Here is a 57,060-nt window from a genome sequence, read left to right as displayed (position 1 = left end):
CGCAACTTTCTCAGTATGGGCTTGGGTCGCGGCAGTCCGCAGCGCGTCAGCATCGGCAACCGCCACAAGGAAATCCTTATAGAGGTCGCTAAGCTTGGTCGGTTCATACCGAAGCCTCACCCCAAGCAGGCCGCCCTCCCAGTCAAGCGTTGGGATCAGGTCGCGGACATGGTGCATCTCGCCCGCGTCGACATCCAGCCACAGGTCGAGCGTTGGCAGGAGGTTCAGCCAAGGTTCGAGTGTGAGGTCGACAACCTCGTCGGCTGCCTTGGCGTCGATCCAACTTTGGCCGATCCGATCGATCGCCGGCCAATGACACAAGGTAATGTCATGTACCTCAAACGGACAGCGCCGGGGAACGAGAAAGCGTCGGAGCGCCAACATGGCCGAGCTTTTGCCACTATTGTTGGCACCCACAAACAGAGTCTGCTTTTCGGCGAGATCAATCCGTACGGACAGCAATTTGCGGAAGTTCGCGATCTCGACAAATTTGATATGCACTGCGGTCCTCCTTAGGGCCGGCAAATATATTTTAGGACCCCCGCGGTCGATTTTCGCGCGATAAGGTCGGCACCAACCTCAATTGGCCTGTAACGTCGTTACCCAAAAGCCAATAACGATCCCACCGAATTGTCAGTGCCACCTAAACAACACACCTAGCTTGGTGCAAATTGTTTGATGCGATCTCTCCCAGAGCGCGGCAAGTTATGCTCCGAGTTGGGATACTCTGCTTTCCTGGTATGGCCACTGAACGTGAACGGACCGCTGACGGCCCCGATCACTTAGGACGGCTGACCGCCTTCAAACCGGTGATTCGAATGGTGAAACCTTCGCCGAAAGCGGACGTGCTCACCACCTCCGCACCGATAGAATTGGACAGAAATTTCCGGAGCCCTGCCGGTACGCTAGAAGGGTGCAGCGCTTTGCACCGCTGTAGTCCTCTTGCGTGTCAAGGCGGCTGCGGCGGGATGCCGTTGTCGTTCGCTGTTGTCATCGCGGGAGTGACACTGACGAAAAGCGGGTGGCTGGCTACCAGACGAGACTGTTACGGCGACGATAGCGGCGGTCAGAGCACCGATCAGAAAGCAGGTTAAAACGCGAAGCTCAGGTAGTGAGGATGAACCGATCCAGCGAGAGGCTGCGAATCCTGCTACCTTCGTTTGTGGCGAGGGCGGCAATTGGAAGATCAAGATACACAGCCACCGGAAGGCGGCAGCGGAAACGTCACAAGGGACCCGCTGTCCCGGGCGGTGCCGGTCGATAATCCGGAGATTGGCGAGATCCTCGCGTGCGAGACCGGTGCGTATCTCGATGTGAGGAACTGGATAGGCGGCTGGCGGTACGAACAGCTTATAGCGCAGCGTGTCGATATCAGGGAGAAGCTCGATGGGGCACCGCGTTTCCGGTGTCCGCTCTGCGGCGTCGCGGTCTATCTGGCGTCGAACCGGCATAAGCGGTTCTACTTCAAACACCAAGTCGAGGACGGCTCCTGTCCGGCGCAGACCCGGCATCCCTTGTCGGCGGAAGAAATCCTCGCGCGCAAATATCACGGCTTGCGCGAGAGCGCGCCGCACCGGCGGATCAAGGCGCTGATCGTGCGCAGCTTGGAGGCCGATCCCCAGTATGCGTCCGTGCAAGTCGAGCGCCAGTGGCGTTCGGCGCACGACCCGGCCGCCCGGCGGCGGCCCGATGTGCAGGCGGCAGGCCCTGCCGGACGTCTTGCCTTCGAGGTCCAGCTATCGACCACCTTCCTACATGTCGTCGTGGCACGGCGGGCTTTCTATCGGCAGGAAGGCGGACTGCTGGTCTGGATCATGGGCGGGTTCGATCCGGCCTATCGCCGGCTGACCACCGATGACCTGCTTTTCACGAACAACTCGAACATTCTCATTGTCGACGAGGAGACGGCGGCGCAGTCCGAAGCGGCCCGCCGTTTCCATGTCCGCTGTCACTTCCGGCGGCCGGAGCGGGACGGCGACCGGATAGCAGATACCTGGGAAAGCCACATCGTGCCTTTCGATGAATTGACGGCAGACCGCGAAGGACAGCGGTGCTGGCATCTCGACTATGACGGTGAAGCGGCCGCGATGCGCGCGGCCATCGAAGGCGAACTCCGCGCGGCACTGTTTGCATTCTGGATCGGGCGCGAACCTGACACGAGGCCGGACAAGGGGGTGCGGCGCGCCTGGGCGGGGTTGCGCAGCAGCTTTGCCGGGCGCGGCATAGCCTTGCCTTCAGCGCCTGACGATGACAGCGGATTCGTCGCCCTGATGAATGGCCTTGCCAGCGCGAAGGAAGGCCGCCCGGTCGGCTGGCACTTCAAACATTTGATAGAGGTCGGCCACCGGATCGCCGACGCCTACCCACAGCATGTGGCCGCCTTCGGCCATGCGCTCTTATATTTCGAGAAGGCCGCTCTCGTGGAGCGCCAAGACCGCAGCGGCAAGTGGAAGCGCCGCCGGAGCGCCATTCGCGATTCTCTTGAGCGCGGCGAGCCTGATTTCAGGCCCGATCCTGATTCCCTGCCTGTGATCGGTTTCGTGATGCCGGGGGTCGAAGAGAAGCTCACAAAGCTTATGCTGAAGGTTGCCGCCTGAAAGTCACTGCGGCCTCCGCCTGATGAGGCCCGGTCCGGAGTACCTATCAACGGGGTTCGCCGATACAAAGGTGACGCGCCAGCGGCGTAGCCCCGGCTGTGACCGTGCACGCGCCTGCGCCCGCTCGATCGCGGCGCTTACATCGTCCGGTATCCGTTCCGCGATGGCCGGCACGCCCGGCGCCGCAGCCGTTTCCTTTATGCCGGTTTTCGCCAACGCATCGCGCGCGGCGACGAGGCGCTGGCGGATCGCCGCCGGCGTCGGCGGGACGGGCACGCCCAAAACGGACCGCCCGCCCGCTATGCCCACGGCGAGCGGAAACGCCGGGGCGCCTGGCGCAAAGGCCTGTGGCCCCGTTGCCAAGACTGCCTGCGGGCAGAACAGGTCTGTCAGTGGAAACAACAGCGGCGCAATTGCCTTAAGGCTCTTGTTGCCGGTCCGCAGCGCCCGGGTGGTTGCACCCCTGACCAGGCCTTCGATCAGGTAGCCGTCGGCAAGGTTGGCGCCGGTGACGGCGGTGAAGCCTGCCCCGCGCGCCGCCTCGCAGGTGCTGGCGGGGTTGTAGAAGATGTATAGTGGATAGGTCGCCGTTGCCGCGCGCGCCGTATCGCACAGGACTGATGCCTGAAGCTTCCGGCCGCTACCGGACTGGTGCAGCAACTCCTTGTAGCCGTGGCGCGTCCATACGCTGCCCCCGCCGTAGCATTGCTTGGCTTGGAGCAGCATGCGGAAGAACGTACCGTCGTCGGGGTTGACGAAGTTCCACTCCATGTCCGCGCCGGTGACGGGCTCATCGGGAAACTCGACGATGATCCGCCGTCCGCCCGCAGTGATGAGGCTGCCCATCAGCAGGTCGGTAACGCTCTCTTCGCGAAACCGCCGCCGCAGCGGCCGGGAGCGCTCCAGGAAGCTTTCGACGAAGGGCGGAAAGTGATGTGCGAGCTGGCAGAGCATCGTATCAGCCTTCCCGCGGCGCGGCGCCGCCAGTTGATCGGCAGGGCGAGCGCGATATGCGGGATCGTCGCTTAAAGTGCCATATAGTGGAGTTCGCTTTCAGGTACATTCTCGTGCCAGATCGCTCAACATGCGCCGAACATTCTCTGGAATGCTTAGCGACACGGCGGCTTCGGCCGCTAGTGCCAAACGAGCGACGTGGACGAGTGGATCGATATTGCAGCCAAAGCCTCATCAATCACCGGCACCGTCTTTTGCGGATTGCGAAGCCTAAAGCGAGACTGCTCTATAATCACGCTCCAAGTCGCCACGGCCCAATCTTCGAGCGGCTTCTTCATCAGCGACTTAAATTCCGACCGTGACACCCAGAGGAGAAAACGAATGGTAGCTGCAAGCGCTATCCTAGGATCGGCAGACAACCCATCGGCTTCAATCGTCGCCGCGATCGAGGTGGCCGTAAGCTCAGCTAAATCGCGGGGCTCCCCTGGCCCTTGCGCGAAAAAGCGTACAAACGGCGGCGTTTGGCGGTGAAAAAGTTCGAATCGCTTCCGGTCGATTGGTCGATTTTCTTACCCATCGCAGGCATCGCGTATGGGCTTTGAATGGCCGCTATGCGTCCCCATAGCAGCCATTTGGCGAGTTGCTCCACGAGCCTATCAGCAGACGTCGCCCTAATGCAGTTTGGATGTCCGTGTTGTCGAACCTTTTGGCTATCCATATTCCGCAGTTCGGCGCCGGTAAGCTGCCCCGTAGGCGGGTATGGCAGCTAGACGAGATTGGGAAAATGTGTCGAGATATCCACAATGTCGATGCGAACGGTCGTTCATGAAGATCGGCGCCACCTCTTCCACACCGCAGTTGCGCAGGATGAACTGCATCACGATCATCTTGACGATTTTCAGGATTGCTTAGTGACATTCCCCGGATTGGGACTGAGTATCGCTATCTTACACACCCACGCGCCGCCAAAGTTACGTTATGCGGACTTTGAGGTCTGGTCTCTCGGCCTGCTCGGCGCATTCTGACAGGATCTGGCAGCCAAGCGCTGCGCCTTCTTCGACTGTCGCGGCGGCAAAAACGTTTTTTCATTGCCAAGAGAAAGCATGTGGGGCAGTCGAATCAGGCTGATGTTTGTGAACAGGTGAATATCTGGACCTGAATGCTTTTGCCGAGTGACATGTTGTGTGCCTTGTTTACATAAATGGTGCCGGGTCGGGTTTTGGCCATGCCTGCGATGCGTGGACAACTGGCAGGGGGACGGAGAGCAGCGCCTTATCGAAGAGCGCGTAGCGGTGTGGGCCGGTCGAGATCTGATTTTGGGATCCGGTGAACGCCGCGTGCGCTCGCCAGCCCATTTATCACTGACAAGAGCGGCAATAGGGGCACGGGCATGCCGAAGAACATCGTCATCCTGCTGGATGGCACATCGAACGAGATAGAGCGCGACCGCACCAATATTCTGCGTCTGTATGGCGTTCTGGCGAAGGACGCCGAGCAACTCGTCTATTATGATCCAGGCGTTGGAACGTTTGGCGCGGAAGGGGCTTGGTCGCGATTCTGGCGCAAGGCACATGAGGTCTGGGGCCTCGCTACTGGTTGGGGGCTCGATCAGAACGTGAAGGAGGCCTATCGCTTCCTCGTCGAGAACTACGACAACGGCAAGCGCAAGGGCGAAGATCCGGTCGAACGCGACCAAATCTTCATCTTCGGGTTCAGCCGCGGCGCGTACTCTGCGCGCGTGCTGGCCGGGTTCATCCATGCTGTCGGCTTGATCGAGCCGCGCAATCTCAACCTGCTCGACTACGTCTATCGGGCCTATAAATCGATCGGGGAGGATGAGAAGCAGGAGGCATTTGCCGAGGTCCGCCTGTACGAACGCATTCTCAAACCTGACCGGCCGCCGATCCGGATGCTCGGCTTGTTCGACACCGTGGGATCGGTAATCGAGAGCGGACGAAACGGCCTGCGGCTCAAGTCGCACGCGTTCACCAGCCGCCACACCAGCGTCCAATCGGTGTCCCATGCTGTCGCGATCGACGAAAAACGAACTATGTTCCGCCCGCAACTCTGGCCAACTGATCAGGAATATTGGGGCAACCCATTCAACAACGCCGCGGCTCAACCTCAGGACGTGAGCGAGGTCTGGTTCGCCGGCGGGCATGGCGACGTCGGCGGCGGTTATCCGGAAGCCGACAGCGCACTGTGCAAGGTGCCGCTCCTGTGGATGATCGGACGCGCGAAACTCTGCGACCTGCGTATCCGCCAGCAGAGCGTCAACGCGATCGTGGTGGGCGCAAAAGAGGGAGCCAAATATGTCGCGCCGAACGCGCTCGGTAGCGCTCACGAGACCATGAGCTTCGCTTGGTCGATCCTCGAAATTGTGCCGCGCCGAAGGCCCAAAGGCTCGTTGCGCCCCTCCCTATTCGGCATCAGTCTCCCCCTCTTTGAGCGACGGCGTCTTCCGAACGGTGCTCGACTCCATCGCTCGGTCGCCGAGCGAAAGGAGCAGTTAGGACAATGGGCACCGAATATTCCGTCCGACTATGAGGTGGAGCCATGATCCGCGCGTTCGCTCTATCGGCCGGGGTCTGCACGGCGTCAGGGCATAAAGGGGGCCGAGGGCGTGCAGAAGATCGCCTCCGCTCGCGCGGTGGAAGCACTCTTGGATGGATACGCATTCACACCTGACGGGGGAGCAGGAAATGGCTGACGCAATTGATGGAGGGCACGGTGATGGCGGTGCCGCAGGCTTTCACGCTGCCCTCACTCCATTCATTTCCCTAACTCTCGCCAAGGTAGCGGGAGTTCCTGTCGCCGACCAGCTCGAACGCTGTCTCGCAGATATCGAGGCGATCTGCGCGGCCGAGGAGCAGCCGACCACATCGGATTTCACGCGATTGCCCGAGCTTCAGCACGCCGGTGTCCGCTTGCAGACGATGTGGTACAAGCGCACGCTCAAGCCTGCCTGGACCGGCGCCGCGGAGTTCGTCGATGTCCAGCACCATCTCGTCATCGCGCTTGTGCGCAAGGGCCATCTGGCGCTCCATATCAGCGATCCCAAAATAAAAGGGCTGCTGCGCGCAGCACTGATTAGGGACTGTGACGCGGACGCACCCCTGACCTGGCTCTTGCCTATATCCCGTTCAACCATGGCCGCAGCATTTCTCGAGAATGGCCAGGCGCGGACCCTTTGGCTGTCGGGCGTTCACCGGAGAAGTGCCACGAAGGCCGATGCCAAGATCCTTGCCGGACAGGATCTGGACTATTCGCTCGACCCCTTTGATGACCAGAGCTTCTACTGGTCGGCCGCGCGTTCGCGCAGTGCCGCGCTGGAGGTCACTGTGGGCGTGTCGCCCAAGGCCTCGCGAGTTTGGCTCGGCAAGGCAAATTCGATCGAAGGATTCGCCGCTTCGGCGGCGCTACTCATAAATGCTGTCGCGGCCGCGAAGCAGGGAGTCACCGAGCCATTCCGATTTCTCGCAACCCCGGTGCAGGCGCTCGACCCTGCAAAGGTCAAAGACGGATATGACCTGTCGATCCTGCCGCCCGACATGCTCGACGACGGTGAAGAGGATGCGGATACGGTCAATGCCGATGCTGCGCTGGTGATCTCCTCCAGTCTTGTCGTTGAAGCCGCCGATGGCTCAAATTTGTCGGTAAGCGTCGAGATCAACGGCAGCGCGATCGGTACGGTGCGCCTCGAGGTCAGCGTCACGCGCGATGGCAAGGTGAAGTTCAAGGTCTCCGATCCGAAGCCGGCCGGTGTCGACGATGACGCCTTCAATCGTATCAAAACGCTGCTCGGGCGCGGCGTCGGTGTAAACATACGCTACGACAGCGGGCACAGTGTGTCCGATAGGCAGATCTATGCCTTAAGAATGCCGCGGATTGCCTTCTCGCATTTCGAGGCAGAGGACTTCAGCGGCTATGCCGTAAAACAGGAAAAACCACATGATCTCAGCAAGATCGGCAAGGAAAAAAGCCTGTTCTGCTGGGTCCAGAACACCCACAAGGGATGGCTCGCCTGCGACGATGGTGCGAATGAAAAGGCGGACTTCATCCACCTCGATGTCAGCGGCCCTAAACCAATTCTGTCGCTTATCCATGTGAAAGGGGCAAAGAGCGACACGGCCGGCCGTAGACTTTCTGTCGCGGCCTACGAGGTCGTTACCGGTCAGGCGATAAAGAACCTCCAGTGGCTCGACAAACAGGCGCTCGCCAAGGGCCTCTCGCAAGCGGTGCGCGCAACGAACTATTGGTGGAAGGACGGCGAACCTGTAGTGAAAGATGCGCTCGTGGAAGCGATTGAGGGCCTCGGCGACGACTATACCCGGCGCGTCGTCGTGGTGCAGCCGCATGTTACGGAAGCCGCACGGATTAAAGCCGAGGCCGCCAAGACTGGCGTAAACCGGCTGCGTCTCGATCAGTTGAGCACGCTGCTCGCCAGCGCCTGGCGTAGTTGCAACGGGCTTGGCGCCGAGTTCACGGTGATCTGGGCCAAATAGAGGTTTGTGCCCGCTGTGGATGGAGAGCGGGCTGACTGCTCTCGGGTGCGCAAACTGCCTAAGTGTACACTCGTTCAAGAAGTCGAATGCCAGCTACGCTTCGATGCCCGCTGCGCCTTCTGCCGCAGCTATCGCGCCTCGATTCAACGTAGCACGAGGAACTGGCGCCTTAAAGAAGGCTGATTCAACAACAGATTGGCCAACAGGCCCAATACAGGCGGTAACAAGTCAGGCGTCAAGATGGCCAGTTTTCAGAATCACTGTTAAGTAACAGAGATCATGCGGGCCTTGAAGATGAGGAAGTAGGGCTTGGTTGATACGAATGTGCTGGCGCCGCTTTCCCTAGCAGACTTCGAGCAGGCGATCGCCTCCAAACCCAACACTCTCGAAGTCCACCTTGATCTGGTGGAGCGCGATATCAAAGTTGAGGGCTGCAAGGTCCACATACACTGCCATTGCTTGAAAGTGGACGCAGATGGACGCGTGAGTCCAATTCGGCTCGCCGAATTCATGCGCTCAGCGGTAATCGACTATGCGATCCCGCACGAGGCGCGCCAGCGCGCCAAGGAGCGAGACAACAGGGAAGGCGGTTCCGCCGCCACGATCGAACTCTACCATCGCGCATTGGGTACGTTCACCGATCTCAAGACCTCCGGCGAAGGCGGCGAACTCCTCCTCTACCTACTCGCCGAACGCTTCCTCAATCTGCCACAGATCCTCTGCAAAATGTCGCTTAAGACAAGTTCGCAGGTGCACTACCACGGGGCAGATGGCGTATACGCCGACGTGGACGAAGACGGAGTGCTGAACCTCTACTGGGGGGAGTCAAAGATCCACGCCGACCCAGCCAAGGCGATTCGAGAATGCCTTAGCTCATTGAAGCCGTTTCTCGACGAGGAAGAGGGAGAGTCGGCCAAGCGCGAACGGGACCTCGTGTTGTTGAGCGAGCGGGCCGATCTTGGAAAGCTGGACCTCAACGCCTCGCTACGCCGGTTCTTCGACCAGACGGATCCGCTCGTGAAGAGGAAGCGATAACGCGCGGTCGCCCTCGTGGGCTTCGACAGCGAAGCCTATCCGACCGCTGGCGCAAAGTGTGGCGCAAATGACATCGTCGATGCGTCAAGGGACGCGCTCAAGAAATGGTCCGAGAACGTCGGGAACCGACTGATCCTCGAGAAACTCACCGACTGCCAGATCGAGTTTCTCTGCCTGCCGCTTCCTAACGCCGAGGCTTTCCGCTTGGCTGTGCTCGACTCCCTGGGACTGGCCAAGTGACCGAGGATGAGCTCATCGAATGGCTTCTCGCCGAAGGCGTGGCGAGCGATCTCGCACTGTTGTCCAGGGTCAACGCGCTACAGGAACTTGAGAACGTCGAGCCGGTCGAAGCCGTTACAAAGGCCCTGAACGCGGTAGACTGGAATCGCCTCCTCCTCGCCGGCAGCATCCTGGCGCGCTCTGAGGCTCGACCGCCGCGTGAGGCGGCTCTCTTGATCGCGACTTCGTCGATAACGTTGGCGAAACGCGGCCCGACACGCGATGCTGCGGCGCTGCTGTTTGAGCAGCTTTCCAACAAGTTGGCGGTCGGGCTCGCGCAGCGGAGGGGTGAGGTCGGAGTGGATCTCGACGCCCGTCTAGGCGTCGGCGCGCGGCTAGAGCTGACGCGGAACCGCCTAAAGAACTCCGTGGTGCTCGAGGCCGATGGGGGACTCCTAGAGGTAAACGCCTTCCAGCGGTCCTTCTGGACGGGCTCGCAGGACGAACGCGGCTGGATGTCCGCGTCGGCTCCGACCGCGTGCGGGAAGACGTATCTGGTGCTGCAGTGGCTGCTGGACCAAATGCGGGCGAAGCGCGCCCGTATGGTGGTATATCTCGCTCCGACCCGCGCGCTCGTCAGCGAGACCGAAACGAACCTTAGGGACCTGCTGTCAAGCGCAAGCCTCGGCGCCGATCAGATCCGAGTTAGCTCGCTCCCACTTACGGACGAATACCTGGCGATGCGGAACGGCGGACCTCCGCTGGTCGCGGTCTTCACGCAGGAGCGACTGCACCTTTTCGCCAACGCGCTCTCGGACGAGATGGAGATCGACCTTCTGATCGTTGACGAGGCTCACAAAATCGGCGACGCAAAGCGTGGCGTGATCCTGCAGGATGCGATTGAGCGCGTGACGCGGGCTAGTCCGAAGGTTCGGGCGGTCTTCATCAGCCCGGCGACACAGAACCCCCACACACTACTGGACGACGCGCCGCCTTCAGCGAACCGCCAAGTGGTCGACAGCGATGCGCCGACGGTGCTCCAAAACGTGCTGTTCGCGCAGCAGGTCAAGCGGCAGACCACCAAGTACGAGCTCGCTATCCGACGCGGCGACGAACCTGAGAGCGTAGGCATTCTCAGCCTGACGGGCCGTCCTGTCGGGCTGCGGAAGAGGATAGCCTTCATCGCCGAGGCCCTGACGGGCCACCGGTCGGGCACCTTGATTTACGCCAATGGTCCGGACGAGGCAGAGAAAATCGCGTTTCTGCTGAACCAGGGGGCGGTTCGTGAGGCCCTTGATCCTGAACTGGCGGCCCTTGCGGATCTCTCTCGGAAGGGGGTCCATCCGGACTATCTCCTCGCGCCGCTCGTCGAGCGCGGTGTAGCGTTTCACTACGGTAATATGCCATCGCTACTGCGATCGGAGATCGAGCGGCTCTTCAAGTCTGGCAAGATCCGCTTCCTAGTGTGCACTTCGACTCTTATCGAGGGGGTCAACCTCTCGTGCCGGATGATCGTGCTCCGCGGTCCAAGGAAGGGAAGCGGCAATCACATGTTGGCGCACGACTTCTGGAACCTGGCCGGCCGGGCAGGTCGATGGGGTGACGAGTTTCAAGGCAAGATCGTCTGCATCGACCCTCACGACGAAGAAGCGTGGCCGCACGGCGTGCCCAAGCGCGCGCGTTACGAGATCAAGCGTGAAACGGACCTTGTTATGGAGGAGCCCGAGGAACTGCTCGGCTTTCTTAACAAACGTGCGGACATGTCGATGGACGAAGTCAGCCGCGGCTCCAATCTCGAACAGGTCTCGTCCTATCTGATCTCGACATTCCTGCGAGCCGGCTCCGTCGCCGACGCCGCATTCGCGAAGCGGCACGATCCGAGCTTCGTCACGGGGTTGGACAAGGCGCTCGCCGAGCTATGCAAGGTCAATCGCCTGCCTCCGACGCTGATCGCACGGCATCCAGGCGTGAGCGCCATCGCGATGCAATCCCTCCTCGAATTCTTTGGGCAGCACCCCGGCGAACCCGAGGATCTCGTTCCTGCGGCCACCGAGGACGACGAGGCAGTGGCTTCCATGATGTTTGTGATGCAGACGATCAACGACCACCTCTACCCGGCCTTCAAGCCGGATGAGTTGATTTACGGTCACGCCGTGACCGTTCAGCGCTGGCTCCGAGGTTGGTCACTCGCCCGCATGATACAGACACGCATCGAGAATCTTCGACGGAGCGGAAAGGCCGTCAACATCCCAAAGGTCTGCCGCCAAACGATGGAGATGGTCGAGCAGACCGCGCGGTTCGCCGCACCGAAGTACATTTCTGCCTACGTTGATGTTCTGAGGCTGCACCTGGACGGCATCGGGCGTGCCGATCTTCTTCGCGACCGCTTCGACATAGGTCTGGCACTCGAGTTCGGCATCTCTACGCAGACGCTGCTCTCGCTGATGGAAATGGGTCTCTCCAGGATGAGCGCCGTCGCGCTGCACGAGGTGATCGCGATGGACGACCTCGACCAAGACGCGTGCCGCAATTGGATGCGTACCAACGGCAACGCCCTGGAAAGCGCGGGAATTCCCTCCATCATCGTGCGGGAGCTGCGCGAGAGGCTGCTCGGAGAGACACCGCCACCAGCGGCCGCGGGGGAGACGGCGGACTGACCACAGGCGTCCCCGCCGTCGGACACTACCGCCTCCCTGGGCCGTAGAATTCAGCTTTTGTAGGCATGGCACAGCTATTGGGTATGTCATCTGGATACCAGCCTTCAGATTGCTTCACGACCCCGCGCCGCCACGGTAGACGCGGCCAACCAGCATGTTAGTTTCCTCATGGGGAGATCGGTATGGGAAAGGCAAGGCGGATTACGCTCACCACGCGATCGTTTGACAAGGCTGGGGACGCGACGGCGTTCTTCACGGCTATGCTGAACCGGTACAACATCGGTGACCGCGTCAGCGCCGAAGACGCGACCGATCTGTCCGCGCTACTCGAACGCCACGATCAGGTCGAGGAAAAGGCCAGAACCGGCATTGCGGGTTTCGAGGTCAACACCCCGCCGGAAGACGTTCCAAATTTTTCGAAGAGATGCTTTTGGGTGATCAGACGCGATGGTACGAAGATCGACTTCTCGATCGGCCATTGTCTCAAACCGAGACCATACGACTGATCCGCTGGCAGGCACGTCGTATCGACAACCCGCTCGGCGAATTTCGCGCCAAGCCGGCACCGGTCTCCGCTTCTAGGACCCACCAGACGTCACCAGGATGACGGGGTATGGGTCTTAGCGGCGCCGTCGAATGATAAACAAAGGCCAACTCGTCGCTTTTAGCCGTCCGAAGGCCGCTGGTCTCCTCCTGGCCACAAACTCCGCCATCCGTCGCGCCCCGAGCTAACGGAAGGTTTCGCGCGGCAACGGAAGCGCCCCGAACGGCGACAATGGGGTCTGAGCTGACTAGACAAATTTTATCCCATACCGCAATCGAGGACGGCTGCTTCCAGCCTTGTGCTGCTCAGAAGCCGACCGTCCGGATACGGCCCCGACTCTGCCGTCTGACGAACTGAACGACAAGTTTCAGGCGCTAACGCAAGCGCTACCGATGGCAACAATTAGGGTTGAAACCGGACTCCCAAAATCAGAGATGATCGCGTCCAGAGATCCCGGTGGCCGAGCGCTTTGTTTCTCCGTCGATATCGAATCAGGGCGTGTAATAACACGCCGATGATGATTTTCTACGGATCAAGGCTAAGGCAATACCGCCGTTCTCTTGTATTTGCACGCCACGCCACTACTACGACCAAAACTTGTTGAACGAGCCTGATTTGAGGCTCTTTTAGTCATCCCCATCCGGGGACTTCTGTGAGCGCCCCGTGATGAAGCGGGGCCGGGATGACTGCCACATACAACAAGCCGGAAGCGATCGCGCGTGGCGCGCGCATGTTGCGCACGGCGCTCGGCCCCGCCATCGCGCGCTATCTCGAAGACCCCGGCGTCATCGAAGTGATGTTGAACCCGGACGGCCGGTTGTGGATCGATCGGCTGTCCGAAGGTCTGTCCGACACGGGCGAGAGGATGTCGCCCGCCGATGGCGAACGCATCGTGCGGCTCGTCGCGCATCATGTCGGCGCGGAGGTGCATGCGCGCTCGCCCCGCGTCTCGGCCGAGTTGCCCGAGACCGGCGAGCGGTTTGAAGGCTTGCTGCCGCCCATCGTCGCATCGCCGGCTTTTGCCATCCGCAAGCCCGCCGTCGCGGTGTTCACGCTCGACGACTATGTGGCGAGCGGAATCATGACCGCCAGCCAGGCCGATACGCTGCGCGCGGCCGTCGCGTCCCGCGCCAACATCCTTGTGGTGGGCGGCACCAGCACGGGAAAAACGACGCTCACCAATGCACTGCTCGCCGAAGTGGCGAAGACTGCGGATCGCGTCGTCATCATCGAGGACACCCGCGAACTGCAATGCCGCGCGGCAAACCTCGTCTCGATGCGCACCAAGGACGGCGTGGCGACGCTGTCCGACCTGGTGCGCTCCAGCTTGCGCCTGCGCCCCGACCGCATTCCGATCGGCGAGGTGCGCGGCGCCGAAGCCCTCGACCTTCTGAAAGCCTGGGGCACGGGCCACCCCGGAGGTATCGGCACCATTCACGCCGGCAGCGCCATAGGTGCGCTGCGCCGTCTCGAACAACTCATCCAGGAAGCCGTCGTCACCGTCCCGCGCGCGCTGATCGCGGAGACGATCGACCTTGTCGCCGTGCTGTCTGGCCACGGCTCCGCGCGCCGGCTCGCCGAACTCGCCCGCGTCGACGGGCTGGGGCCGGACGGCGACTACCGCATCACCCCCGCCAAACCAACCACAGGAGATATCGCATGATCCGCACGCTCTCGCGCGGCACTCGCGCCCTCGCGACCGCCGCAACGACGCTCACCATCAGCATCATGTTGACACCAGCCGCACATGCGTCCGGTTCATCCATGCCCTGGGAACAGCCGCTGGAAAAGATTCTCCAGTCGATTGAGGGGCCGGTCTCCAAGATCATCGCCGTCATCATCATTATCGTCACCGGCCTGACGCTGGCTTTCGGCGACAGCAGCGGAGGTTTTCGCAGGCTGATCCAGATCGTGTTCGGCCTGTCGATCGCATTCGCGGCGTCGAGCTTCTTCCTGTCGTTCTTCTCGTTCGGCGGCGGGGCGCTCGTCTGATGGCGACCTCCTTTGAACAGCTTGACGCCGTGTCGGGATTTTCGATCCCCGTCCATCGCGCGCTGACCGAGCACATCATGCTCGGCGGCGCGCCACGTTCGATCGCGATTCTGAACGGGACGCTGGCCGGCGCGATCGGCCTCGGCCTGCGCCTCTGGCTGGTCGGCCTCGCCATCTGGGCCATTGGCCATTTCGTGGCGGTGTGGGCGGCAAAGCGCGATCCGCTGTTCGTGGAAGTCGGGCGCAGGCATCTGCGCATCCCGGCTTTTCTCGCGGTGTGAAGGAGACGCGCTGTGATGAATTTCGCCGAATATCGCCGCACCGCCTCGCGCCTTGCCGATTATCTGCCCTGGGTCGCGCTGGTCGGCCCCGGCGTGGTGCTCAATAAAGATGGCAGCTTCCAGCGCAGCGCCAGGTTTCGCGGTCCCGATCTCGATTCCGCTGTCGCGGCCGAACTGGTCGGTGTCGCACGACGACTCAACAACGCCTTCCGCCGTCTCGGCTCTGGCTGGGCCATCTTCGTCGAGGCGGAGCGCCACCCCTCGAACAGCTACCCCAACAGCATCTTTCCCGATCCGGCATCCGCGCTGCTCGACGCCGAGCGCAAGGCCGGGTTCGAGGAAGCCGGTGCGCACTTCGAGTCCGACTACGCCCTGACCTTCGCCTGGCTGCCGCCGGCCGAGGACACCGCCCGCGCGGAGACCTGGCTTTATGAAGGCCGCGAGCAATCCGGCGTCGATCCTCATGAGATTCTGCGCACCTTTGTGGACCGCACCGACCGCGTGCTGGCGCTGCTTCACGGCTTCATGCCGGAATGCGCGTGGCTTGATGACAGCGAGACGCTGACTTACCTGCATTCTTGCATCTCGACCAGGCGCCATCGCGTCCGCATCCCCGAGACACCGATCTATCTCGACGCGCTGCTGGCGGACCAGCCGCTGACCGGCGGGCTGGAGCCGCGCCTTGGCGATCAGCACCTGCGCATCCTCACCATCACAGGTTTTCCGACAGCGACCACGCCCGGCATCCTAGATGAGCTGAACCGGCTGGCGTTCCCGTATCGCTGGTCGACGCGCGCGATTCTGCTCGACAAGACGGAGGCGACGCGACTGCTGACCAGGATCAGGCGGCAGTGGTTCGCCAAGCGCAAGTCCATCGCCGCGATCCTGAAAGAGGTGATGACGAACGAGCAATCCGTGCTCGTGGACACCGACGCCGCCAACAAGGCCGCCGACGCCGATCTGGCGCTTCAAGAGCTTGGCGCCGATGTCGCCGGCATGGCCTACGTCACCGCCACCATCACGGTCTGGGACGCCGATCCGCGCATCGCCGACGAGAAACTACGGCTGGTCGAGAAGGTCATCCAGGGCCGCGACTTCACGGCGATGCTGGAGACCGTCAACGCGGTGGACGCCTGGCTCGGCTCGCTGCCAGGTCACGCCTACGCAAACGTCCGCCAGCCGCCGATCAGCACCCTGAATCTCGCCCACCTGATTCCCTTAAGCGCGGTGTGGGCGGGGCCTGAACGGGACGAGCACTTCGGCGCACCCGCATTGCTCTATGGCAGGACCGAAGGCTCAACCCCGTTCAGGTTTTCCCTTCACGTCGGCGATGTCGGCCACACCCTCGTCGTCGGCCCGACCGGCAGCGGCAAGTCCGTGCTGCTGGCGCTGATGGCGTTGCAGTTCCGGCGCTACGCCGGCGCCCAGGTGTTCGCCTTCGACTTCGGCGGCTCGATCCGCGCCGCCGCGCTCGCCATGGGCGGCGACTGGCATGATCTCGGCGGCGGTTTGACGGAAGGCTCGGACGCCTCGGTTTCGCTTCAGCCCCTCGCGCGCATCCATGACACCTATGAGCGCGCCTGGGCCGCCGACTGGATCGTTGCGATCCTGATGCGCGAAGGCGTCCCGATCACACCGGAAGCCAAGGAGCATCTCTGGACGGCGCTGACATCGCTCAGCACCGCGCCGGTCGAGGAACGCACCATTACGGGCCTCAGCGTGCTGCTGCAATCCAACGACCTGAAGCAGGCGTTGCGGCCGTATTGCGTCGGCGGCGCTTACGGCCGGCTGCTCGACGCCGAGGCCGAATACCTCGGCTCGGCCGACGTGCAGGCGTTCGAGATCGAGGGACTTGTCTGCACGGGCGCGGCGCCGGCCGTCCTCGCTTATCTGTTTCATCGCATCGGAGACCGGCTCGACGGGCGGCCGACGCTGCTCATCATCGACGAAGGCTGGCTTGCGCTGGATGACGAAGGTTTTGCCGGGCAATTGCGCGAATGGCTGAAGACTCTGCGCAAGAAGAACGCATCCGTCATCTTCGCCACGCAGTCGCTGTCCGACATCGACAATTCGACTATCGCCGCGGCCATCATCGAAAGCTGCCAGACGCGGCTCCTGTTGCCGAACGAGCGTGCCGTCGAGCCACAGATCACGGCAATCTATCGCCGCTTCGGCCTGAACGACAGGCAGATCGAAATCCTCGCACGCGCGACGCCCAAGCGGGATTATTACTGCCAGTCCCGCCGCGGCAACCGCCTGTTTGAACTCGGCCTGTCCGAAGTCGGCCTCGCGCTGTGCGCCGCATCCGCCAAATCCGACCAGGCGCTGATCGCGCGGATCGTCGCCGAGCACGGCCGCGAAAACTTTCTCGCCGCCTGGCTCAACGCCCGCGATGTCGGCTGGGCGGTCGATCTCATTCCCAACCTCACCAACAAGGGGACATCCTCATGACCTTGCGCCGTTCATCACGCGCCGCGCGGCTCGCCGTCGCGCTGCTGACCACCCCCGTCGCGCTGGCGCCGATGCTGGCGACGCCGGCCCACGCGCTGGTCGTGTTCGATCCCTCGAACTATGCGCAGAACATGCTGACCGCCGCGCGGTCGCTGGAGCAGATCACCCACCAGATCGCCTCTCTCCAAAACGAGGCGCAGATGCTCGTCAATCAGGCCCGCAACCTCGCAAGCCTGCCGTATTCCGCGCTCCAGCAGATTCAGCAGAACGTCCAGCGCACGCAGCAGCTCTTGGGCCAGGCGCAGAACATCGCCTTCAACGTCCAACAGATCGACCAGGCGTTCCAGCAGCAATATGGCAACGTCTCACTGTCGGCGTCCGACCAGCAGCTTGTCGCCGATGCGCGCTTGCGCTGGCAGAACACGGTCGGCGGATTGCAGGACGCGATGCGCGTGCAGGCCGGCGTCGTCGGCAACATCGATTCCAACCGCACGCAGATGTCGACGCTGGTCGGCCAGAGCCAGAATGCTGCCGGAGCACTCCAAGCCACCCAGGCCGGCAATCAGATCCTCGCTCTCCAGTCGCAGCAGCTCTCCGACCTGATCGCGGTGATCTCGGCCAACGGCCGCGCCAGCGCGCTGACCGGGGCCGAGCGCGCGGCGGCGGCCGAACAGGGCCGCGAGCAACGCCGCCGCTTCCTGACGCCGGGCGGCAGCTACACGCCGGGCAACGCGCAGATGTTCAACAATTGAGGGGCGCGGCCATGGACGGCAAGATGCTGGTGCACCTCAGTGCAATCGTGTTCGTCGCTATCGCCCTGACGGCGACCGCGATCGAGATGACCCGCAAGGATGACCCGCCGGCATCGCCGTCCGTGCGTGCCATTCAGCCCACGGACGATCCGCTCCGCGAGGGGCAGTTGCGATGTCAGGAGCTTGGGCAAAAGGCGGCCAGTGACGCGCAATGCCTGCGCGTCTGGGCCGAGACCCGCGCGCGCTTTCTCGGCCGCACGCGCACGCCGGCCGCGCCCGCTTCAAGTTCCGGCGAAGGGCGGTGACGCATGGGCGGCAGTAGCGTCATCGACACGTTTCTCGGAACCTTCACCCGCTACATCGACTCAGGCTTCGGCCTTCTCAGCGGCGAGGTCGCCTTCATCGCCACGACGCTGATCGTCATCGACGTGACGATCGCCGCGCTGTTCTGGAGCTGGGGCGCGGACGACGACATCATTGCGCGCCTGGTGAAGAAAACCCTCTTTGTCGGCGTCTTCGCTTATTTGATCTCCAACTGGAACAGCCTTGCGAAGATCGTGTTCGAGAGTTTTGCCGGGCTTGGCCTGAAAGCCTCGGGCACGGGCTTCTCCGCGCAGGATCTGATGCGGCCCGGCAAGGTGGCGCAGACCGGCCTCGATGCGGCGCGACCGCTGCTCGACGCGATCTCGCCGCTGATGGGCTGGCTCGCGGTGTTCGAGAACCTGATCCAGATCGTTTGCCTGCTGTTCGCCTGGGCGCTCGTTATCCTCGCCTTCTTCATCCTCGCGATCCAGATGTTTGTCACGCTCGTTGAGTTCAAATTGAGCACGCTCGCCGGCTTCGTGCTGATTCCCTTCGGTCTGTTCGGCAAGACCGCCTTCATGGCCGAGCGCGTGCTTGGCAACGTCATTTCCAGCGGCATCAAGGTGCTGGTGCTGGCTGTCGTCATTGGCATCGGCAGCACCTTGTTTGCGCAGTTCACGCAAGGCTCTAATGGAGCCACGCCGACCATCGACGACGCCATGGCCATCGTGCTGGCCGCGCTGTCGCTGTTGGGTCTCGGCATCTTCGGCCCCGGCATCGCCAATGGCCTCATCTCCGGTGGTCCGCAACTCGGCGCGGGCGCGGCGATCGGCACCGGCCTTGCGGCAGGAGGCGCCGCCTTCGCCGCCGGCGGCGGCGCGGTGCTGGCCGCAAAAGGTGGAGCGGCTGCCCTGTCCGGTGGCGCGGCTGCGGTCCGGGGCGGCGCGACAGCCGCGGGCGCAACCTCCGCCGCCTATACGCTCGGCTCCATGGGGCACTCCGGCGCGGCCGGCGTGGCGTCAGGTCTCGGCGGCGTCGCGCGCGCGGCAGGCTCCACTGCGGTTTCGCCGCTCAAGCGCGCCGCCGCGCGTGCCGCTGAAAGCGTCAAATCGAGCTACACCGGTGGCGCAAGGGGCTCGTTCGCGGCGACAGGCGGCTCCTCGACCATGGGCACCGTCGGCGGCACCTCGAGCGGCGGCGCGGCCTCCGCAGGCCCGGCCGCGCAAACACCGCCGGCCTGGGCGCAGCGTATGCGCCGATCCAGCCATTCCAGCCATGCCGTTCAGACGACCGCTCACGCCGTGCGCTCCGGCGACGGTCATGGCGCCGGCTCTTCCGTCAACCTGTCTGAGGGCAATCGCACATGAGCATCTTCAAACGATCCGCCGTCCACTATGGCAAGACCCCACAACCCGAGACACCATACCAGCGCGCCGCGCAGGTCTGGGACGAACGCATCGGCTCCGCCCGCGTACAGGCGAAGAACTGGCGGCTCATGGCCTTCGGATCGTTGATCCTCTCCACAGGCTTCGCCGCCGCGCTGGTGTGGCAGACGACAAGCGGCACTGTCGTTCCATGGGTTGTGCAGGTGGACGGTCTCGGCCAGGCGCAAGCGGTCGCGCCGGCCGTGGCCGACTATCGGCCGACCGATCCGCAAGTCGCGTGGCATCTGGCGCGCTTCATCGAGCAGGTCAGGAGCATCCCCGCCGATCCCGTCATTGTCCGGCAACAATGGCTTCGCGCCTATGAATGGACGACGGATCACGGTGCGGCCGCGCTCAACGATTACGCGCGATCGAACGACCCGTTCACAAAGGTCGGAAAGCAACAGGTCGCGGTCGAGGTGTCGAGCGTCATCCGCGCGTCGGCGGATTCCTTCCGCGTCGCCTGGACCGAGCGGCGCTACGACAACGGCCAGCTCGCCGCCACCGAACGCTGGACCGCGATCCTGACCATCGTCATCCAGCCGCCGCGCGACGCCGACCGGCTCAAGGCCAATCCGCTGGGAATCTATGTCAATGCGATCAACTGGTCGCGGGAGATGAGCCAATGAGTCGGCTGATGATCCGCGAATACGGAAAGCCATCTTTCCGGAAACCCGCATTGGCAGCTTTGCTGCTGTCCGGCTCCATGCTCGCCGGCTGCGCCACACCGCAGAAGCCGCCGCAGATCAGCTACGACGCCGATGTCCCACCGCTGCCCGCCATACCTGCATCGGTGACGGACGATCGACCGAAGCCGTTGCATATCCCGCCTGTGTGGAAGCCGGCACGGGGTGGGGCTGCTGCCGGAGCGCCAGCCGCGCGCATCGAGAACGCCAATGCAGCCGCCCGCGTCCAGCCGCGCCGCGAGGGGTACTTCAACGCCATCCAGATTTATCCGTGGTCGGAAGGCGCGCTCTATCAGGTCTATGCCGCACCCGGCCAGATCACCGACATCGCGCTGGAGCCGGGCGAGAGTCTCACCGGCGCGGGGCCGATCGCGGCCGGCGACACCGCACGCTGGATTATTGGCGACACCGAATCCGGCTCCGGCGAAAGGCGCCGCGTCCATGTGCTGGTGAAGCCATCGCGCGCCGACATCACCACCAACCTGGTCGTCACCACCGACCGCCGCACCTACCTGCTCGAACTGCACTCAGGCTCAAAACCCTACATGCCGTCTGTCTCATGGGCCTATCCGCGGCCGCCAGCTGGACAGCACACGAGCATTCCGGCAACGCCGGTCATCCCAGTCGCCGCCGCGCGCAACTATCGCTATGGGCTGACCGGCGACAATCCACCGTGGAAGCCGGTTGCCGTCTATGACGACGGCCGCCGCGTCTATGTCGAGTTTCCGCGCGGCATCGTGCAAGGCGAGATGCCGCCGATCTTCGTCATCGGACCGGAGGGCGAAGCACAGATCGTCAACAGCCGCGTCCACCGCAACATCCTGATCGTCGATCGCCTGTTCGGCGCGGCCGAACTGCGCCTTAGCAGTGGCGACAGGCAGCAGACCGTCAGGATCGTCCGCACCGACGGGAGGCCGTCATTATGAGTCAGAACCAGAACCAGACCAGCACCGCGGCCCCGATGCGGCTTGGCGCTCCGCCGCCGCGCGTCACCCGTCTCTCGCGCAAGGTGCTCGCTGGCGTCAGTGTCGTCGTGTCGCTCGGCGTCGTTGGGGCGCTGATCTATGCGCTCCAGACGCGCGATGCCGACAAGAGCGGCCAGGAGCTTTACTCCACCACCAACCGGCAACCCGCAGACGGCTTGGCGGGCTTGCCGCGCGACTACACCGGACCAATCCTCGGCCCGCCATTGCCCGGTGATCTCGGGCGTCCGATCGTCGATGCGCAGAACAGGGGCCAGCCTGTCGTGCCGCCGACGATTGCGGCACCCAGGGTCGATGAGGCCGAACAACGCCGGCTGGCCGAGATCGAGGCCGCGCGCACCAGCGGCGTGTTCTTCCAGACCGCACCGGGTGCGGCGAGCGCGGTCGCATCGCAGGCCGGCATGGCCATGCCGAATTTCGGTGGGTTTGATGTGACCGGCCAACGCAGCCAGCCAACCGCGCAGGACAAGCAGCTTGCTTTTCTCAACGCCTCCGTCGATCGCCGCACGACCTCGCCGGATCGCGTCATGCCGCCGGCCTCGCCCTTCGTGCTTCAGGCCGGAGCCGTGATCTCTGCCGCGCTGATCACCGGCATCCGTTCCGATCTGCCCGGCCAGATCACGGCGCAGGTGACGGAGAACATCTACGACAGCCCCACCGGCCGCATCCTGCTTGTGCCGCAAGGAACACGGGTGATCGGCCAGTACGACAACAATGTGCAGTTCGGCCAGCGCCGCGTGCTGCTCGTCTGGAACAGGCTCATTCTCCCGAATGGCCGCTCTATCGTGCTGGAGCGCCAGCCCGGCGCAGACGCTGCGGGCTATGCCGGCCTTGAGGATGGCGTTGATTATCACTGGTGGGATCTGGCCAAGGCGGCCGGTCTGTCGACGCTGCTCTCTGTCGGCGCCGAGCTTGCCATCAACGACGAGGACCGCTTGCTCCGCGCCATCCGCAACGGCGGTCAGACCACCATCAACGACGCGGGACAACAGATTGTCCGTCGCCAGCTCAACGTCCCGCCGACGCTCACCATCCGGCCGAGCTTTCCGGTCAGGATCGTCGTCACGAGAGATTTAGCCCTCGAGCCCTACAGGGGATGACCATGACCAAGCTGAAACTCGGCCCGCTTCCCGACGACAAGCCTGTGAAAGTGTCGCATGAACTGCCTGCGACAGTGTTTCAGGACTTGAAGCTCTACGCACGCTTGCTGACCGATGACGGGCAGCCATCGGCAGACCCGCTCAAGCTGATCGCGCCGATGCTTGCACGCTTTATGGCAACCGATCGCGCTTTCGCGAAAGCCCGCCGCTCCCAACAATCGTCGAAGACGGGAGCTTGATGCCGTCCGGTTTCCGTGACGCCGCTATCGAGCGCGCAAGGCTAAGAAAGCGTCGAAACGCGGGATTGTCGTTCTTTGGCGACCACACCGCATTGAAGCGAAGAATCTCGCCGGCGATCGGGCGATAGCAGAGACCGGGAAATAGCGCCGCCGTCATCGCTTCGCTGACGACGGTCAGTCCTCGCCCAAGGGCCACGAGAGGCAGCAGATTGTCGCGACCGACATATTGAACCCGGATATCCGGATGCCGGCCGAGGTCCGCCATGCGCAAGACCAGATAATCGTAGATCTCCTGTCCAGGCGCCGAGTCACTGACGATGAAAGCCTGCCCCGTTAGGTCCTGCCACTGGATTTCTTCGCGCTTTGCCAGGGCGTGATTATCAGGCAACACTGCGAATGCGCGCTCTGACCAAAGATATACTGTTTCGCAGTCGGCCCACGCACGCGATCCCCTCAAAAATGCCACGTCAAGCTTGAATTCCCGAATTGCGGCGACATGCTCGGAGGGATTACCCTCGATCATCTCAACATCGACGCTGCGGTGTTTATCCTCATACATGCGCAGCAGCTCGGCGAGGAATCCGGAGGCGATAGACGAATAGATGCCGACTCTGACACGGCCGTCCTCCGAGCGTCCGATCGATGCGACGTCTTCCGCGCCATGCCCGACGTTCCGGATGATCTGGCGCGCTCGGCTTAGAAAGCGCTCGCCTGCGAAAGTCAGACGGACACCGCCATTGTAGCGGTTGAACAGAGAAGCTCCCAACTCGTCTTCGAGATCGCGAACACGACGGCTGATCGCCGATTCCTGTACGCCGCGGGCCACACCGGCCTTGCGAAAACTGCCATGCTCGGCGGCAGCTATGAAATAGCGCAGATGGCGAAGCTCAATGGTCAGCTCGTTGCGGCGCGACTTCACGTCGCGACGAGATTTGCTTCCCATTTTGTCCTCGCCACTTCTTGTTTCGCCTCTGCTGGTTTGCGTGCCGTTGTGCCCCATTCAGCGCGGTGAGCGACCTGGTTACGATCTGCGTCCTTGAGTTTCGACTGGTGAGGCTCTCACCTGCCCATCTTGCGCCGCTCAACTGATGTCCGGTGTAGGCGTGGATCGATACCAATTTGCCGCGCCATCGGGCGAAGGCCGCAGCGCGGCGCCACGCTCTTCAAGCCAGAGTCTTATTTCTGAGGCTGTTACGGTGCCGACGCCCGGTTCGGCCATAAGTTCTTCCCAGGTGTAGGCCGAGGCGATCTTGACGAGATGCCGGCTGCGCTTGGCGACAGTCCTGCCGCCCAGCGAGGCATGGCGGCCGTGCAGCAGCGCGTCGATGGCCCGACGGGGGAGATTACGACACAGGATTTTCTCCTTCGGTTTCGGAGAGAACACCCGCACGTCATGCTCCTCGATGTCAAGTTGCGCGGCAATGCGGCGATGATCCATGCCGAGCGCGCGGAGGATCGTTATCTCGTCGCGCAGCCAGGCGAGGAAACGGCGGCGGTTATAATCGCTTCGGCGCGGTTGCGAATCTGATCGACGCTTTGGCGGTGAGAGAAATTGTTGATCCGATGTATCGTTGACCAATGTCAGCATAGCAGTTTTCTCATAGAGTGGACGGACCAGCCTGTTGATTGAACCTGCTACTTCGCGAGTTTAGTCGTTGGGACGAGGTACAGACTCGCGGGCGGACTCTCCGATAAGAACGATCGCGTTCGCCATCCCTAGAACTGAAACGTCGTCGACAGCAGGAACGTGCGCGGCTCGCTCAGACCCAGTTGCCAATAGGAAGATGCCCAGTAGCTCCTGTCCAATACGTTGCGCAGGCTTGCACGGACGATGATCGGCTTCCAGCCCGGTTGTCTGATCGTGTAGCTTGCATTCAGATCGAAACGATACCAGCCATCGACTTTTTGCATGTTCGCGTTATCAAGGAATGAGAAGGACTGCCATTGCGCCATCCCACCCAGGGTGAGCCCCTCGATGAACGGAGTGTCCCAATCCAGGCTGAGGGTGGCACGATATCTGGGAGTACCGACGATCCGGTTGCCGATGTTAGTTCCGTCCGGGGTTTCGATCAGCCTGGGATCGAGAAACGTAAACCCGCCGACGAAACGGATACTGTCAGTCGCTTGGCCAAAGGTCGTGAACTCGATTCCCTGATAGCGAGTCTTGCCGACCTCGCCAAAGATCAAGGTGTCGGGATCTCGACCGTAAGTCGGCCGCGTAGCAGTGAAGGCAGCGAGCGTCGCCGCTATGTGGCCGAAATCGACCTTCGCGCCGACCTCGGATTGCGTTGTCTTGAAGGGCGGAAAAACTTCCCCGACGTTCACCGCATTGGTCGGTGCAATCTGGCCGGCTTCCAGGGCCTCCATGTAATTGGCGTACAAGGAGACATTCTGCCACGGCTTGACGATCAGCGCTGCGGCCGGAGACAGGGCACCATCGTCATATTGAGAACCGCTGCTGAAGGACCTTCGCTTCACTCTCTGGTGCCTGATGCCGAGCATCAATTGGATGCGCTCGTCCAGGGCAGACATGGTATCGGCCAGCGTAAAGCCCAGATTCTCGGTGCGACTTGATATCGGCGCACTGGCGGGATCGCCGAGCCGGGGAAAATTCGGCTGAGGGAAATAGACAGGATTGTACAGATTTGTAGCCGGAAGGACTGCGGAGCCATTCCAATCGTCCCCGTCATTGTCCCCGTAATTTTCGCGGCCCCATCCCGCCGCCAAGGCTACCGCATGTTTCACCGGGCCGGTCTCCACATGCCCCCGCAGACCTGTCTCGGCAGTGGTCGCGTGCCTGAAGTAAATGTATTGATAGGCGGACGATGCGGCCATTGTGCCCACTGCGTCCACAAGAGTCGGATAATATTCTGCGACCCTCACACCCGATTTGCCGCGCCCGAATGCTGCATAGGCGGTCACGTTCTCGGTGATGTCCCACTCGCCGCGCGTCGTGGCGTACTTGCTCTCTACTTTATGATATTCCCATGGCTGTACCCAGTTATGAGTAGTGTGAGGCGGCATCGGAACCGGGGCATCCAACGCGACAGTCACTGGCGCTCGGTTTCCACGAGTGTTGAGGTATTGATAGCCAAAGTCGGCAGACAAGCGGACGGTTTCGCCCCGATAGTCGAGGCCGAGCGCGGCCACTCTTGTTTCGCGCGAGTTATAGTCGATGGGAGTATCGCCGCTGCGGTACACTCCATTGAAACGGACACCGAATTCTTTGTTGTCGCCGAAGCGCTGACCGGCATCGAGGTGGCCGCCGAACTGGCTGTTCATCGCATAGTTCGGTGTAAAAGCGATCAACGGCTCGTCGCCGGCGCGTTTCGGCACCAGGTTTACTGTGCCAAGATGCGCACCCTGGGTCGGCGGCAGGCCGTTGAGCAGAGTGCTCGCTCCCTTCAGCACCTCGACCCGCTCGATCGTTTCCACCGCCGTGGCACTGTCTAGTGATTGTGTAATGCCGAACAGGCCGCCGAAGGATACGTTATGTGCGTTGGCGCCGACTCCTCGGATGGCCCATTGCTCTTTACCGAAGCCACCGCCTGTGTCGTATATTTTGGCCACCGATGGATCGTTGGAGAGCACTTCGGCAATGCTTCTAGCCTGCTGATTCTCGATAAGCTTGCGCGTGTAGTTGGTCTGATGGAATGGCGTGTCCATCATGTCTCTATTGCCAAGCATCCCGAGCTGGCCACCGCGCGCCACCTGTCCGCCGGCATAGGCCGGAGGCAGCGACATCGTGGAGTTGGGATTTCCAGCGCCCTGCACGTCAATCGTATCGAGCGAGATCGCGCCGGCCAGCACCGCGCCGCCGCTCCCTGCATTGGCCGCACCCGAAACCAACGCGGCGCTCGCCGGGCCGGTAATGCTGACGGTGACGCCGGTTCCGGCCACCATGGTCCGCAACGCCTGAGCAGGCGTCATGACGCCCGAGACAGCGCGCGTGGTCGTCGAGCGGGCGATATCGGATGAATATCCGACCTGCCAGCCGGTGACGCGGCTGAATGCATCCACCGCGGAGGAGAGCGGCTGGGCAGGGATCGAGAATTGAACAGTGCGGGCAGTCTGCTGCGCCTGGGCGGGGACGATGATGGGCGCATTCGTGGCGCCACAGGCGAGGACGGTCGAACCGAGCAGAACAACTGCGAGACGTTTCCTCCGTCCATCCTTGCTCGATGCCGAAATGTTATTCTGACTTGCGATCCCCCGATCGTTCATCGCTCGCTGCCCTCAACCAGATGCAGAGGGCTGCTTGTCACACCTTGTGAAAACTCGGCCCTCATAACAGGGACGATGAGGGGTCGATCCGTCACAAAAAAAGTTTGGTCGCTAGAGTATGATCCGATCAAGTTGAATCGGGCCATGCTCTAGAAATTATTGTCTGGTCGCATTTTCTTCCGGCGAACCGGTATCCACTTCGCCGGAAAATGCTTTAACGCAAGATCAGGATTCCGCCCGGAAGTCGCGTGACGTCGGCACCGGCCGATCGCGCGAGCGTCCTGATAGCTGCGTCAGGATCATCGATACGATAATGTCCGCTCACTAGGCGATCCGACGCCAGGCTGCCTATGACCACGACCCGTCCGTCAAAATAGCGTTCGAGGTCGCCCAATGCGGCGCGGAATGGCCGGTCGCGAAACACGATCCGGCCGTTGCGCCATGCAAGCGATTGATCGATGTCCGCTGCCTCTACCGCGGACAGGCCGGATGCGCTGGCGACAATCATCTGCCCCGGCGCGAGGAATTCGTGATCGGCCTGGCCGCTCACCTCAACGCGGCCACGTTCGAGCACGACAGTGTCCTGACCATTCTCAGTCCTGACGCTGAAGGCAGTCCCCTTGACCTCGACCTCCGCGAAATGCCCTGCGACGACAAATGGCCGTGACGGATCATGCCGGACGTCGAAATAGGCTTCACCGTCGAGCAATGTGACCCGGCGGCGACCGCCAGAAAAATCAACGGCAATGGCGGTTGAGGTGTTGAGCGTCGCGGTCGACCCGTCCGGCAGCGTGATGGTCTCGCGCTGGCCGGTTGCTGTCATATAGTCAGATTGCCACCGCAGCATGACGCCCGGCAACTGCTGCCAGCCTATCAGCAGCAGGAGGACGGCGGCAGCGGCGGCAACAGCCGGGATCCAGTCTCGCCGCGCCTTCCGTTCCCGCACCGAAACCACGGATGGGGGCACGTCCAGTCCGAGCCGGCGGGCGTCGGTTTCGGTCGCCTTGCGTAAGGAAGGCATGTCGTGCATCGCGGAGATACGCGCAAATGCCTGGCCGCAGCGGATGTCCGATCGCCGCCACGCCTCAAACTCCGCCAGCGTCGCCGGGTCGCGCTCTTCCTGGAGTCGAATGAACCAGTCGAGCGCCTGATCCGTTACGGGATCCGGATGCTTGTATTCTCCATCCGATCCGTAATCCCCTGTCGGTTTCTGTCCCACCTAGCTGATCCGCAATTCGATTATTCGGACGCTCATATGAGTGAGACGTTTGACAGGAAGACCCGTCACAAATTTCCCCCTGCGATACCAATGAGAGCAGCTTGAGCGATTCCGACGGGTCGCTCAGAGCATGTTACCAGAGTTTGTCTGTGCCCGTCACCGGCTTCAATCCTCGTCAAGCCGTGCAAGCACATCTTGGCAATGCCCCATGACAAGTTTGATGTCGTTATAAATAGTATTGCGAGAAACGCCGAGATGTTCCGCGATCTCAGCGCACGTACGCCCTTGCAGATGAATCATGGACCATACGGTTCTTGCTCGCACCGGGAGTTCCGCCAGTGCGCCCTCGAACGCCCGCCACCGCTGCCGCTGAATCAAATCGTCTTCGATCGAGGGTCCGACGGTGGCGACATTCTCTATGTCTTCCCTTGCTGCGTCGGACGCCTCATACCGATTACGAACCGCCTTACGCCGCTGGTGGTCGATCGCCAGATTCTGAGCGGTCTGAAACAGAAAGCCCTCAACGTGCTCGATCGGTCTTGTCTCAAGTGCCTTTCGGGCCTTCAGGTAGGTTTCCTGCGCGAGGTCCTCTGCCGTTTGAGGATCGCGCACGATCCTCATCACGGTCCAAAGGAGGGAGCGGCGGTGCGACTGGAAAATCGCGTTCAACGCTGCCGACATGATCGCCTCTGGTCGGCATGAGGGATAGCGTTCATGGAATTACCCGACCCGGTCAGCCGACAAAGATGCGAAGCTGCACCCTGCCACAGGGCGAGGCACACGACTGCGTCAGCATTCCTTTTGGTTAGACCGCTTCCCAAGGTCCCCGAACTTTCCATGCGACTGTGCAAGGGTTGGACCATTGTCCATCGACTTCACTACCAGAGGAAAATTCACGTGCAACCGCAATGATTTAGACCTGTTCTAGAAATCTGGTCAGCTTGCACGTGTTTTACGGAACCCGATTCTGCGGAAATCGTGAGGTTTTTCGGAGCGATAGCAATCTCGGACGCTTTCCAGAAATTCTTCCGGGCGGCCGATCCTGACCTCGTTATGCGTCGTTGTGGCAGTGAGGCCACATCATCGGGCGAAGTCACAGGGGGGGCATCGCAGGCACAGAAGATGCTGCTGCCCGTCCTAATAGTGGAAGAGCCCATTGCTAATCCGGCACAATCACGACTGTCCGCTTCGCAGTCTCCCAACTCGCGTCCAGAATCCCAAGGTGACTGAACGTGAACTCGGGGCATCTCCCGACGTGCAGAGTTTTACGCTCGTTTCGCCCGGGGCGAGGCCGCGAACTCTGGCGCAACAAAGAATAGAGTGTGCGGCCATGGCGCGCGCCGCAGCGAAAACCGTTTCAAAAACCGTTTCAGATCGTCTTTTTGAAACGGTGAGATTTGCCTAAGTGTTTGATTTTATTGGCGCGCCCGAAAGGATTCGAACCTCTGACCCCCAGATTCGTAGTCTGGTGCTCTATCCAGCTGAGCTACGGGCGCGTTTGTAGGCGGAAATCAAAATCGCCGCATTTCGGAACAGGCGTCCCGAAGCGGGCCCTTGCTAACGGCTCCGGGTCAGCTTTGCAAGCGGCGCGGCGCTACCAACGGCGCCGGATGACAGGAAATCGCATAGGCTGATCGGGGGGAGAACGGCGCGGTACGCGCATTTTCGCCAACCTTGTGGCAGGCACCGAAATCCGGTGATACGGAGTAGCGGCGATCCTGAAATCGATCAGGCTCGGACACGTTCGTTGCGGATCATTTGCAGTTCTACCGGACGGTCCGGAATCGTAATCCGGAACGTGGCGCCTATGGTGCCTTCCACCAGGTGGATGTCGCCGCCGTGCGCACGCACCAGTTCCGCCGCGATCGCAAGGCCGAGCCCGCTGCCGCCCGGGCGTGCGGAACTCTGAAAGGCCTCGAACAGGTGGTTGCGCGCCTGTTGCGGAACGCCCGGTCCGGTGTCGGAAACCTCGATAATCGCCACCGCGCCTTCGCGGCGCCCGGCGACCCGGATTTGCCGGGTCGCCGCGTCGTTTCGCGGCTGGCTCTCCAAAGCCTGTGCGGCGTTGCGCACCAGATTAAGCAGAATGCGGAACAGCTGATCGGGATCCGCATCGATCGTAAGGCCGCGCTCGATCGCATTGATCCATGTGATGGAGCCGTCCGGCGTCAGCCCCGCTGATTCCCGCACCTCGTTGACGACTGGCTCGATCGCCATCAGGCGCCGGTCGGGGGCGGCTTCCTGCGCCCGTCCATAAGACAGCGTTGACTGGCAGAACGCGATGGCGCGCTCCAGTGAGCGCATCAGCTTTGGCGCGAACCGCTGCACGCGGGGATCGGGCACGCTAGCCAACTGGTCGGAGAGCAACTGGGAGGACGCCAACAGATTGCGAAGGTCGTGGTTGATCTTGGAAACGGCGAGGCCGAGCGCGGCCAGCCGGTTCTTCTGATGCAGCATGGATACGAGATCGCGCTGCATGTCGGAGAGTTCACGCTCGGCAACGCCAATTTCGTCGCCGCGCTGCGAGGGAACGATGATCCGCGCCGGATTCTCGGGATTCTGGTGAAAGCCCACGAGGTTGGCGGTCAGGCGCCGCATCGGGCGGACGAACAGATAGTGCAGCGCCAGATAGACCAGCGCTGCCGTCAGAACAGCTATCGCCAGCGAGACTAGCAACAGGTTGCGTGAAAAGCGGTACATCGACTGGCGCAGCGGCTCCTCGTCGGTGACGACTTCGATGAACTGCGCGCCACGTGGCCCGGGTCCGATGATGCGGATCGCCTGGTTGCCGCTTTCCAGCATGGTTTCGAATGAGCCGACAATGGCCGACCACGGCGTCATCGTACGCATGTCGATGTCATGGTCGATCGCCGTCGGCAGGTCTGCGCTCGCGAGCAGCCGGCGTTGCTGCCCCATCTTGATGGCGACTGCCCGCGCGCCGATGCTGCCGAGGATCTGCCGCGCAAGCGACTCGGGCACCATGCCCGAGGGAGCTGCATCGAGCACCAGTGCGGCTGTGTTCGCGGCCGCCAGCCGGTCATTGAGCCGGTTCACCCGGAAGTTGGCGATCGACGGGACGTAGATCAGGACTTCGGCGATCATGACCAGCGGGATCGTCAGCAGCAGGAGCTTGCCGGACAGGCCGAGCCGGCCGCGCAACGACAGACGCGCGGCTCGAATCCGGAGCTGTTCGATCGCCTGTGACACGGGTTTTCCTCTGCAGGGCCCTGCGGCAAACTGACCGTGATCTGCGCTCCTGAAACGAACGACGGGGTTTCAGGAAATACTGCCGAACACCCGTGTAATATAGGTCGGCGCGACAGCTTGGCCAGTTTGACGGGATACGGAAACGATACAGGGCAAGATTGACGAAAAGAGGCCGCTCCCGTATAAGCCGCGCCAATTGTCCGTGACGGCCCGGTTTCAGCCGGGGCGGCTTGTCCGGGCCGAAAACGGCTCGGCTCGGGCGGCATTGCCGGACTTAACCTCAACATCAGGCGACGCGCCCGGTCAGCGGAGACTCCCGTGAAACGGACTTATCAACCCAGTAAATTGGTACGCAAGCGGCGTCATGGCTTTCGTGCCCGCCTCGCGACGACCGGCGGCCGGAAGGTTCTCGCCGCGCGGCGCGCGCGGGGCCGCAAGCGCCTGAGCGCCTGAGCGGATCGTCCCGGGAATCGTCATGGACCGGTTGAGGCAGCGGGCGGACTTCCTCGCCGCTGCCCATGGGCCGCGCGTCAGCACCCCTGCTTTCGTGATGCAGAATCGTTGCCGCCACGATGGCGGTCCGATCAGGGTCGGCTTTACGGTGACCAAGAAAAATGGCACCGCGACCGAACGAAATCGCATCCGCCGCAGACTTCGCGAATTGGTGAAGCGCGTGGATGCCGTATCCATGCGACCGCACAGCGATTATGTGATAATCGGCCGCCGTGCCGCGCTGAACCGCCGTTTCGCAGTGATGCTCGATGATTTGCGTTCGGCGCTTCAGCGCCTCGACCGCCGGCATCCTGAATGAATGCGGCGTCAAATCGGCGGCATCAACGGTGCATCCAGCCGCAACCCGAACCGAGTGGCGAGACCCTGAACGATGTCTGAGAACCGCAATACCATCATCGCTATCGTTCTGTCGGCTCTCGTGCTGATCGCCTGGCAGTACTTCTATAACATCCCGCAGATGGAGAAGGACCGCGCCGCCCACCAGGCGCAAAGCGAGCTTGCCAAGTCCCAGAGCAAGTCAGAGGGCGAAGCTGCGCCGAATACCGCAGCGCCCGGTCAATCCGCCGCAGGATCCGCGGTGGTCGCCCGTGATGCCGCCATCGCGTCCAAGCCGCGCGTCCAGATCAATACCCCTCGCCTGAGCGGAAGCATCTCGCTGACCGGCGCGCGCATTGATGACCTTCTGCTGACCAAGTACCGCGAGACGGTCGATCCCGCTTCTCCCGCGATCGAACTGTTCTCGCCGTCCGGCACGGCCTCTCCTTATTACGCTGAGTTCGGATGGGTTCCGGGCTCCGGATCGACCGTCCGGGTTCCGGACCGGAGCACCCTGTGGCAACAGGAGGGGGCGGGCGCGCTGACCCCGTCCACCCCGGTCACGCTGAAATACGACAATGGCGAAGGGCTGACGTTCCGTCGCATCGTCTCGGTGGATGATCAGTATTTGTTCACCATAAAAGACGAGGTCTCAAACACCGGCAGCATGCCGGTGACGCTCTATCCGTTCGCGCTGATTTCGCGCCATGGCACGCCCGAAATCTCGGGTTACTATATCTTGCACGAAGGCCTCATCGGTTATCTCGGTGATCAGGGTTTGCAGGAATACTCCTACAAGAATATCAACGAAGCCGGGTCGGTCACCTTCAATGTCACCAACGGCTGGCTTGGCATCACCGACAAATACTGGGCCGCGGCGTTGCTCCCCGACACCAGCGCGCGATTGCAGGCGCGCTTTTCGTCCGATCAGGCGGGTTCGGTCAGGACCTACCAGACAGACTATCTCGAGGATGCGCGGACAATCCCGGCTGGTGGCACGGGGGCCGTCAGCGCGCGGCTTTTCGCAGGCGCCAAGGAAGCCAGCGTTGTCGGCCTCAATTTTCCGCTGGTAGAGCTTGGCGGCTACAACAAGCAGCTTGGCCTGAACCATTTCGACCTGCTGATCGATTGGGGCTGGTTCTATTTCATTACCAAGCCGATGTTCGTTGCGCTGGACTTCTTCTTTCACATGTTCGGTAACTTCGGCGTTTCCATTCTGGTCGTGACCGTGCTGATCAAGCTGGTGTTCTTCCCGCTTGCCAACAGATCCTACGCGTCGATGGCGAAGATGAAGGCGATCCAGCCGCAGATCACCGCGCTGAGAGAGCTTTATCCCGACGACAGGATGAAGCTGCAGCAGGAGATGATGGAGATCTACAAGAAGGAGAAGATCAACCCGATCTCGGGCTGTCTTCCGGTCCTTCTGCAGATTCCCGTGTTCTTCTCGCTCTACAAGGTGCTGTTCGTGACCATCGAAATGCGTCACGCGCCTTTCTTCGCCTGGATCAGGGACCTGTCGGCGCCAGATCCGACCCACATCTTCAACCTGTTCGGACTGCTGCCCTACGACCCCTCCGTGGTGCCGCTGATCGGGCCCTACCTCGCGATCGGCGCGTGGCCGATCATCATGGGCATCACGATGTGGTTCCAGATGAAGCTGAACCCGACACCGCCGGATCCGACCCAGAAGATCATCTTCGACTGGATGCCGGTGATCTTCACCTTCATGCTTGCGGCTTTCCCGGCGGGTCTTGTGATCTACTGGGCGTGGAACAACACGTTGTCGGTGATTCAGCAGAGCTACATCATGCGACGCAACGGCGTGAAGGTGGAGCTGTTCGATAACGTGAAGTCGACCTTCCGCCGCAAATCCTCCGACAAGCCGGCGAAGACCACATAGACGGAGCTCCACCTTGCGATCGTTGCGGGTGAGCGTGACGGACGAAGCCATCCAATGCCCGGCGAGAACGTTCTCGAATCCGGCCGCTCCGCGTACGATCGGCCAGTCTTGTCGCGAACGCGCAATGCCATGTCAGGAAGGCATCTTCGCATGACGACCGGCCTTGATGCGGAGCTGATCGAGCAGGGCCGGAAGCTGTTTGCCGGGGAATGGCAATTCATCTGGGCGTCGCCGTCGATCGAAACGCTGCCGCCGATGGCTGGCCTCGAGGTCGCATTCGCCGGACGCTCCAACGTCGGCAAGTCGAGCCTGATCAACGCGCTGACCGGCCGCAGCACGCTGGCGCGCACCTCACGCACCCCGGGGCGAACCCAGGAACTGATCTTCTTCGAGGGACCGAAGGGCGCCGATGTCCGGCTGGTCGACATGCCGGGCTATGGCTTTGCGTCGGCCCCGAAGGCCAGGATCGCGTCGTGGACGTCGTTGATTCACGATTTCCTGCTCGGCCGGGCGACGCTTGCGCGCGTTTATGTCCTGATCGATGCGCGCCACGGCATCAAGGACATCGACAAGACGGTTCTGGGCACCCTCGACCGATCCGCCGTGAGCTACCAGGTCGTGTTGACCAAGGCTGATGAGGTCAAGGCTGCTGAGATGGCGGAACGTACCGATACCACCAGGACGCAGCTTGCCAGCCACCCCGCGGCGTTCCCGGATGTGCTGGTGACCTCGTCACGGACGGGCGGCGGCATCCCGGAGCTGCGTGCCGCCATGGCCCGCCTGATAGGAGAGCATCGTCGATGACGCACCCCGGCTGGTTTCGAATCATCGTCATCGCGGCGGGGCTGATGGGCGCCGCCGGCGTCATCCTGGGGGCGGTCGCCGCTCACACCGCGGATGGTGGCAGGCTTGCGCTCTCGGCTTCATCCATGCTGTCGCTTCACGCCCCGGCCGCGATGCTGGCGGTGCTGCTGGCGGACCGGCAGATCATTCGTCCGCGCATCGGCCTCCTGGCGGCCGGCGGTTTTGTCGCAGGCGCGGTCCTGTTCGGCGCGGACATGATGGTGCGCCAGTTCCTCGGACATCACCTTTTCCCGAGGGCCGCTCCGACCGGAGGAACGCTGATGATCCTGAGCTGGCTTTTGCTCACGATCGCCGCGGTCCTGCCTCGCGCGGCGTCCCGTTCCGACCAGTCCGGATCCTGATCCGAAGCGGCTTTGCGGCCCTGCCGCCGATCGGTTATAGCGTTTTCGAGCGAAGCGGATTCCGGTTCGCGTTATGAAAACGCGTCAAACATAAAGATGGAGCCTCGCTTCTGATTCAATCAGAAGCGATTCTGCTCAGAACCAGCCTTATCCCCCGGCCAAGAGATCAGCTTCATGTCCGATGACAGCCGTATCAGCCCGCTCGACCAGGCGCGTATCCTGTCAGAGGCGCTGCCGCACATGCAGCGATATGACGAGGAGACCATCGTCATCAAGTACGGCGGCCATGCCATGGGCTCGGAGAACGTCGCCCGCCAGTTCGCCAGCGACATCGTGCTGCTCGAGCAGACCGCGATCAATCCGGTCGTGGTGCATGGCGGAGGCCCTCAGATCGCCGCCATGCTGCAACGGCTCGGGATCAAATCCGAATTCGCGGCCGGCCTGCGCATTACCGACGCCGCGACCATCGAAATCGTCGAGATGGTGCTTGCCGGCTCGATCAACAAGCAACTGGTCGGCTACATCAACGAGGCCGGGGGCAAGGCCGTCGGACTTTGCGGCAAGGACGGCAACATGGTCACCGCCGCGAAGGCCACGCGGATGCTGGCGGACCCGGATTCCAACATCGAGAAGGTCGTCGATCTCGGCTTTGTCGGCGAGCCCGAAAAGGTCGATCTGACGCTTCTGAATCAGTTGATCGGCCACGAATTGATTCCGGTTCTGGCGCCGCTGGCCACCTCGAAAGGCGGCCAGACGTTCAACGTCAATGCCGACATTTTCGCCGGGGCGGTGGCCGGCGCGTTGAAGGCCAAGCGGCTCCTGCTTCTCACCGACGTTCCCGGCGTGCTCGACAAGTCGAAGCAGCTCATTCCGGAGCTATCGATCAGCGACGCGCGCAAGCTGATCGCCGACGGGACGATTTCGGGCGGCATGATCCCGAAGGTCGAAACCTGCATTTACGCGCTCGAACAGGGCGTCGGCGGCGTCGTCATCATCGACGGGAAGACTCCTCACGCGGTTCTGCTGGAGCTCTTCACCAATCAGGGTACGGGAACGCTGATTCACAAGTGACCTGCGCGCAGCGACATCCTCACCGCGGTTTCAGTCATATCGACACATGGGTGTTCGATCTCGACAACACGCTCTATCCGCATCACGTCAACCTCTGGCAGCAGGTCGACGCCCGGATCGGCGAATATATCGGCCAGTTTCTCAACGTTGATCCCATCGAGGCCCGGCGTATTCAGAAAGATTACTATAAGCGCTTCGGCACAAGCATGCGCGGCATGATGACCGAGCATGGCGTCTCCCCCGATGACTATCTCGCTTACGTTCATCAGATCGACCACTCGCCGCTCGATCCCAACCCGGCGATGGGCGCGGCGATCGGAAGGCTTCCGGGCCGCAAGCTGATCCTGACCAACGGTTCGACCGCCCATGCCGGAAAGGTGCTGGAGCGGCTCGGTTTCGGTCATCACTTCGAGGCGGTGTTCGACATCATCGCCGCGGAGATGGAGCCGAAACCTTCACCGCGGACCTATCGTCGCTTTCTCGAACGCCATGATGTCGATGCCGCGAGAAGCGCGATGTTCGAGGATCTGGCGCGCAACCTCGTCGTTCCGCATGAACTCGGGATGACGACCGTGCTGGTGGTGCCGGACGGGACGCGCGAGGTCGTGCGCGAGGATTGGGAGATGGAAGGCCGCGGCGGTGCGCCGCATGTCGACCACGTCACCGACGACCTGTCCGGTTTTCTGGCGGGGCTGACGGCGCTCCCGGCTTGACCTTCCGATACCTCTCTTCCCTCTCCCACAAGGGGAGAGGGAAGAGAGGTGCCTTGACTCCCCGACGGCAAGTCCCGACAAAGCAGCATAGCCAATCCACGCATGCGTAGCAGAGCCACAGGGAATCCGATGTCACTCGCATCGCTCGAAACCACCATCAACGGCGCGTTCGACGCGCGCGAGACCATCACCCCGGCGACCAAGGGCGAAGTGCGCGATGCCGTCGATCAGGCGCTCGGCCTGCTCGACAAGGGCGAGGCGCGCGTCGCCGAGCGCGCGGCCGACGGCAAGTGGACGGTCAACCAGTGGCTCAAGAAGGCCGTGCTGCTGTCGTTCCGCCTCAACGACATGAGCGTCATTCCCGGCGGCCCCGGCAACGCCGCGTGGTGGGACAAGGTGCCGTCGAAGTTTGAGGGCTGGGACGAGAACAGGTTTCGTGACGCCGGCTTTCGCGCCGTGCCGGGTGCGATCGTTCGTCGCTCCGCCTTCATCGCAAGGAACGTCGTGTTGATGCCGTCGTTCGTCAATCTTGGCGCCTACGTCGACGAGAGCACCATGGTCGACACCTGGTGCACGGTGGGCTCCTGTGCCCAGATCGGCAAGCGGGTCCACATCTCCGGCGGCGCGGGCATCGGCGGCGTATTGGAGCCGCTGCAGGCAGGGCCTGTGATCATCGAGGACGATTGCTTCATCGGCGCGCGCTCGGAAGTGGCGGAAGGCGTGATCGTGCGCAAGGGCGCGGTGCTGTCGATGGGCGTTTTCCTCGGCGCCTCGACCAAGATCGTCGATCGGACGACCGGCGAGATCTTCATGGGCGAAGTGCCGGAATATGCGGTGGTGGTGCCGGGCGCGCTGCCGGGCAAGCCGCTGAGTAACGGCCAGCCTGGTCCGTCCACCGCCTGCGCGGTCATCGTCAAGCGCGTCGACGAACGCACGCGCTCCAAGACCGGGATCAACGAATTGCTGAGGGACTGATTACGACGATGGGAAACGACGCGCTTTCCATCGCTCGCGATCTCATCCGCTGCCCTTCGGTGACGCCGGCGGACGCCGGTGCGCTCGGCGTGCTCGAGCCGCTGCTCAAGAATGCCGGCTTTGATGTTCACCGGATCACCTTCAGCGAGCTGGGCGCTTCCGACATCGACAATCTCTATGCCCGCATCGGGACGACCGGCCCTCACATCGCGTTCGCCGGTCATACCGACGTCGTACCCCCAGGCGATGAAGGTGCGTGGACGCGTGGCGCGTTCTCGGGCGATGTGGTCGATGGTCTGCTCTATGGGCGCGGCGCGGTGGACATGAAGGGTGGGATCGCCTGCGGCGTCGCGGCGGCGCTGGACTATCTTGCGGCGCATGGCGGCCAGCCGGGGAAAGACGGCAGCGGCTCGATCTCGTTCCTGATCACAGGCGACGAGGAAGACATCGCCGTCAACGGCACCGTCAAGCTGCTGAAATGGGCCGCGGCGCGCGGCGAGAAATTCGATCACTGCGTGCTAGGCGAGCCCAGCAATGTCGAGGATCTCGGCGACTGCATCAAGATCGGCCGCCGCGGCTCACAGTCCGGCACGCTGTATGTTGACGGCGCGCAGGGTCACGTCGCTTACCCGCACCGCGCCTCGAATCCGATTCCGGATATCGCCGCGCTGATCACCGCGCTTGTGAGCGAGCCGCTGGATCAGGGCAGCGCCCAGTTCCAGCCGTCCAACCTGGAATTCACCTCGGTCGATGTCGGCAATCCGGCGGCCAATGTGATCCCGGGACAGGCGCGCGCGAGGTTCAACATCCGCTTCAACGATCATCACAATCAGCAATCGCTCCGTGCGCTGGTCGAGGCGCGTGTCGCGGGAGCCTCGGGCAACCGCATGCGGACCCGCATCGTGTGGGAGCCTTCGAATGCCGACGTGTTCCTGACCGAGCCCGGCCCGTTCACCGATCTCGTGGCCGCGGCCGTTGAGGATGTCACCGGCCGCAGGCCGGAGTTGAGCACGGGCGGCGGCACGTCGGACGCGCGTTTCATCAAGGATTATTGCCCGGTGATCGAGTTTGGTCTGGTCGGGCGGACCATGCACCAGATCGACGAGCGCGTTCCGATTGCCGATCTCGAAAAGCTGACGCGGATCTATCGCGGCGTGCTGGACCGCTACTTCGCATGAGCAGGATTCTCGTTCTCACGGCCATTGAAGATGAACTCGGCAGGGCGCGGCTTCCTGACGGCGTCAGGGTGATCTACACCGGCGTCGGCAAGATCAATGCCGCCAGCGCCGCCACGCTGGCGCTGCTGACGCTGCACCCAGATCTTGTCATCAACTACGGGACAGCGGGAAAGATCAACGAGACGCTCCGGGGCCTCGTGGAAGTATCAACCGTTGTCCAGCGCGACATGATGGCGATGCCGCTGGCGCCGCGCGGACGCACGCCTTTTGCTCCCGAGCTTGATCTTCTGAGGTCAGGGCAGGCCGGCGTCGTCTGCGGCACCGGCGACAGCTTTGTCACAAGCTCAGATCCATGGCTGATCGAGAACAACGTCGACATCGTTGACATGGAGTTGTTCGCGGTCGCGCAGGTGTGCCGGCGTCACGGTCTGCCGTGGCGTGCGTTCAAGTTCATTACCGACGACGCGAACGACCTCGCGCATCAGGACTGGACCGCTAATGTGAAGGATGGCGAGGGCCTGTTCTGGGATACGCTGGAACGGATTCGGTGAAGGACGGACCCGCGCAAAGTTCGCGCATGACAGCGATCATCGATCCCGCCCGAGGGGGATACTCCCCTCGTAATCGACCCGCGCGAGGTACAATCCGTCGGGCGGCGCCACCGGCCCGCACGCTTCGCGCCGCCGCGCGGCCAGCGCGCCGGACAGATCGTCGGCATTCCAGCGGCCATGCCCGACCCACACCAGCGAACCCACCATGGAGCGGACCTGGCTGTGCAGGTAGGAGCGCGCCGAGGTGATGATGCTGACATTGTCGCCGTTTCTGACCACGTCGAGCTGATCGAGCGTTTTTTCCGGCGATTTCGCCTGACATTCGGTGTCACGAAACGTCGTGAAATCGTGCTTGCCGAGCAGCCGCTGCGCGGCAGCGTGCATCGCCTCGGTATCGAGCGGCCGGGGCACGCGCCAGACCCGGCCCACGTCGATGGCGAGATTGGCGCGGCGATTGGCGATGCGATAAATGTAATGTCGCTTGCGTGCCGAGAAGCGCGCCTCGAAGCTGTCGGGCACGATCTCGGCTTCGAGCACGCCGATCGGATGCGGCCGCAGATGAGCGTTGAGTCCGTCGCGCAGCCGGTCCGGCATGAAATGCCTGGCGATATCGCAGTGCGCCACCTGCGCCAGCGCATGAACGCCTGCATCGGTGCGGCCCGCGCCGTGCACGCGGACATCATCACCGCAAATCGCCTTGACCGCCGCTTCCAGCGCGCCCTGCACCGATGGCCCGTTGGTCTGGTACTGCCAGCCGCAGAAGGGACCACCGTCATACTCGATGGTGAGTTTGTAGCGGGGCATCAGTCGAGCCGCAGCGGCGGCGTCAGCGGCGTGCCGTTCAGGAAGGCGGCGGCTTTCATCGGTGGCTTTCCCGCGCGCTGCAATTCGAGAACGCGGATCGCCCCATCCTTGCACGCAATGGTCAGGCGATCGTCGAGAAGGTCCCCCGGTGATCCCGCGCCTTCCGCCAGCTCACATCGCAGGATCTTCACGCGCGTGGGCTCCCCATCGACCGGCACCTCGCACCAGGCGCCTGGAAACGGTGACAGGCCATGAATGTGGCGCAGTACCTCGCGCGCAGGGTTGCTCCAAACGATGCGCGCTTCGGCCTTGTCGATCTTGGCGGCGTAGGTGAGGGCATAGGCGAGGCCTTGTTCGCTTTGCGCCGTCAGCCGCAACTCGCCGCGCTCCAGAGCGTTCATCGCCCGCGCCATCAGATCGGCCCCCAGCGGCGCGAGCGCGTCATGCAGATCGGAAGCGGTCATCGCATCGGTGATAGGGATCCGCTCGGTCATGGCGACGTCGCCGGTGTCGAGGCCGGCATCCATCTTCATGACCATGACGCCGCTTTCGGCGTCGCCGGCCATGACGGCGCGGTTGATCGGCGCGGCGCCGCGCCAGCGCGGCAGCAGCGATGCGTGCAGATTGTAGCAACCGTATCGCGGGGCATCGAGGATCGCCTGCGGCAGGATCAGGCCGTAGGCGACGACGACCGCGGCATCCGCTCCGTGCGAACGAAACTGGTCCTGCGTTTCCTGCGTCTTCAGCGTTCTCGGCGTCAGCACGGGAAGGCCGAGCCGCTGCGCTTCACGCGCCACGGGGCTCGGCTGCAACTTCATGCCGCGGCCGGCGGGTCTTGCCTCGCGGGTGTAGACGGCCGCGAACTCGTGGCCGTGGGCCACGAGTTGCTGCAGGGTCGGCACCGCGAAATCGGGCGTGCCCATGAAGATCAGGCGAAGCGGCATCTCATTGATTATCTGCGCGGCAAAAGCCGCTTTTATCTCGCGGCGAGCTTGGCGGCCTTGGTGAACTTCTTCATCACGCGGTCGCGTTTCAGTTTCGAGAGGTGGTCGACAAACAGCACGCCGTTGAGATGGTCGATCTCGTGCTGGATGCAGGTGGCGAAAAGACCCTCGGCATCCTCTTCCTGCACCTTGCCGTCGAGATCGGTGAAGCGAACCCGTACCCGCGCCGGCCGCTCGACCGCCTCGTAATATTCGGGGATCGACAGGCAGCCTTCTTCGTAGACCGAGAGTTCCTCCGACGCGGACAGGATTTCCGGGTTGATGAAAACCCTCGGTCGCGGCGTCAGTTCACCTTCCTCGTCGCGTTTGGCGAGGTCCATGGTGACGATGCGCAACGGCTGCGCGATCTGGATGCCAGCCAGTCCGATGCCGGGCGCGTCGTACATGGTCTCGAACATGTCGTCGGCGAGCTTGCGGATCTCCGGCGTCACCGTCTCGATCGGCCGGGATACGAGGCGCAACTGCTTGTCCGGAAGGATGATTATTTCGCGAATAGCCATGCAGGGCGATGTAATCCCCGGGCCTGCCGGGGTCAATCCGCGAGCCGCTCCGATCACTTGGCCATCACGGGCAGGCCGCGTTGAGCTTTCGTTAACCTTCAGATGTTCTTGCTTAGTTCGCGTACAGCGTTTGCCCCGCGGTTTTCAGGTCAGGAGATTCGGAACTGTTTCGCCGCCACTGTTACGTCAACTCCAGGCCGGGAGGGTCATCTTGGAATCTCGCGCCCCGCGAATCTGCTAACACCATCGCATGACCGCTCCGGACGCCGCCGCCCCGATCGTATCCGATGTTGCGCCCCGCGCGTCATGGCGCGAGAGCATGGCGGTCTATCTGCAGCCGCGCGTCCTCATCGTGATGATGCTCGGCTTCTCGTCCGGCCTGCCGTTGGCGCTGTCGGGCTCGACGCTGCAGATATGGATGACCGAATCCGGCATCGACCTGCGCGCGATCGGTCTGTTCGTCCTGGTCGGCACGCCCTATACGCTGAAGTTCCTGTGGGCGCCGCTGGTCGATGCCCTGCACATCCCGCTGCTGACGCGCCGGTTCGGCCGCCGGCGCGGCTGGCTTGTCTTCTCGCAACTGCTTCTGATCGCGGCGATCCTGCTGCTGGCCTCAACCGACCCGGCGAAGGCGCCGTGGTTCGTCGCGCTCGGCGCGCTGCTGGTAGCGGCGACATCGGCGACGCAGGACATCGTGGTCGATGCTTTCCGCGTCGAGAGCCTGCCGGAAAGCGAGCAGGCCGCCGGCATGGCCGCCTACGTTGCCGCCTACCGCATCGGCATGCTGGTTTCGACCGCCGGGGCTCTTTTCTTCGTCAGCGCGCTCGAAGGGACGGGTCTGGTCCGCGCCTCCGCCTGGGCGTGGGGCTATGTCGGCATGGCGGCGATGGTTCTGATCGGCACCATCACGGCGCTCATCGCCACCGAGCCCGAGCAATCCGTGCGCGCCGAACTGGCGACACGTGCCAAGGGCGGTTTCGCGCGCGTCATGAACGCCGCGGTCGGCGCATTCTCCGAGTTTATCGCCAGGAAGGATGCGCTCGCGGTCCTGGTTTTCATCGTGCTGTTCAAGTTCACCGACGCGTTTTCCGGCAGCATGACCGCGCCGTTCGTCATTGACCTCGGTTTCACCCGCAACGACTACGCCGCCATCGTGAAGGGGGTCGGTCTTGCCGCGACGCTGATCGGCGGCTTTGCCGGCGGCTTCGTGGCGCGGCGCTATCCGCTGGCGGCAAGCCTGTGGATCGGCGGCATTTTGCAGGCGGTGGCGAACCTGTCGTTTTCATGGCTGGCGATGGTTGGCGTCGATCAGTGGGCGCTGGCTCTCGCCATCACGGCGGAGAATTTCACCAGCGCCATCGGCACGGTGATCTTCGTCGCCTATCTGTCCGCGCTGTGCCGCAATCCGCTGCACACCGCCACCCAGTATGCGTTGCTGACGGCGCTTGCCGCGGTCGGCCGGACCTACCTGTCCGCCAGTGCCGGATTCGTCGCCGAGGCCACGGGGTGGCCGCTGTTCTTTATGATCTGCATGCTGGCGGCGTTGCCGAGCCTGATTTTGTTGGCCTGGTTGCAGCGGCGCGGTCACTTTGCCGCGCTGCAGGCTTGAACCGTAAACAGACCAAGATAACGCGGCGGGGTCATTTCCCGATCATGTCCTTCGCCGCGATCAAGCCGCCGCCCGCGATCAGCACGGCGGCCGCCGCGAGTGCCGCGGTCGGCTTCGCGAATCCCGCCAGTATCAGGAACGATGTCGAAAGCAGCGGCGTCGCATAGGCGGCCGCGCCGAGCACGCGAATGTCGCCGCGCTTCATGCCGATGTCCCAGACATAGAAGGCAAGGCCCACGGGACCGATGCCGAGCGCGGCGATCGCGAGCCACTGTGCCGCGCCGTCCGGCCAAACCGTCTGCTCTATGAGCAGATGCGCGACCGCCGCCAGCGCGGCTGTCGCCAGGCAAAAGCCCGCGACGACGTCGGTTGGAACCGAGGCCAGTCGTCGCGACAGCACCGAATACGCGGCCCAGACGAACGCGGCCATGAACGCCGCCGCAAGACCGGACATCTCAGCGCGTCCGAAGACGATCGAGGTGTTGCCCGCAAACAGCAGAACCGTTCCGGAAAGCCCCAGCATCGAGCCGATCAGATGATGCGGCGCCAGCCGCTCGCCCGGCAGCATCGCGGAGAACAGCACGATCAACAGCGGCCAGAGATAATTCAGCAGACCCGCTTCGGCGGGCGGCGCCTGTCGCAGCGCGATGAAATACAGCGCATGATAGCCGAACAGCCCGCCGACTCCCACGAGCCATACGGCCGCCGGCTGTCGCAAAGCACGGAAACCGCCGGGGCGAAACAGCCAGCTCACGCAGCCGGCAAGGCCGCCGATCGCGAAAGTCATCGCCGCGAGTTGAAACGCGGGGATGCGCCCGGTCGCGACCGTCATGACCGCGAGCAGCGACCACATCAGGATGGCCGTGAGGCCGATGAGCGTGGCGGTGCGCGAGGTCATGGGCTGAAGCTGCTTGTCCCTCGTCAAGGCCGGGGTCAAGCCCGGCCATGACAACCTTTGTTGGGAGCAAGTCAATCGCGCCCGCGGCGGATGCCGACCGCTTCCTACGCCAGATATTGCCCGCCATTGACGGAAAGCGTCGAGCCGGTGATGAAGCCGGCGTCGTCGGCGGCGAGGAACACCACCGCGCGCGCGATCTCCTCCGGCTCGCCGAGGCGGGTCACCGGAATCTGCGGCAGGATGCTTTTCTCGATGACATCCTTCGGCACCGCCTGCACCATCTCGGTGTTGATGTAACCCGGGCAGATTGCGTTCACGGTGATTCCGGTCTTGGCGTTCTCCAGTGCCAAGGCCTTGGTGAAGCCGATCTCACCGGCCTTCGCCGCCGAATAGTTCACCTGGCCGAACTGGCCTTTCTGGCCATTGATCGACGAGATGTTGATGATGCGGCCGAACTTGCGCGCGCGCATCCCCTCGATCAGCGGGCGGGTCATGTTGAACAGCGAGCCGAGATTGGTGTTGATGACCGCGCTCCACTGCTCGGACGTCATCTTGTGGAAGGCCGTGTCCTTGGTGATGCCGGCATTATTCACGAGCACCTCGACGGGACCGAGGCCTGCTTCAACCTGCTTGATGCCGTCGGCGCAGGCCTCAAACGAGGCGACGTCCCATTTGTGGACGGGAATGCCGGTTTCCGCCTTGAACTTTTCCGCCGCCGCGTCGTTGCCGGCGTAGCTCGCCGCAACTTTGTATCCGGCCGCTTTCAGCGCTTTGCTGATCGCCCCGCCGATTCCGCGAGTCCCTCCGGTTACCAGCGCCACTCGTGCCATCGCGTCATCCTCCTGAAGAGCAAGTCGAAATCGTCATGACCGTCCAAAGACCCTGGAGATTGGAAATGCCCGGTGGGTGACCGGGCATTTCATCCTCAATACGAGCTGCGGTGACTTCACCGTCATCTGAAACGCCCGCTGCCGCTCAGCCGCGCTCGACGCACATCGCGATGCCCATGCCACCGCCGATGCATAGCGTGGCAAGGCCCTTCCTGGCGTCTCTCTTCTGCATTTCGTGAAGCAAGGTCACCAGCACGCGCGCGCCGGAGGCGCCGACCGGATGGCCGAGGGCGATCGCGCCGCCATTGACGTTGACCCTGGAGGTATCCCAGCCGAGATCCTTGTTGACGGCGCAGGCCTGCGCGGCGAAGGCCTCATTAGCCTCGATGAGGTCGAGGTCTCCGATCGCCCAGCCTGCTTTTTTCAGCGCGGCTCGGGACGCCGGAATCGGGCCGGTGCCCATGATCTTCGGGTCGACGCCGGCATGGGCCCAGGAAACGATGCGGGCGAGGGGAGTCTTGCCTTCTTTCGCCGCCTGTGCGGCCGACATCAGCACCACGGCAGCGGCGCCATCATTGATTCCCGACGCGTTCGCCGCGGTTACAGTGCCATCCTTTTCAAAAGCGGGTCGCAGCTTGCCGATGGAGTCGGCCGTCACGCCGGCCTTCGGATATTCGTCCGTATCGACCACGATATCGCCTTTGCGGTTTTTGACGGTGACGGAGACGATCTCGTCCTTGAAGCGGCCTGCCTTCTGCGCCGCCTCCGCCTTGTTCTGCGAAGCGGCGGCGAACTCGTCCTGCTGCTGGCGGGTGATCTGGTATTGGCGAGCGACGTTCTCGGCGGTGTTGCCCATGTGGTAGCCGTTGAACGCGTCCCACAGCCCGTCCCTGATCATGGTGTCGATCAGTTCGAGGTTGCCCATCTTCACGCCGCCGCGCAGGTGCTGCGCGTGCGGCGCCATGCTCATGGATTCCTGTCCCCCGGCGACGACGATGTCCGAATCCCCGTTAAGGATGGCCTGATAACCGAGCGCGACGGTGCGAAGGCCAGAACCGCAAAGCTGATTGACGCCCCAGGCCGGGCTTTCCACCGGAATGCCAGCGCCGATCGACGCCTGACGCGCCGGATTCTGGCCCTGCGCCGCGGTTAGAATCTGGCCCATGATGACCTCGGAAACCCGTCCGGGCTCGATTCCCGCCCGCTCCAGCGCGGCCTTGATGGCGACAGCGCCGAGCGCGTGGGCTGGCGTCGTGGCAAGCGCGCCGTTGAAACTTCCCACCGGAGTGCGGGCGGCGCTGACGATGACGACATCGTCCGACATGGACATCTCCTGGAACTTGAGTGACTTGATATTCGATGATGACACGCCCGCGCGGGCGGGTCGTGATCGCGTTGGATGTATCCTGTTGGCCTCACGAGAGTGTGTCAATCGCGCCGGTGGCCGGAAGTTGCGCCCGTACGTGATCGTGAGCACCTACAATGTTGGAGAATTAACTGTTTTCTATAAAACGGTAGCCGAAGCGTGCTGAAAGTGCTTACTTTGCTGCAATGCGTTACGTGTAAACCCCATCGTGGACGCCGGCGGGGTCCTCGGTAGGGATGTGTAGACCGATGGCGAAATCAGAGACACCAACCACAATCAAGAAATATGCGAACCGGCGGCTCTATAACACCGGCACCAGCACCTATGTGACGCTCGAGGATCTCGCGGCGATGGTCAAGCAGGGCGAGGATTTCCTTGTGTTCGATGCAAAGAGCGGAGACGATATCACCCGCTCGGTGCTGGCGCAGATCATTTTCGAACAGGAGAACAAGACGGGGCAGAACCTGCTCCCGACCACGTTCCTTCGGCAATTGATCCGTTTCTACGGAGACAGCATGCAGATGGTGGTGCCGAAATATCTCGAACGATCGATCGACCTGCTGACCCGCGAGCAGGAGAAGTTCCGCAAACAATTGACAAACAGCTTCAGCGGCACGCCGTTCGCGCCGCTCGAAGAGCATGTCCGCCGCAACATGGAGCTTTTCGAGCGCACCTTCTCGATGTTCAAGCCGTTCGTGCCGCCCCGCGGCGGGACCGCCGCGCCCGAGCCGGAGAAAACGCCCGATACTCCCGATCCCGGTGACAATATCGAAGATCTTCGCCGGCAGATGAAAGAGATGCAGGATCGCCTGGAGCGGATGTCGAAAGAGCCGAAGAAGGAGGAGTAGGCGTCGAGTCCGCGATCATAATCGACCAGACCACGCTGAGAGCGCCGTCCGACGCTTCCATTTTCGGATAGGACCAGTTCGCGGCCGCTGCAATTCACGACCGGGCAAAGATGAACAGACGGCGGGGACAGTACAATGGCCGACCAGGATGACGTCCTCGACCTGATCGACGATTCAGGGGCTGATCGTCCGGACGCATCGACGGTGCGCAAATGGAAGGTCGCCGTGATCGACGACGATCGGGCCGTGCATGAAGGTACGCGCTTTGCGCTAAGCGATTACAGCCTCCACGGACAGACGCTGAATATCCTTTCCGCCTATTCCGCGGCGGAGGGGCGTGAGTTGATGCGCGCGCATCCTGACATCGCCGCGGTGCTTCTCGATGTGATCATGGAGACCGACGAAGCCGGGCTTGATCTCGTCGAGTTCATCCGCAACGACCTGCGGAACGAAACCGTGCGCATCATCCTGCGCACCGGGCAGCCGGGCCAGGCGCCGGAGCGCCGCGTTATCGTCGACTACGACATCAACGATTACAAGGCCAAAACGGAACTCACCGCGGACAAGCTGTTCACCTCGCTGACCGCGGCGCTGCGCAGCTATCAGCAGCTCGAGCGGATGGTGCAGACCCGCCGCGGCCTCGAAATCATCATCGATGCCGCCTCGACGCTCTATGATTTCAAGTCGATGCAGCGCCTCGCCGAGGGAGTCCTGACGCAGCTTGCGTCACTTTTGAACGTCGACTGCGCGGGCATTCTGGTGTTGCGCGACGGCGGCGCTGATGATGACGACTTTTCGGTGCTTGCCGGATCCGGCTGCTACAGGCGCTTCAGCGACGCGGAGGGGCAGGCATCGCTCGATTACGATCTCAAGCAGACGGTCGAAGACGCCTTCCGGCGTCGCAAGCATGAATTCGTCGATCACCGCTCCATTCTCTATATCCGCACGGGCAGCGGTCGCGAGGTCGTGATCCTGCTGCAGGCCGAGTGCGATCTGTCGGATACCGACCGCTCGCTGGTCGAAATCTTCGGCAGCCGGCTGTCGATCGCTTTCGACAACGTGATCCTTTATCAGCAATTGCAGGACGCCAACGCGCAGCTCGAAGACCGCGTCGCGCAACGCACGCGCGCGTTGATGCAGGCCAATCGCAGGCTTTCCGCGCAATGGCTGCGGTTGCAGCGGGCCAACGGGTTCAAGAACGAGATTTTGGGGACCGTGGCGCACGACTTGAAGAATCCGCTCGGGGTCATTCTGGGAAGGGCCGAAATGCTTGCCGAGCTTATCGGCGCGGGCTCGTCCGGAGACACCGTCACCGTGCAGATCAATCATATTCGTGACGCCACGCGGCGCCTGATCGCGATGGTCGATGACCTGATTTCGGACGCCATGGCGGACGCTTTCGATATCACGATAAGGCACGAGCCGGTGGATGTCGCGGCGCTGGTCGCCGAGGTCGCCGAGGCCAACCAGCCTCCCGCGCTCAACAAGCAGCAGACCATCACCGTGTCGGCGCCCGCCGGACAGATCACGATGTGCGATCAGGACCGGATGCGCGAGGCGATCGACAATCTCGTCAGCAACGCGATCAAGTACAGCCCGGTGGGAGGAAGGATCACGCTGCTGGTCGACCACGACGCGGGCAACACCATCATTCGCATCACGGACGAGGGCGCCGGCCTTTCACCGGAGGATCTGGGGCGACTGTTCGGCCGCTTCCAGCGATTATCCGCGAAACCCACCGCCGGGGAAAGCTCCACCGGTCTCGGCCTGTCGATCGTGAAACGGATCGTCGACATGCATGATGGCCAGATCAGAGCCGATAGCGGTGGCCCCGGACAGGGGGCAGCCTTCACCATCATCCTGCCTGCTGCGACCTGACATGAACCGGAATCCGCATATCATTGTGGTTGACGATGAGGCGCCTGCCCGCGAGATGGTCGGCGACTATCTCAAGATGCATGGCTTCGCGATCACGCTGTGCGATGGCGGCCGCAGCTTGCGGGAGGCGATCGGCAGGACGGCCCCGGATCTCGTGGTGCTCGACCTGAACATGCCGGAGGAGGACGGCCTCTCGATCATTCGTGATCTCAAAAGCCGTACCAACATCCCGGTGATCATGCTGATGGCGACGGCCAGCCCGATCGATCGCGTCGTCGGTCTCGAACTCGGCGCCGACGACTACGTGGCGAAACCGTGCGAATTGCGTGAACTGATGGCCCGCATCCGCTCGGTGCTGCGGCGAAGCGCGCCGAAGGCGGAAGGCGCGCCTGATGGCGTCGCCGCCAGGCCGGCGGGTCAGCTTGTGCGCTTCGGCACCAAATGGCTCGATCCGGAAGCCCAGGCCTTGCGTGACGACGAAGGCAATGAACACCCGCTCACGGCATCGGAATTCGGTCTGTTGAAGGTCTTCGCCGCCAATCCGAAGCGGGTTCTGTCGCGCGAGCGGCTGCTGGAGTTGGCGAATGCACGCGACAGCGAAGCCTTCGATCGGGCGATTGATCTGCGGATCATGCGGATCCGCCGCAAGATCGAGCCCGACCCCGCAAAACCGGCGGTGATCCGGACCATCCGTGGCGGCGGTTATCTGTTTTCGCCCTCCGGCGACAAGACCTGAATCGCCGACAACCGCCCGATGACTCACAAAAATAAAATATAATCAATAACTTATGCGCATTCTGACGGCCCTGGCGGGCTCGCTTTCGCGGGATTCCCGTCATGTCCCGCCGCCCGGTCTGGTCTATCAGACGCCGAAAAGCTCAGGCGCTTCGCCACTGATTTGTTTCATCGCCGGCGAGGGACGAAACAAATTTCTCCTCCGCGAAACCATTTTTCGCTTTCTGAGCAGACGTTCTGAAACGCGGGACGGCTAACAATCTGCCCAACAATAAAGGGGAGCCGTCATGCAAAACGTCATCGCGATCAGCGCCGTCGCTTGCCAGGGTATTGTCGCCGCTCAGACAACCACAGACGCGATGCTTCTTGAGCAGATTGCCGACGGCGACCGCTCGGCGATGCATACGCTGTATTTGCGGCATAACGTTCGGGTCTATCGTTTCGTGCTGCGCAGCCTGCGCGACGCAACGGCGGCCGAAGATATTGTCAGCCAGGTATTTCTCGACGTCTGGCGTACTGCCGACCAGTTCGAGGGCCGTTCACGCGTATCCACGTGGCTGCTGTCGATCGCCCGGTTCAAGACGCTGACAGCGATGCGCCAGCGTCGCCATGAAGATATCGACCAGGAAAATGTCCGGGAGATCGCCGATGGCGCTGATACGCCCGAGACGTCGCTCGATCGCAGCAATGTCAGCGCCATTCTGCGCGCCTGCATCGCCAAGCTGTCCCCGGCGCATCGCGAGATCATTCATCTCGTCTATTATCACGAGAAGACGGTCGAGGAAGCCGGTGAGATCATCGGTATCCCGCCGAGCACCGTGAAGACCCGTATGTTCTATGCCCGCAAGCAACTCGCGACGCTTTTGAAAGGCGCGGGTCTCGCGACGCTGGCGGCCTGACCAGACACTTGTTTGGCGGCCGCAACGCGGGACGGCATGTTGCCTTTAACTGCTCAGGTTTTCGCTTCTGGTTGGATCAAAAGCGAAGCCTGAGATTGTTGGTCTGGCGCGTTTTCCTTGCGCGACCCGGATTCCATCCTTGGGTCAAGCCGGAGCACATTCAGCCCTCTCCCGTCATCAATGCGGCGTTGCCGCCGGCGGCTGCGGTATTCACCGTCACGGTCTGTTCGGTGGCGAACCGGGTGAGATAGTGCGGGCCGCCGGCCTTGGGTCCGGTTCCCGACAGGCCATGGCCGCCGAATGGCTGCACCCCGACCACGGCGCCGATCATGTTGCGGTTGACATAGATGTTGCCGACCTGAAGGCGATCGATCACCGCTTCCACCGTATCGTCAATGCGCGAGTGGATGCCGAGCGTCAGGCCATAGCCGGTATCGGCAATGGTCTCCAGAACGCCATCGAGAGCGGAGGAACTGTAGCGCACGATGTGAAGGATCGGTCCGAACACCTCTTCGGTCAGGCGCCGCGCGTCGTTCAGTTCGAAAATATGCGGCGCGACGAAGTTGCCCGATGACGGTGCGGACCCTGCGAAATGGACGCGGGCCTCGCGCGTCATGCGCGCGATATGGGAATCCAGCCGTTTCTTGGCGTCGCCGTCGATCACCCAGCCGACATGCGTGGCGGGATCCGACGGATCGCCGATCTTCAGCTCGCGCGCCGCGCCAACGATCATCTCGATCATGCGGTCAGCCACGTCCTCTTGAACGAACAGAAGCCGCAGCGCGGAGCAACGCTGCCCGGCGGAGCGGAATGCCGACGTCACGACATCGTCGGCGACCTGCTCGGGCAGTGCGGTGGCGTCGGCGATCATGGCATTGATGCCGCCGGTCTCGGCGATCAGCGGCACGATGGGGCCGTCCTTCCCGGCGAGCACGCGATTGATGGATCGCGCCACCTCCGTCGAACCGGTGAACACCACCCCCGCGATGTCGCGATGCGCGACGAGCGCGGCTCCGATGTGTCCGTCGCCCTGAATCAGGTGGAGCGCCTTCACCGGGATCCCGGCTTCATGCAACAGGCGCACGGCCTCCGCTGCGATTCGCGGCGTCTGCTCGGCCGGCTTTGCGACAACGGCATTCCCCGCCATCAGCGCCGCCGTCACCTGACCCATGAAGATCGCCAGCGGAAAATTCCACGGCGAGATCGCGGCAAAGACGCCGCGTCCGCGCAGCCGTAGCGTATTGCGTTCGCCGGTCGGCCCCGGCAGCGATTGCGCCTCGCCGAAAAGCCTGCGGCCTTCCGCGGCGTAGTAGCGGCAGAAGTCGGCGGCTTCGCGAACCTCGGACACGCAATCATCCAGCGTCTTGCCGCCTTCTCTTTGCAGCAGGGCGATGAAACGCGCCGATCGCTGCTCCAGCAAGTCGGCCGCGCGCTCCAGAGCCGCCGCCCGCACAGCCGCCGGTGTGCGGCTCCACGATGAAAACCCGCTGCGCGCGGTGGCGGCGGCTCGGTGCACATCGATCGGTTCCCTATCGTTGACCGGCGCGACTGAGGCACGTTCAGCAGCAACCTCGGCGACCAGCCGGTTGACGGCGGCGCGCTCGCCGAATTCGATTCCGCGCGAGTTGATGCGCTCCGGCTGGAAAAGATCGCGCGGCAATGGAATCCTGGCGTGCCCGGCGTTGTCGGCGCTTCCTATGATATCGGCCGGCCTTCGCAGCAGCGTCTCCAGCGGTACATCGGGATCGGAGGCTGTTGCGACGAAGGAGGAGTTGGCTCCGTTCTCGATCAGGCGACGCACCAGATAGGCGAGCAGGTCACGGTGACTGCCGACCGGTGCGTAGATGCGGCAAGCGATTGCGGGGCGATCCTTGCAGAGCACGGCGTAGAGCGCTTCGCCCATGCCGTGCAGGCGCTGGAATTCGAAGCCGCTCTCTCTATCCATATCCGTCAGTTCGAGAAGCGTGGCGACGGTGAGGGCATTGTGGGTCGCGAATTGCGGAAAGAGGCGCGGGCGTAGCGCCAGCAGTTTGCGCGCGCAGGCGAGGTAATTCAGGTCCGTCATCGCCTTGCGGGTGAACACGGGATAGCCTTCGATCCCGCGCTCCTGCGCGCGCTTGATCTCGGTGTCCCAGTATGCGCCTTTCACCAGGCGAACCATCATCCGCCGGTTCAGCGCTCGTGCGAGATCGTCGATATAGTCGATCACCGCGCCGGCGCGTTTCTGATAGGCCTGGACGGCGAGGCCGAAGCCGCTCCAGCCGGCGAGCGAGCGGTCGGCGGCAATGGCGGCCACCACGTCGAGCGAAAGCTCCAGCCGATCGGCTTCCTCCGCATCGACCGTGAAGACGAGATCGAGCGCCTTGGCGCGCCGGGCGAGGTCGATGGCGCGTGGCACCAGCTCCGCCATCACCCGTCCCCGGCTGACCGCCTCATAGCGCGGATGCAGCGCCGACAGCTTGACCGAAATGCCGGGGCGGTCGGGCAGCGGATTGTCGCCGGCGCCGCGGCCGATCGCCTCGATCGCGGCGGCGTAGGAATCGAAATAGCGGTCCGCATCCGCTGTGGTGCGCGCGCCCTCGCCGAGCATGTCGAAGGAGTAGCGGGCGCATCCCGCGGAATGCGCGTGCGCCCGTTCAAGTGCAGCCTCGATGGTCTCGCCCAGCACGAAGTGACTGCCCATCAGCCGCATCGCCTGCCGGGTCGCCGCGCGGATCGCCGGAACGCCGAGCCGCTTGGCAAGCCGCCCGATGGTTCCCTGCGGCGTCTCGCCCGGCTGGATGACCCGCGCCGACAATCCAAGCGCCCAGGCGGAGGCGTTGACCAGGAAGGCGCTGGATCTGGTCTCGTGGTGGATGAAGTCACCCTGCCCGAGCCGGTCCTCGATGAATCTGTCCGCTGTCTCGGCATCGGGCACCCGCAGCAGCGCCTCGGCGAGGACCATCAGTGCGAGCCCCTCTTTGGTGGAGAGGGCAAATTCGCGCAGCATGTCCTCGACGCCGCCCAGCGGGTCGTCGTTTTGCCTGATCGCGCCGATCAGGCGTCGAGCCGTCTGATCGATCCGCATTTCCTGTTCAGGCGTCAGCCGCGCCCCGGCGAGCAACCGCTTCGCGATCGTCCGGTCATTCGGAGCGTAGGGGACCGAGAACGGTGGCGGAGGCTGGGGCGACATCGGCGATCCCCGGATCACGATGATTCTGGATTGAACCGATACAAGCTGAGGAAGGTGATCTGTTCCCGATTGGAGAAGGAGCGTGTGCGAAGATCCCCGGTCGCTTCCTGCGCGACCTTGCCGTGGGGATCCCTGTAATTATCGCCGGCGGGTTCAGTCTGCGCGGTGAGCGGAGACCTGATGGCGTCGGCGGAGCCGATGTCGTTCGCACCGGAATGCATCGCGTTGCGTTGGCGCGCTTCTATCCGGGTCTGATGGATCGTGGTCGCGTCAAACCTTCAGGTTTTCGGCCGACGTCTTGCCCCGGTTGGCAACTTCCTCGAATTCAACGGTCTGGCCCTCATTCAGCGTTGAAAGACCGGCTCTCTCGACGGCTGAAATATGGACGAACACATCCTTGCCACCTCCGGCCGGCTGGATGAAACCATAACCTTTGGTCGGGTTGAACCACTTCACAGTACCCTTAGCCATTCCCAAGTCTCCGCAGGATTGAAACAGTCGTCGGTCCCCGGGAAACCGGCTTGTCCGACGGCGCACGCACGATACGCGGTCTCGGGGCTGCTTGATAGATCAAACACACAGGCTGCAACACCTGGGGGAAATTCTGCGGGGAATCGGTAGAATTTTGCCACAATTCAGGGCCTCCGCGGCACAGTTTGAATCCGAAGCTGCAAACCGTGCGCTAGCCGCGCGCTGGGTTCGGCTTCAGCGGAACCGGCCCGCCAGGGCTGCGGACAAGACTTGTCGATGCCGCGCCGATCAGGAGCAGAATCGCGGCCGACCAGAAGGCCGCCGCGTAACTTCCTGTCTCGACCCGCAAATAGCCGCCGAGATATACGGCGATGGCTGCGAGTATCTGATGCAGGAACCATACGGTCCCGAGTATGCTGCCCATGGCGTTTGCGCCGAAGAGGTCCCCGATCAGTCCGGTCTTCAACGGAATGATGGGCATGGACGACAGGCCGTAGGCAAGAGCGAACGCATAGAGTTGCCAAACCTCCGTCGAGACGGCGAGGAAGGCAAGCGAGAGCGCGCGGACCAGATAGAGGCCGATCAGCAGGTTCTTCTTGCCGACCCGTCCGGCCAGTTGGCCGCACGTCCACATCGAAATCGCGCTTGCGCCAGCGGCAAGGCCGAGAACCTGTCCGCCCGTGGCAAGGTTTGCCCCGAGATCAACGGCGAAACGCGGTAGATGGATCACGACGAGATAAAGCGAGTATCCGCAGGTCACGAAGCCGAAGGTCGCTGCCCAAAAATCCGGGCTTCTGACGGCTTGTGAAAGGGAGGCTGATTTCGGCGGCGTAAAGGTGGAAAGCTCATCGCCGTCCGGCGCCTGGTTGATCTCGTCCGGCGAACTGCGTGCAACGAACAGAACGAGCGGGACAATCACCACGATCATCAAAACGCCGAGCCCAAGAAACGCCCCGCGAAAACCAGAGACGACGATAAGCCATCCCGTAAGCGGAAGGAAAACAAGCTGGCCGATGTTCATGCCCATTGCGCTTCGAGCCAGCATCCGTGCTCGTCCCCGGACATACCATCGCGCAACGAGGACCGAATTGGCCATGGACCCGCAGCCGGCGAAGCCAATGGCGGCGAGCACTCCATAGTAAAGATAGAACTCCCAAACCGTTGAAATCGTCGAGGACAACAGAAAGGCTGTTCCCATGAGGGCAGCGCTTGCCACGATGACGGGCTTGGCGCCGAAACGGTCGATCAGCCGTCCCATGAGCGGCTGGAAGATCCCCCATACAATCATGTTGAGAGCTGCCGCTGAACTCAACGCGGAGAGTCCCCATCCGAACTCCTGCGCCAACGGCGCGAAAAACTGGCCACCGCTCAGGTTGAGGCCGAATGCCCCCATGAGCGTCACGAAGGCGATGGCGACGATCCATGGTCCGTGGAAATGCTGCGTTTTCTGCATGTTCTTTCCATATGCTACCGGCCACCCGGTAGTTTTTTGGTGAAAAATTTAGGGGAGCATCCTGATGCTCGTCTCGAGCGCCCGGCGGAGATGTTGGGGATCGTGGTAGAGGCGCATCATCATGATCGCCCCCTGGATGTGTGCAACTGAATCGAAAGCCAGATCGCGAGCCTTGCTCTCTCCATGCTGGGGAGTGAGCAGATGAGCGATGGCTTTGGCCCAATCGTCAAAATAAGAGCGTAACGGCTCCTGGAAGCGCGGCGCGCGTTCCGTCAGCGCCAGCGCGAAGTTTCCCAGGAGGCATCCGCCCTCCCGGTCGTCGAAGTAGTTGAACGTGGCTTCGCAGAGCGTATGGAGTCTTTGTCTGGCGGTGGCGTTGTCGCGGTAGGCGTTAATAAAGAGGTGCTTCCGAAAATGCTCGTGGATGCGCTCGATCGCCGCCAGCACCAAGCCATCCTTCTCCGGGAAGTGGTGATAGAGGCTGGCCTTGCGGATTCCGCAGGCATCCGCGATCTGCGCCATCGACGTATCGTCGTAGCCACCGACCCGGAACAGTTCGGCGGCGCGAGTGACGATCTCGTTGCGCTCGATCTTGGCCATGAAAAATCCTACCGTACGGCAGGTAGCCTATCAGTTTATTCGCTGACGGCAAGATGAGATTTGCGGGTAGCTCTTGGCCTCACTGACCGCGAGCGGGCCGGCGATGCGATTCGAGGAGCGGTTGAAGCGGCTTCCCTATAATCAAACTGACGTACCCGCTTACGCTTAAGCATCTGAGTAACATGCGCAGGCGAAAGAGC

54 protein-coding genes and 1 tRNA gene (1 of these 55 only partly in view) are annotated in these 57,060 nt (G+C 62.6%); 35 read left to right on the top strand and 20 right to left on the bottom strand.

Annotation, left to right across the window (positions count from 1 at the left end; all coding sequences use genetic code 11):
• A protein-coding gene (locus NWI01_RS08790) for an AAA family ATPase (protein ID WP_141383495.1) crosses the window boundary here: on the bottom strand, positions 1-501 show its 5' portion. It extends 1,815 nt beyond the left edge of the window; 501 of the gene's 2,316 nt are visible here — the first part of the coding sequence; its start codon is at positions 499-501; its stop codon lies beyond the left edge, outside the window.
• Between the two features lie 677 nt (positions 502-1,178).
• Between NWI01_RS08790 and NWI01_RS08785 the strand changes: the two genes are divergently transcribed.
• Positions 1,179-2,597: a DUF6035 family protein gene (locus NWI01_RS08785; protein ID WP_141383494.1), complete on the top strand. Its 1,419-nt coding sequence runs from the start codon at positions 1,179-1,181 to the stop codon at positions 2,595-2,597.
• A gap of 3 nt (positions 2,598-2,600) precedes the next feature.
• Here the strand turns inward: NWI01_RS08785 and NWI01_RS08780 are convergent, their stop codons facing one another.
• Entirely contained in the window at positions 2,601-3,551 is a 951-nt protein-coding gene (locus NWI01_RS08780) for a DUF6615 family protein (protein WP_141383493.1), read from the bottom strand.
• Positions 3,552-4,354: 803 nt separating this feature from the next.
• Between NWI01_RS08780 and NWI01_RS08775 the strand changes: the two genes are divergently transcribed.
• The 18 genes from NWI01_RS08775 to NWI01_RS08695 all read left to right on the top strand — a co-directional run bounded on the left by NWI01_RS08775 (position 4,355) and on the right by NWI01_RS08695 (position 22,722).
• Positions 4,355-4,576 (top strand): hypothetical protein, encoded by a 222-nt coding sequence (locus NWI01_RS08775; protein ID WP_141383492.1) that lies wholly within the window; start codon positions 4,355-4,357, stop codon positions 4,574-4,576.
• Between the two features lie 365 nt (positions 4,577-4,941).
• A complete protein-coding gene (locus NWI01_RS08770; RefSeq protein WP_141383491.1) occupies positions 4,942-6,111 on the top strand; it encodes a DUF2235 domain-containing protein in 1,170 nt (389 codons plus the stop codon).
• 142 nt (positions 6,112-6,253) lie between these two features.
• Entirely contained in the window at positions 6,254-8,056 is a 1,803-nt protein-coding gene (locus tag NWI01_RS08765) for a hypothetical protein (RefSeq protein WP_141383490.1), read from the top strand.
• 309 nt (positions 8,057-8,365) lie between these two features.
• Positions 8,366-9,091 carry a HamA C-terminal domain-containing protein gene (locus NWI01_RS08760; protein WP_244613700.1) on the top strand — a complete coding sequence of 242 codons (726 nt, stop codon included), beginning with the start codon at positions 8,366-8,368 and terminating at the stop codon, positions 9,089-9,091.
• Between the two features lie 15 nt (positions 9,092-9,106).
• Positions 9,107-9,331, top strand: a complete 225-nt coding sequence (locus tag NWI01_RS19595) for a hypothetical protein (RefSeq protein ID WP_244613699.1) — start codon at positions 9,107-9,109, stop codon at positions 9,329-9,331.
• Positions 9,332-9,567: 236 nt separating this feature from the next.
• The gene (locus tag NWI01_RS08755) at positions 9,568-11,967 is read left to right on the top strand and encodes a DEAD/DEAH box helicase (RefSeq protein WP_244613698.1); all 2,400 of its coding nucleotides are present in this window, start codon (positions 9,568-9,570) and stop codon (positions 11,965-11,967) included.
• Between the two features lie 182 nt (positions 11,968-12,149).
• Positions 12,150-12,473, top strand: a complete 324-nt coding sequence (locus NWI01_RS08750; protein ID WP_141383488.1) for a DCL family protein — start codon at positions 12,150-12,152, stop codon at positions 12,471-12,473.
• A 720-nt stretch (positions 12,474-13,193) separates the two neighbouring features.
• Positions 13,194-14,174: a P-type conjugative transfer ATPase TrbB gene (trbB, locus tag NWI01_RS08745; RefSeq protein WP_141383487.1), complete on the top strand. Its 981-nt coding sequence runs from the start codon at positions 13,194-13,196 to the stop codon at positions 14,172-14,174.
• Entirely contained in the window at positions 14,171-14,503 is a 333-nt protein-coding gene (locus NWI01_RS08740; protein WP_141383486.1) for a TrbC/VirB2 family protein, read from the top strand. Before trbB ends, NWI01_RS08740 begins: the two co-directional genes overlap by 4 nt.
• Entirely contained in the window at positions 14,503-14,784 is a 282-nt protein-coding gene (locus NWI01_RS08735; protein WP_141383485.1) for a VirB3 family type IV secretion system protein, read from the top strand. Before NWI01_RS08740 ends, NWI01_RS08735 begins: the two co-directional genes overlap by 1 nt.
• A gap of 12 nt (positions 14,785-14,796) precedes the next feature.
• Positions 14,797-17,235 carry a conjugal transfer protein TrbE gene (trbE, locus tag NWI01_RS08730; RefSeq protein WP_141383484.1) on the top strand — a complete coding sequence of 813 codons (2,439 nt, stop codon included), beginning with the start codon at positions 14,797-14,799 and terminating at the stop codon, positions 17,233-17,235.
• Entirely contained in the window at positions 17,232-17,987 is a 756-nt protein-coding gene (gene trbJ / locus NWI01_RS08725; protein ID WP_141383483.1) for a P-type conjugative transfer protein TrbJ, read from the top strand. The genes trbE and trbJ overlap by 4 nt, the downstream gene beginning before the upstream one ends.
• An 11-nt stretch (positions 17,988-17,998) precedes the next feature.
• Positions 17,999-18,292, top strand: coding sequence for a putative entry exclusion protein TrbK-alt (trbK-alt, locus tag NWI01_RS08720; protein ID WP_141383482.1), 294 nt, complete (start codon positions 17,999-18,001; stop codon positions 18,290-18,292).
• Positions 18,293-18,295: 3 nt separating this feature from the next.
• Complete coding sequence (trbL, locus tag NWI01_RS08715; RefSeq protein ID WP_141383481.1) at positions 18,296-19,657, top strand: P-type conjugative transfer protein TrbL; 1,362 nt, start codon at positions 18,296-18,298, stop codon at positions 19,655-19,657.
• Positions 19,654-20,343, top strand: coding sequence for a conjugal transfer protein TrbF (gene trbF / locus NWI01_RS08710; RefSeq protein ID WP_141383480.1), 690 nt, complete (start codon positions 19,654-19,656; stop codon positions 20,341-20,343). Before trbL ends, trbF begins: the two co-directional genes overlap by 4 nt.
• A complete protein-coding gene (gene trbG, locus NWI01_RS08705) occupies positions 20,340-21,326 on the top strand; it encodes a P-type conjugative transfer protein TrbG (RefSeq protein ID WP_141383479.1) in 987 nt (328 codons plus the stop codon). The genes trbF and trbG overlap by 4 nt, the downstream gene beginning before the upstream one ends.
• Positions 21,323-22,483 carry a TrbI/VirB10 family protein gene (locus tag NWI01_RS08700; RefSeq protein WP_141383478.1) on the top strand — a complete coding sequence of 387 codons (1,161 nt, stop codon included), beginning with the start codon at positions 21,323-21,325 and terminating at the stop codon, positions 22,481-22,483. Before trbG ends, NWI01_RS08700 begins: the two co-directional genes overlap by 4 nt.
• A gap of 2 nt (positions 22,484-22,485) precedes the next feature.
• A complete protein-coding gene (locus tag NWI01_RS08695; protein ID WP_141383477.1) occupies positions 22,486-22,722 on the top strand; it encodes a DUF2274 domain-containing protein in 237 nt (78 codons plus the stop codon).
• Here NWI01_RS08695 and NWI01_RS08690 read toward each other — a convergent pair.
• The 3 genes from NWI01_RS08690 to NWI01_RS08680 form a co-directional block, all read right to left on the bottom strand.
• On the bottom strand, positions 22,655-23,665 hold the full coding sequence (locus NWI01_RS08690) for a LysR family transcriptional regulator (protein WP_141383476.1): 1,011 nt from the start codon (positions 23,663-23,665) through the stop codon (positions 22,655-22,657). The two genes, NWI01_RS08695 and NWI01_RS08690, sit on opposite strands and share 68 nt — an antisense overlap.
• A 138-nt stretch (positions 23,666-23,803) precedes the next feature.
• Entirely contained in the window at positions 23,804-24,310 is a 507-nt protein-coding gene (locus NWI01_RS08685; RefSeq protein WP_141383475.1) for a hypothetical protein, read from the bottom strand.
• A gap of 128 nt (positions 24,311-24,438) precedes the next feature.
• On the bottom strand, positions 24,439-26,652 hold the full coding sequence (locus NWI01_RS08680; protein ID WP_181410418.1) for a TonB-dependent receptor: 2,214 nt from the start codon (positions 26,650-26,652) through the stop codon (positions 24,439-24,441).
• Between NWI01_RS08680 and NWI01_RS20075 the strand changes: the two genes are divergently transcribed.
• Positions 26,651-26,779, top strand: coding sequence for a hypothetical protein (locus NWI01_RS20075; protein ID WP_283809242.1), 129 nt, complete (start codon positions 26,651-26,653; stop codon positions 26,777-26,779). The genes NWI01_RS08680 and NWI01_RS20075 overlap by 2 nt on opposite strands.
• A gap of 381 nt (positions 26,780-27,160) precedes the next feature.
• On the opposite strand, the gene NWI01_RS08675 is transcribed toward NWI01_RS20075, so the two are convergent.
• The 4 genes from NWI01_RS08675 to NWI01_RS08660 all read right to left on the bottom strand — a co-directional run bounded on the left by NWI01_RS08675 (position 27,161) and on the right by NWI01_RS08660 (position 31,372).
• The gene (locus NWI01_RS08675; RefSeq protein WP_141383473.1) at positions 27,161-28,165 is read right to left on the bottom strand and encodes a FecR family protein; all 1,005 of its coding nucleotides are present in this window, start codon (positions 28,163-28,165) and stop codon (positions 27,161-27,163) included.
• A 165-nt stretch (positions 28,166-28,330) separates the two neighbouring features.
• Positions 28,331-28,846, bottom strand: a complete 516-nt coding sequence (locus tag NWI01_RS08670; protein ID WP_141383472.1) for an RNA polymerase sigma factor — start codon at positions 28,844-28,846, stop codon at positions 28,331-28,333.
• A gap of 738 nt (positions 28,847-29,584) precedes the next feature.
• Positions 29,585-29,661 (bottom strand) — tRNA-Arg (locus tag NWI01_RS08665).
• 232 nt (positions 29,662-29,893) lie between these two features.
• Complete coding sequence (locus NWI01_RS08660; RefSeq protein ID WP_141383471.1) at positions 29,894-31,372, bottom strand: sensor histidine kinase; 1,479 nt, start codon at positions 31,370-31,372, stop codon at positions 29,894-29,896.
• Positions 31,373-31,690: 318 nt separating this feature from the next.
• Between NWI01_RS08660 and rpmH the strand changes: the two genes are divergently transcribed.
• The 10 genes from rpmH to NWI01_RS08610 all read left to right on the top strand — a co-directional run bounded on the left by rpmH (position 31,691) and on the right by NWI01_RS08610 (position 39,793).
• The gene (gene rpmH / locus NWI01_RS08655) at positions 31,691-31,825 is read left to right on the top strand and encodes a 50S ribosomal protein L34 (RefSeq protein ID WP_006609582.1); all 135 of its coding nucleotides are present in this window, start codon (positions 31,691-31,693) and stop codon (positions 31,823-31,825) included.
• 22 nt (positions 31,826-31,847) lie between these two features.
• Positions 31,848-32,183 carry a ribonuclease P protein component gene (gene rnpA, locus NWI01_RS08650; RefSeq protein WP_141383470.1) on the top strand — a complete coding sequence of 112 codons (336 nt, stop codon included), beginning with the start codon at positions 31,848-31,850 and terminating at the stop codon, positions 32,181-32,183.
• A 72-nt stretch (positions 32,184-32,255) separates the two neighbouring features.
• Complete coding sequence (gene yidC, locus NWI01_RS08645) at positions 32,256-34,100, top strand: membrane protein insertase YidC (RefSeq protein ID WP_141383469.1); 1,845 nt, start codon at positions 32,256-32,258, stop codon at positions 34,098-34,100.
• 150 nt (positions 34,101-34,250) lie between these two features.
• Positions 34,251-34,904, top strand: coding sequence for a ribosome biogenesis GTP-binding protein YihA/YsxC (gene yihA, locus NWI01_RS08640; RefSeq protein WP_141383468.1), 654 nt, complete (start codon positions 34,251-34,253; stop codon positions 34,902-34,904).
• Positions 34,901-35,305 (top strand): DUF423 domain-containing protein, encoded by a 405-nt coding sequence (locus NWI01_RS08635; protein ID WP_141383467.1) that lies wholly within the window; start codon positions 34,901-34,903, stop codon positions 35,303-35,305. Before yihA ends, NWI01_RS08635 begins: the two co-directional genes overlap by 4 nt.
• A 174-nt stretch (positions 35,306-35,479) precedes the next feature.
• Positions 35,480-36,376, top strand: a complete 897-nt coding sequence (gene argB, locus NWI01_RS08630) for an acetylglutamate kinase (RefSeq protein WP_141383466.1) — start codon at positions 35,480-35,482, stop codon at positions 36,374-36,376.
• On the top strand, positions 36,373-37,089 hold the full coding sequence (locus tag NWI01_RS08625) for a pyrimidine 5'-nucleotidase (RefSeq protein WP_141383465.1): 717 nt from the start codon (positions 36,373-36,375) through the stop codon (positions 37,087-37,089). Before argB ends, NWI01_RS08625 begins: the two co-directional genes overlap by 4 nt.
• A gap of 129 nt (positions 37,090-37,218) precedes the next feature.
• The gene (gene dapD / locus NWI01_RS08620) at positions 37,219-38,064 is read left to right on the top strand and encodes a 2,3,4,5-tetrahydropyridine-2,6-dicarboxylate N-succinyltransferase (RefSeq protein WP_141383464.1); all 846 of its coding nucleotides are present in this window, start codon (positions 37,219-37,221) and stop codon (positions 38,062-38,064) included.
• Between the two features lie 8 nt (positions 38,065-38,072).
• On the top strand, positions 38,073-39,242 hold the full coding sequence (gene dapE / locus NWI01_RS08615) for a succinyl-diaminopimelate desuccinylase (protein WP_141383463.1): 1,170 nt from the start codon (positions 38,073-38,075) through the stop codon (positions 39,240-39,242).
• Complete coding sequence (locus NWI01_RS08610; protein WP_141383462.1) at positions 39,239-39,793, top strand: phosphorylase family protein; 555 nt, start codon at positions 39,239-39,241, stop codon at positions 39,791-39,793. The genes dapE and NWI01_RS08610 overlap by 4 nt, the downstream gene beginning before the upstream one ends.
• 36 nt (positions 39,794-39,829) lie before the next feature.
• Here NWI01_RS08610 and truA read toward each other — a convergent pair whose 3' ends face one another.
• From truA to def, 3 genes are read right to left on the bottom strand one after another with little or no spacing between them, the layout of a single operon-like run.
• Positions 39,830-40,597 carry a tRNA pseudouridine(38-40) synthase TruA gene (gene truA / locus NWI01_RS08605; protein ID WP_141383461.1) on the bottom strand — a complete coding sequence of 256 codons (768 nt, stop codon included), beginning with the start codon at positions 40,595-40,597 and terminating at the stop codon, positions 39,830-39,832.
• Positions 40,597-41,541: a methionyl-tRNA formyltransferase gene (fmt, locus tag NWI01_RS08600; RefSeq protein WP_141383460.1), complete on the bottom strand. Its 945-nt coding sequence runs from the start codon at positions 41,539-41,541 to the stop codon at positions 40,597-40,599. Before fmt ends, truA begins: the two co-directional genes overlap by 1 nt.
• Positions 41,542-41,573: 32 nt before the next feature.
• Positions 41,574-42,101: a peptide deformylase gene (gene def / locus NWI01_RS08595; protein ID WP_141383459.1), complete on the bottom strand. Its 528-nt coding sequence runs from the start codon at positions 42,099-42,101 to the stop codon at positions 41,574-41,576.
• A gap of 250 nt (positions 42,102-42,351) precedes the next feature.
• On the opposite strand from def, the gene NWI01_RS08590 reads away from it, so the two are divergent.
• Complete coding sequence (locus NWI01_RS08590; RefSeq protein ID WP_141383458.1) at positions 42,352-43,710, top strand: AmpG family muropeptide MFS transporter; 1,359 nt, start codon at positions 42,352-42,354, stop codon at positions 43,708-43,710.
• A gap of 31 nt (positions 43,711-43,741) precedes the next feature.
• On the opposite strand, the gene yddG is transcribed toward NWI01_RS08590, so the two are convergent.
• The 3 genes from yddG to NWI01_RS08575 all read right to left on the bottom strand — a co-directional run bounded on the left by yddG (position 43,742) and on the right by NWI01_RS08575 (position 46,762).
• Positions 43,742-44,608 (bottom strand): aromatic amino acid exporter YddG, encoded by an 867-nt coding sequence (yddG, locus tag NWI01_RS08585; RefSeq protein ID WP_141383457.1) that lies wholly within the window; start codon positions 44,606-44,608, stop codon positions 43,742-43,744.
• A gap of 104 nt (positions 44,609-44,712) precedes the next feature.
• Positions 44,713-45,438 carry an acetoacetyl-CoA reductase gene (phbB, locus tag NWI01_RS08580; protein ID WP_141383456.1) on the bottom strand — a complete coding sequence of 242 codons (726 nt, stop codon included), beginning with the start codon at positions 45,436-45,438 and terminating at the stop codon, positions 44,713-44,715.
• Between the two features lie 145 nt (positions 45,439-45,583).
• Positions 45,584-46,762, bottom strand: coding sequence for an acetyl-CoA C-acetyltransferase (locus NWI01_RS08575; RefSeq protein WP_141383455.1), 1,179 nt, complete (start codon positions 46,760-46,762; stop codon positions 45,584-45,586).
• Positions 46,763-47,052: 290 nt separating this feature from the next.
• Here NWI01_RS08575 and phaR point away from each other — a divergent pair, with 290 nt between their 5' ends.
• From phaR to NWI01_RS08555, 4 genes are all read left to right on the top strand, one after another.
• Positions 47,053-47,652: a polyhydroxyalkanoate synthesis repressor PhaR gene (phaR, locus tag NWI01_RS08570; RefSeq protein WP_141383454.1), complete on the top strand. Its 600-nt coding sequence runs from the start codon at positions 47,053-47,055 to the stop codon at positions 47,650-47,652.
• Positions 47,653-47,787: 135 nt separating this feature from the next.
• Positions 47,788-49,530, top strand: coding sequence for an ATP-binding response regulator (locus NWI01_RS08565; RefSeq protein WP_141383453.1), 1,743 nt, complete (start codon positions 47,788-47,790; stop codon positions 49,528-49,530).
• Between the two features lies 1 nt (position 49,531).
• A complete protein-coding gene (locus NWI01_RS08560; RefSeq protein ID WP_141383452.1) occupies positions 49,532-50,266 on the top strand; it encodes a response regulator in 735 nt (244 codons plus the stop codon).
• 286 nt (positions 50,267-50,552) lie between these two features.
• Positions 50,553-51,164, top strand: a complete 612-nt coding sequence (locus tag NWI01_RS08555; protein ID WP_141383451.1) for a sigma-70 family RNA polymerase sigma factor — start codon at positions 50,553-50,555, stop codon at positions 51,162-51,164.
• A gap of 160 nt (positions 51,165-51,324) precedes the next feature.
• Here the strand turns inward: NWI01_RS08555 and putA are convergent, their stop codons facing one another.
• The 5 genes from putA to NWI01_RS20070 all read right to left on the bottom strand — a co-directional run bounded on the left by putA (position 51,325) and on the right by NWI01_RS20070 (position 56,860).
• Positions 51,325-54,336 carry a bifunctional proline dehydrogenase/L-glutamate gamma-semialdehyde dehydrogenase PutA gene (putA, locus tag NWI01_RS08550; RefSeq protein WP_141383450.1) on the bottom strand — a complete coding sequence of 1,004 codons (3,012 nt, stop codon included), beginning with the start codon at positions 54,334-54,336 and terminating at the stop codon, positions 51,325-51,327.
• A gap of 14 nt (positions 54,337-54,350) precedes the next feature.
• Positions 54,351-54,557, bottom strand: coding sequence for a hypothetical protein (locus NWI01_RS08545; RefSeq protein ID WP_141383449.1), 207 nt, complete (start codon positions 54,555-54,557; stop codon positions 54,351-54,353).
• A gap of 49 nt (positions 54,558-54,606) precedes the next feature.
• Complete coding sequence (locus NWI01_RS08540) at positions 54,607-54,807, bottom strand: cold-shock protein (RefSeq protein WP_011316219.1); 201 nt, start codon at positions 54,805-54,807, stop codon at positions 54,607-54,609.
• A gap of 211 nt (positions 54,808-55,018) precedes the next feature.
• Positions 55,019-56,260 carry an MFS transporter gene (locus NWI01_RS08535; RefSeq protein ID WP_141383448.1) on the bottom strand — a complete coding sequence of 414 codons (1,242 nt, stop codon included), beginning with the start codon at positions 56,258-56,260 and terminating at the stop codon, positions 55,019-55,021.
• A gap of 48 nt (positions 56,261-56,308) precedes the next feature.
• Positions 56,309-56,860 carry a TetR/AcrR family transcriptional regulator gene (locus NWI01_RS20070; protein WP_141383447.1) on the bottom strand — a complete coding sequence of 184 codons (552 nt, stop codon included), beginning with the start codon at positions 56,858-56,860 and terminating at the stop codon, positions 56,309-56,311.
• Positions 56,861-57,060 lie beyond the last annotated feature (200 nt).

It is taken from the genome of Nitrobacter winogradskyi, assembly GCF_006539545.1.
GTDB classification, from domain to species: Bacteria; Pseudomonadota; Alphaproteobacteria; order Rhizobiales; family Xanthobacteraceae; genus Nitrobacter; species Nitrobacter winogradskyi_A.
This window is presented reverse-complemented; position numbering and strand designations above follow the sequence as displayed.

What these genes read in the sequence shown, in the direction of transcription:
- fmt (WP_141383460.1), bottom strand. Translation starts at nt 41,541, where the DNA reads ATGCCGCTTCGCCTGATCTTCATGGGCACGCCCGATTTCGCGGTGCCG.
- NWI01_RS08680 (WP_181410418.1), bottom strand. Translation starts at nt 26,652, where the DNA reads ATGACGCCTGCTCAGGCGTTGCGGACCATGGTGGCCGGAACCGGCGTC.
- NWI01_RS08765 (WP_141383490.1), top strand. Translation starts at nt 6,254, where the DNA reads ATGGCTGACGCAATTGATGGAGGGCACGGTGATGGCGGTGCCGCAGGC.
- argB (WP_141383466.1), top strand. Translation starts at nt 35,480, where the DNA reads ATGTCCGATGACAGCCGTATCAGCCCGCTCGACCAGGCGCGTATCCTG.
- NWI01_RS08750 (WP_141383488.1), top strand. Translation starts at nt 12,150, where the DNA reads ATGGGAAAGGCAAGGCGGATTACGCTCACCACGCGATCGTTTGACAAG.
- NWI01_RS08590 (WP_141383458.1), top strand. Translation starts at nt 42,352, where the DNA reads ATGACCGCTCCGGACGCCGCCGCCCCGATCGTATCCGATGTTGCGCCC.
- trbB (WP_141383487.1), top strand. Translation starts at nt 13,194, where the DNA reads ATGACTGCCACATACAACAAGCCGGAAGCGATCGCGCGTGGCGCGCGC.
- NWI01_RS08555 (WP_141383451.1), top strand. Translation starts at nt 50,553, where the DNA reads ATGCAAAACGTCATCGCGATCAGCGCCGTCGCTTGCCAGGGTATTGTC.
- NWI01_RS08540 (WP_011316219.1), bottom strand. Translation starts at nt 54,807, where the DNA reads ATGGCTAAGGGTACTGTGAAGTGGTTCAACCCGACCAAAGGTTATGGT.
- putA (WP_141383450.1), bottom strand. Translation starts at nt 54,336, where the DNA reads ATGTCGCCCCAGCCTCCGCCACCGTTCTCGGTCCCCTACGCTCCGAAT.
- phaR (WP_141383454.1), top strand. Translation starts at nt 47,053, where the DNA reads ATGGCGAAATCAGAGACACCAACCACAATCAAGAAATATGCGAACCGG.
- trbG (WP_141383479.1), top strand. Translation starts at nt 20,340, where the DNA reads ATGAGTCGGCTGATGATCCGCGAATACGGAAAGCCATCTTTCCGGAAA.
- NWI01_RS08695 (WP_141383477.1), top strand. Translation starts at nt 22,486, where the DNA reads ATGACCAAGCTGAAACTCGGCCCGCTTCCCGACGACAAGCCTGTGAAA.
- NWI01_RS08740 (WP_141383486.1), top strand. Translation starts at nt 14,171, where the DNA reads ATGATCCGCACGCTCTCGCGCGGCACTCGCGCCCTCGCGACCGCCGCA.
- def (WP_141383459.1), bottom strand. Translation starts at nt 42,101, where the DNA reads ATGGCTATTCGCGAAATAATCATCCTTCCGGACAAGCAGTTGCGCCTC.
- phbB (WP_141383456.1), bottom strand. Translation starts at nt 45,438, where the DNA reads ATGGCACGAGTGGCGCTGGTAACCGGAGGGACTCGCGGAATCGGCGGG.
- NWI01_RS08690 (WP_141383476.1), bottom strand. Translation starts at nt 23,665, where the DNA reads ATGGGAAGCAAATCTCGTCGCGACGTGAAGTCGCGCCGCAACGAGCTG.
- dapE (WP_141383463.1), top strand. Translation starts at nt 38,073, where the DNA reads ATGGGAAACGACGCGCTTTCCATCGCTCGCGATCTCATCCGCTGCCCT.
- NWI01_RS08775 (WP_141383492.1), top strand. Translation starts at nt 4,355, where the DNA reads ATGTCGATGCGAACGGTCGTTCATGAAGATCGGCGCCACCTCTTCCAC.
- yddG (WP_141383457.1), bottom strand. Translation starts at nt 44,608, where the DNA reads ATGACCTCGCGCACCGCCACGCTCATCGGCCTCACGGCCATCCTGATG.
- trbL (WP_141383481.1), top strand. Translation starts at nt 18,296, where the DNA reads ATGGGCGGCAGTAGCGTCATCGACACGTTTCTCGGAACCTTCACCCGC.
- NWI01_RS08575 (WP_141383455.1), bottom strand. Translation starts at nt 46,762, where the DNA reads ATGTCGGACGATGTCGTCATCGTCAGCGCCGCCCGCACTCCGGTGGGA.
- yihA (WP_141383468.1), top strand. Translation starts at nt 34,251, where the DNA reads ATGACGACCGGCCTTGATGCGGAGCTGATCGAGCAGGGCCGGAAGCTG.
- NWI01_RS08535 (WP_141383448.1), bottom strand. Translation starts at nt 56,260, where the DNA reads ATGCAGAAAACGCAGCATTTCCACGGACCATGGATCGTCGCCATCGCC.
- NWI01_RS20075 (WP_283809242.1), top strand. Translation starts at nt 26,651, where the DNA reads ATGACGCCCGAGACAGCGCGCGTGGTCGTCGAGCGGGCGATATCGGAT.
- truA (WP_141383461.1), bottom strand. Translation starts at nt 40,597, where the DNA reads ATGCCCCGCTACAAACTCACCATCGAGTATGACGGTGGTCCCTTCTGC.
- trbJ (WP_141383483.1), top strand. Translation starts at nt 17,232, where the DNA reads ATGACCTTGCGCCGTTCATCACGCGCCGCGCGGCTCGCCGTCGCGCTG.
- NWI01_RS08670 (WP_141383472.1), bottom strand. Translation starts at nt 28,846, where the DNA reads ATGTCGGCAGCGTTGAACGCGATTTTCCAGTCGCACCGCCGCTCCCTC.
- NWI01_RS08780 (WP_141383493.1), bottom strand. Translation starts at nt 3,551, where the DNA reads ATGCTCTGCCAGCTCGCACATCACTTTCCGCCCTTCGTCGAAAGCTTC.
- NWI01_RS08545 (WP_141383449.1), bottom strand. Translation starts at nt 54,557, where the DNA reads ATGCATTCCGGTGCGAACGACATCGGCTCCGCCGACGCCATCAGGTCT.
- NWI01_RS08685 (WP_141383475.1), bottom strand. Translation starts at nt 24,310, where the DNA reads ATGCTGACATTGGTCAACGATACATCGGATCAACAATTTCTCTCACCG.
- NWI01_RS08735 (WP_141383485.1), top strand. Translation starts at nt 14,503, where the DNA reads ATGGCGACCTCCTTTGAACAGCTTGACGCCGTGTCGGGATTTTCGATC.
- NWI01_RS08770 (WP_141383491.1), top strand. Translation starts at nt 4,942, where the DNA reads ATGCCGAAGAACATCGTCATCCTGCTGGATGGCACATCGAACGAGATA.
- NWI01_RS08635 (WP_141383467.1), top strand. Translation starts at nt 34,901, where the DNA reads ATGACGCACCCCGGCTGGTTTCGAATCATCGTCATCGCGGCGGGGCTG.
- yidC (WP_141383469.1), top strand. Translation starts at nt 32,256, where the DNA reads ATGTCTGAGAACCGCAATACCATCATCGCTATCGTTCTGTCGGCTCTC.
- dapD (WP_141383464.1), top strand. Translation starts at nt 37,219, where the DNA reads ATGTCACTCGCATCGCTCGAAACCACCATCAACGGCGCGTTCGACGCG.
- NWI01_RS08560 (WP_141383452.1), top strand. Translation starts at nt 49,532, where the DNA reads ATGAACCGGAATCCGCATATCATTGTGGTTGACGATGAGGCGCCTGCC.
- rnpA (WP_141383470.1), top strand. Translation starts at nt 31,848, where the DNA reads ATGGACCGGTTGAGGCAGCGGGCGGACTTCCTCGCCGCTGCCCATGGG.
- trbK-alt (WP_141383482.1), top strand. Translation starts at nt 17,999, where the DNA reads ATGGACGGCAAGATGCTGGTGCACCTCAGTGCAATCGTGTTCGTCGCT.
- trbF (WP_141383480.1), top strand. Translation starts at nt 19,654, where the DNA reads ATGAGCATCTTCAAACGATCCGCCGTCCACTATGGCAAGACCCCACAA.
- NWI01_RS20070 (WP_141383447.1), bottom strand. Translation starts at nt 56,860, where the DNA reads ATGGCCAAGATCGAGCGCAACGAGATCGTCACTCGCGCCGCCGAACTG.
- NWI01_RS08565 (WP_141383453.1), top strand. Translation starts at nt 47,788, where the DNA reads ATGGCCGACCAGGATGACGTCCTCGACCTGATCGACGATTCAGGGGCT.
- NWI01_RS08610 (WP_141383462.1), top strand. Translation starts at nt 39,239, where the DNA reads ATGAGCAGGATTCTCGTTCTCACGGCCATTGAAGATGAACTCGGCAGG.
- NWI01_RS08700 (WP_141383478.1), top strand. Translation starts at nt 21,323, where the DNA reads ATGAGTCAGAACCAGAACCAGACCAGCACCGCGGCCCCGATGCGGCTT.